Source organism: Gordonia sp. NPDC058843, from assembly GCF_042743165.1.
GTDB lineage: Bacteria > Actinomycetota > Actinomycetes > Mycobacteriales > Mycobacteriaceae > Gordonia.
The window spans coordinates 1-40,596 of record NZ_JBHYNC010000043.1; the positions used below are offsets into that span (position 1 = coordinate 1).

Here is a 40,596-nt window from a genome sequence, read left to right on the forward strand (position 1 = left end):
TCTCGCAACGTGTCTCACCAGGCCCTTCGAGGCTCGTCGCTAGCGCTCCTCGCACCTCAGGGACCAGGGGTTATGCGGTTCTTTCGGATTAGGGAGCAATGGGGCGCCGCTATCGCTCCTCGCACCTCAGAGAGCAGGGATGGGTCGCTTCGTTCGGATCAGGGAGCAGAGGTGGGCCTCGCACTCACAGAGCAGACGTGGCGACCCGTTCAGGGCGCAGCAGCCTCCGCCAAGATGCCGGCGAGTTCGTCCAGGCTGTAGGGCGAGGTGGTCTTGTGGTCGCGGTAGGCGACGAAACTCGCCTGCTGTGACTCGAATCGGCCGATGAATCCACCGGCGGCGCTGAAGATCTCGCCGGTGATGTGCTCGGCCTTGTCACCGGCCAGGAACACGTACAGCGGGGCGACGTACTCCGGTGGGGCGGGATCCAGAGCGGCATCGCGCGTGAGGTCGTCGAGAATCCCGCGTCGATGAAGCCCTTCGATGTGGGCGACATAGTCGTCCCCGGAGGACAACCGCGACTTCGCGCCGGGCATCACCACGTTGACACGCACCCGGTGATCCCGGAGGTCGGCGGCTGCGGCGAGAGCGAGCGCGTTGACACCGCCCTTGGCCGCGGGATAGCCGCTGCCGCCGAACATCCCGAGTGAGGCGGCCGAGCCGGTCAGAACGATCGACCCGGAGCCCTGCTCGACGAACACCCGGCCGGCGGCCTGTAGCAGGTGGAACGCGCTCAACAAATGGGCGTCGACCTGCGCACGAAACTCGTCCGGAGAGATCGTCAGGACCGTCGAACCCGGCGGTTCGGCGATGCCGGCACAGTTGATGGCGATGTCAAGGGCGCCGAACTCCGCCAGTGCGGTCTCGACCATCGCCTGTGCCACGCCGTCGTCACCTGCAGAGCCGGGGACGCCTACCGCGTAGCCCCCACCCCCGCGGATCTCGGCCACCGTGTCCGCGACCGCCTGCCGGTCACGTCCGTTGACGACGACCGAGACCCCCTGCCCCGCCAGGGCGTACGAGACGGCGAGACCGATACCCCGGGTCGCCCCGGCGACCACGGCGACCCGGCCCCCGAGTCCCGCGCCGCCGGGAGACAAGCCACCGCCGGAGGTCACGCCGAGCTGCCCACCGGCGTTATCGGGATCGACCGCCCACGGTCGATGAATTCGAAACTCGCACCCCCGCTGAAGCGTGCGACGGCCACCTCGCCGTACTCCTTGTGCGGACTGTCCGCCGTGACGATCCGGATGACGAGATCGCCGTCGTCCTCGGTCGTGTCCGCGACAGCGAAGTACGGGTCGACGGCCGTGGCGGCAGCCTGCAGCGGCTCGAGGTGGTCGGCGTCGAGGACTGATATCCAACCACCGTCGGTCATGGCGTCGGAATCCCGAGGGATACGGACCTCGACGGTGTCTCCATGGGCCTCGGCCGTGAGCCCGGTGTACTGCGTCGGACCGAAACACGGGTGCAGGGCGAGCACCTGGGCGAGTCCTGCCGCATCGGTGGACAGTCCGAGTGCGACGCGGATCCGGTCGGCGGCGAGTCCGGCGATGCCGGTCAACTGCTTGCGGTAGATCTCGATGGCCTGCTCCTCGCTCTCGGCAGACCTCCGCAGGCTGACGAGGAACCCCAGCGACAGCAGCTGATGTTGCAGCGCAACCTCTTCGGCAACCCGCACCAAGGCCGACGTCGACCATTCCGCGAACTGCAAGTCCTCGACGAGCGGGCCGCGGTAGTCGACCCAGCCGTCGGTCTCCGTGGTGTCGATCGGCGACAGGACGAGTTGACCTGCCCGGGTTCGGAACATGTCCACGGAATCCGGGGGCAGCGGCAGCTCGTCACGATCCGGCTCGATCGTGACAGTCCACTCGCAATGTGGCGTGCGGTCGACGGGGCGACGTGGCGGACGGTGCACCGGGCGGATACGTGCCCGACGATTGGTGGCGATTGCCGTCGCGTCGAAGGTGGGGTCCTCGATGTCGTGACACATGGTCGTCACGTAGTCGTCGCCGAGGGGTTCGACGTCGAGCAGCGCACCGCAGTGATCGAGCACGAACGACCCGTGATACTCGTCGTCGATGCGGTACCGGAAATCCATGAACTGCGGTGGCGCACCGATGTCGAGTTGCAGACACTTGAACATGTCCTCGACACCGTCGCCTTCGATACCCAGAGCCTCACGCATCCGATGCGTGTACACCGGGCTTGCCGCCATCCACTCCTCGATGGCGACCTTGCCCATCACGTCCCGGCCGAAAGCACTGATGAGATGTGCCATCCCGCTGCGGTCGATCATCTGACCCGACAGCAGCAGTTCCGGTACGAGCACGGCGAGCTGATCCTGACTCAGACCTTGGTAGGTCGGGGCTGTGGAAGTCATCTCAGATCACCAGAACGCGACCGGGGCCTTGCCGAAGTCGTACCATCCCGGGAGGTTTCCCGGCGCCGACTTCTCGACCCGCTTCAGCATCGGCTCGCTCATGGCGTTGTTCTTCAGCATCTCGATGAACAGCGCCGACACATTCCCATAGTCGAAGAAGTCACGCTGCCAGCTGAACTGGAAGTTCCCACCGTACTTGAACCAACTGCCCTGGATGCCCTCGAGGGCGTAGTGGCTGCCGTCCTCGCGCGTGCCCTCGTAGATCTGCTTCCACAGACCGATCATGTCGCCGGTCTTGTCGTCGATGACCCAGGCCTGATACGGGTACTCCCAGCCCTGCAGGCCTTCCATCTCCTGGCCCAGGGCGAGCTCACGGATCTCCTCGCGGCCCACCGCCATGAAGTCCTTCTTGGGCCCGTAGTTCCACCCGTAGGTGGCGTCCTCGGTGTAGAAGTCGGCCAGGGGCTTCCAGTCCCCCGCCTTCTCGGCCTCGATGTTGGCGGCGAGCCACCGCTCCTTCATTTCGTCGAGTTCGGCACGGTCAAAAGACATGTGTTCCACCTTTGTTCAATCGTTCTGGGCTTGCGAGGGTGACGTGTTCAGAGCTCAGCCCTCGATGATCCGAAGGGCTTGGGTCGGGCAGTAGTGCACGCCGGCCTCGACCTCGGCGCGCTTGGCTTCATCGGGGTTCGCGTCGAGGATCTCCACATGGTCGGTGTGCGCGGCGAAGACCTCGGGCGCTTCGAGTTCGCACATCCCATGCCCCTGGCAGAGGTCCAGGTCCACCTCGACGCGCATCACGCGCCCTGACGCTTGCGATAGGCGACGCGGCAGGGCTGCTGCAGTTGGACGACCATCTTCGAGTGGTCGTTGCGGTAGCTCTCCGGAGGCTGGAGCATCTCGAACTCGTAGTTCTGGAAGAGCACCGAGAAGATCGCCTTCAACTGCATGATCGCGAATTGCGCACCCACGCAACGGTGCCGGCCCGCGCCGAAAGGAATCCACGTCCATCGGTTGACCAGGTCCTCCTGACGCGGCTTGTCGTAGCGATCGGGATCGAAGCTGTCCGCGTCGGTGAAGTCCTCGGGCAGCCGGTTGGAGATCGCCGGCGAGACGGCGATCGACTGGCCGGCCTTGACCTCGAAGTCCTCGACGTGAAAGTCGTTCTGCACCACACGCATCAGGATGATGAGGGGCGGGTGCAGCCGCAGTGCCTCCTTGAGCGCGTTCTCGAGCTGCGGCATCTGACGGGTGTGGGCGAAGGTGTACTCCGGGCGCTCGCCGGGCGGGGTCTCGCCGTAGATCTCGTCGAGCTCCTCGTAGACCCGTCGCATGTAGTCGGGATTGCGCAACAGTTCGATGAGGGTCCACGCGGCCGTACCCGACGTTGTGTGATGACCGGCGAACATCATCGAGATGAACATGCCGGTGATGGTGTTCGCGTCGAACCCGACCTGGACGAGGACGTCCATGAGGTCGCGATCTTCCTTGTTCTCGGTCGGATTCGCGATCCGTTCGTCCATCACACCCTGGATGAACTCGACCAGTTCGGCGCGGGCCTCGTCGCGCTTGCGGAAGCTCTCGATGTCTGCTTTGTAATCCACGTAGGCGATCGGGTCCGTACCCTTTTCCAGGTCGTGGAAGAGGTGGGCGATGTGTCCGTTGAGTCGTTCCCGGAACTTCCGTCCGATGAGGCACGACGACGATGTGTAGAGAGTCAGCTCGGCGAAGAAGTCGAGAAGATCGATCTCCCCCTCGTCACCCCAGTCGGCGATGATCCGCTCGACCTCGTTGGGGATCGTCACCGCATGCTGCTTCATGTGTGCGCCCTTGAGCGCCGAGTTGTGGATCGCCTTGGACCGCTCCTCGGGGCTCGTGTCGAACACGACGCCCTCGCCGAACACCGGGGTCATGAACGGGTAGGCGGCCGCCTGGTCGAGATCCTCCTCGGGCGCACGGAAGAATTCCTCGTTCGCCGCCGATCCCGACACGAGTACCACCTCCCGGTCGGCGAGCTGGAACATGCCGACGTCCCCGCACTCCTCGCGGACACGCCAGAACAGCGCGAGCGGATCGGTGGCGAGCTCGTCGAGATGTCCGTGTTCGCCCTCGCCGCCGGAGACGCGATTCGGTTGCTTAAGGCCTGATTCGGTGATGGCAGTCATCCATCCGTCCCCTTCTCCTGTGATCCCTGTCGTTTCTTGTCGCTGATCGCGCCTTCGGCTTCCACCTCGACCGATCGCATGTGCGCGCCGCGGGGCATGGTGACCATGGCCGCGACGGCCTGCGCGATGTGTTCGGGCGAGAGGAAATTGCCGTGCCGGGCCAGACCGTGCGCGATCCAGTCGTTGAGCATGTTCTCGGTCGCCTTCGGATCGAGGTTCATCCCCATGCCGGTGATGGTCTGTCCGGGACGGACGACCCCGGCCCGGACGCCGGTGCCCTCGAGTTCGAGCTGGATGGTCGCAACCAGCCCGTCGATGCCGGACTTGGCGGCGACATACGCCGATGACCAAGGTCGCGGATGGACGGCCACATCGGACCCGATGAACACGAAATCTCCTCGGGCCCGGTCGATCATGCCGCCGATCACGGCGCGGTAGATTCGATAGGCGCCCGTGAGATGAATGTTGATCTGGTCCGCGAAATGGTCGGTTCCGGTCTCATAGGAGAGCCCGATCGCAAGGTCGCCGGCGCCGGCGACGACGATCTCCAGCGGCCCCAGGGCGGCCTCGGCTTTCGCGATGCAGTCGAGCACCGACTGTTCGTCGGTGACGTCGAGTGGCACCGCGACGGCTTCGCCACCGGCCGCGGTGATCTTGTCGGCCAGTTCCTGCAACTTCTCGACGCGACGTGCCGCCAATGCTACAGGATACCCTGCGGCGGAGAGCAATTCGGCGGTAGAGGCGCCGATTCCCGACGACGCGCCGGCAACCAGAACCGGACGACGCTCCGGATGGGGACGGAAAGCCATCAGCGCACCGTCACCTTCATCGGGAGCTCGGCGAAGCCGCGCACGTTCACCGAGTGGACCCGCACCGCCTTGTCGGCGTCGATGTCCACTGCCCGGATCGACTTGACGACCTCGGACAGGCCGATGTTCGCCTCGAGACGCGCGAGGTGCGCGCCGAGGCAGAAGTGGGCGCCCAGCCCGAAGCTCATCAAGGCCTGGCTGCAGTCACGACCGATCTCGTACCGGTCCGCGTCGGCACCGAACACCTCGACGTCGCGGTTCGCCGAACCGACGAGCAGGAGTACGCGATCGCCCTCCGGGATCACGAAGTCGCCGTAGGGGGCGTCCTCGATCACGCGACGCACGACGATCTGGGTCGAATTGTCGTAGCGCAGTGTCTCCTCGGTCCATTGCGGGACGACGACCTCCGGGTCGGCGAAGACCTTCTCGAGTTCATCGGGATTGCGCCACCCCCAATACAGGGCGTTGGCAAGGAGTTTGGTGGTGGTCTCGTTGCCCGCCACCACCATCAGCACCATGAACCCGACGATCTCGTCCTCGGTGAGTTTCGTCTTCTCACCGGTCTCGTCGTCGTCGATCTCGGCCGCGATGAGGGCCGAGACCAGATCCTCGCCCGGGTTCTTGCGACGGTCGGCGATGAGTTCCGAGTAGTACTTGTGCAGTTCGATGTAGGCGTACACCGCGGCTTCGGGGAGGTCGAGATCGCCGTCCTCTCGGTGCAGCAGCAGGTCGGACTGGTGGCGCAGCCGGGTGCGGTCGGCCTCGGGGACACCGAGCAGCTCGGACACGACATCCATCGGGAGCAGGGCGGCGAAGTCGTGGACGAAGTCGAACTCACCCTTGTCGAGACACTTGCTCCAGTGCTGATGGGTGAGAGCGGTGATCCGGCCGGTGAGTTCGTTGACGCGGCGTGGCGTGAAACCCTTGGAGACCAGTTTGCGGATACGCATGTGTTTGGGGTCGTCCATGGCGAGGAACGACATCGACTTGTGCGCGTCGGGACCATACGCCGAGGGGTCCATCGACACGCCCCAACTGTTCGAGAGTCGTTGTGTGTCACGGAACGCGGCACGGACGTCGGCATGTCCGGCCAGCGCCCAGAAGTTCATCCCGCCGTGGTAGTAGACCGGCGCTTCGGTCCGCAGGCGGTGATAGGTCGGGTACGGATCCTCGTGGAAACCATAGGCATACGGGTCGAAGGGGAGCTCGTGCTCCATCCCCGACACCGTCGTCGTTTCGGTCATCACTTCTCCATCAGTAGATGTGCGGCTGCGACAAGACGTTCGGAGGTCTGCTCGTAGGTCATGTGCCCCATACCGGCGTAGACCAGACCGCCGGAGTAGATCATCTCCAGGGCATCGAGCAGCGGACCCGGATTCTCGGGGTCCACTTCGAGTGCGGAGGCAAGACGACGTCGGATGAACGCGCCGATCCGCACCCGCAGATGTTCGACGTCTGGGTCGGTTCCCAGCAGGGCCACCGTCACCGCTCCGCCCAGCTGGCCTTCACCGGCGACGACCAGCGCGACCTCGCGGAGAACCTGCGCGACGCGCTCGCTCCGTGGCGCTCCGGGATCCGGCTCCAGGACACCGGCGGAGAGGCGACGCCAGAACACCTCGGCCACCAGATGACTCTTCGACGAGAAGTAGGTGTATGCGGTGGCCGGCGCGACGCCGGCGATCTTGGCCACCGTCCGCACGGTGAGGCCCTCGAAACCCTCTGCGTTCAGCACATCGACCGCGGCATCGGTGAGGCGTGTGACCGTTTCCGCCTGCTGGCGGGTCAGCCTGCGGCGGGTGGATTCCTGAGACACGGGGCTGGACATGTGAGCCACGCTACACTAGGTTTGAACGCGAGTCCAGACACCTGTCCAGATGGAGTTCCAACTCATGCCTCTTCGCCCCGAATCCGCGTCGGATCTGCTGATCGACGGAAAACTCACCCCCGGGAGCGGTGGCGTCTTCGACGTCGTCAATCCCGCAACCGAGGAGGTCATCGGGCAGGCGGCCGACGGCACCTCGGCCGACATGGACGCCGCCATCTCGGCCGCGCGTACCGCCTTCGACACCACCGACTGGTCGCGCGACCACGCGTTCCGCGCTCACTGCCTACGTCAGCTACGCGACGCCCTGCTCGCCCACGGCGACGAGCTGCGCGAACTCACCATCGCCGAGGTCGGCTGCCCGTCGTTCCTCACCCACGGACCACAGTTCGAGGGACCGGTCACCGATCTCGGCTACTTCGCCGATCTCGCCGAGAATTACGAGTGGACCCGCGACCTCGGCACCGCCAAACCCATGGGCCTCAAGAACCACCGGGAGCTGCGCTCGGAGGGCATCGGCGTCGTCGGCGCGATCACCCCGTGGAACTTCCCGCACCAGATCAACTTCGCCAAGATCGGGCCCGCTCTCGCCGCCGGGTGCACGGTGGTGCTCAAGCCCGCACCCGACACCCCGTGGTGCGCGGCGCTCGTCGGCAAGGTCGTCGCCGAGGAGACCGACTTCCCGCCCGGTGTTCTCAACATCGTGACCTCGACCGACCATCAGCTCGGCGCCCAGCTCAGCACCGACCCCCGCGTCGACCTGGTGTCCTTCACCGGCTCCACCGCGACCGGCAAGAAGGTGATGGCAGCCGCATCCGAGTCGCTCAAGAAGGTGTTCCTCGAACTCGGCGGCAAGTCGGCCTTCATCGTGCTCGACGATGCCGACATCGGATCCGCCTGCGCCATGGCCGCCTTCAACGTCGTCACCCACGCCGGGCAGGGGTGTGCGATCACCACGCGTCTGGTGGTGCCGCGCAGCCGACTCGAGGAGGCGATCACCGCCACCCGTGATGCGATGGCCGGACTGCCCGCCGGGGACCCGACCGACGGCGGCACCATCTGCGGACCGGTCATCTCGGCCCGGCAGCGGCAGCGCATCGAGTCCTACATCGAACTCGCCACAAGCGAGGGCGGCACCATCGAGGTCGGTGGCGGACGTCCGGCCGACAAACCCGCCGGCTTCTTCGTCGAGCCGACGCTGATCTCGGGCCTGGACAACTCGGCACGTGTCGCGCAGGAGGAGATCTTCGGCCCGGTGCTCGTGATCATCCCCCACGACGGCGACGACGACGCGATCCGCATCGCGAACGACTCGCCGTACGGCCTGTCGGGCATGGTCTACGGGACCGACGAGGAGCGGATCAACAAGGTCGTCAACGGCGTCCGCACCGGGACGATGGGCGTCAACGGCGGGATCTGGTACTCCGCCGACGTTCCGTTCGGCGGCTTCAAACAGTCGGGCATCGGCCGCGAGATGGGCGTCGCCGGTTTCGAGGAATACCTGGAGACCAAGGCCGTCGCGCGGCCGGCGTGACCCTTCGGGGCTCGTCGACCTCGACGCGCTCCTTCGTCGCCTACTCGGCCCGGCGGCTATCGCTCCTCGTAACTCAGGGTGCAGATTCCACCGCTCCCTGAGGTGCGAGCGAAGCGAGTCACGAAGCGCCGCTACATCATTCACACAGAAAGCAGGACAATGAGTTCCAACCGTTTCGAGAGCAAGACCATCATCGTCACCGGTGCAGCCGGCGGGATCGGCGAGGCGTACGCCCGCGCGCTCGCCGCCGAGGGCGCCAACGTCGTGGTCGCCGACCTCGCCGACGAGAAGGGCAAGCAGGTCGCTGCCGACATCGGCGGTCTCTACGTCAACACCGATGTCGCCGACGAGGATTCGGCAAAGGCGCTCGCCGCGGCGACTGTCGACGCCTACGGGTCGATCGACGGACTGGTCAACAACGCGGCGATCTACGGCGGGATGAAACTCGACTTCCTCATCACCGTGCCATGGGACTACTACAAGAAGTTCATGAGTGTGAACCTCGACGGTGCCCTCAACGTGACGCGCGCCGTCTATCCGCACATGACCAACGGTGGCGGCGCCATCGTCAACCAGTCCTCGACCGCCGCTTGGCTGTACAGCGGGTTCTACGGTCTGGCGAAGGTCGGGGTGAACGGCCTGACACAGCAGCTCGCCACCGAGCTCGGCGGCCAGAACATCCGCGTCAACGCGATCGCCCCGGGACCCATCGACACCGAGGCCACCCGGACCACGACGCCCAAGGAGATGGTCGCCGACATCGTGAACCGACTGCCGCTGAAGCGTTTCGGCACCCCCGAGGATCTCGTCGGGATGTGCCTGTTCCTGCTGTCCGACGAGGCCGGTTGGATCACCGGGCAGATCTTCAACGTCGACGGTGGTCAGGTCATCCGCTCATGAGCGAGCCGGTATCCGCCCGGTTGGGCTATGTCGGCCTCGGCAACATCGGCGGGCCCATGGCCGGGAGTCTGGCGGCCTGGTCCGGCGGGTTGACGGTGTTCGACCTCTCCTCCGAGGCGATCGCGAAGGTCGTCGACAAGGGCGCCACCGCTGCGGATTCGCTCGCCGGCCTCGCCGCGTCGACCGACATCATCGGTATCTGCGTCCTCGACGACGCCCAGGTCCGATCGGTGGTCGCGGGACAGGACGGTCTGCTGTCGGCAGCTCGCCCGGGCACCATCATCACCGTCCACTCGACGATCGGGCCGGAGACCGCGGTCGAACTCGCCGAACAGTGCGCAGCTCGCGACGTGACCCTGCTCGACGCCCCGATTTCCGGTGGTGCGATGGGCGCGGCGTCGGGCCGGCTCGCGATCATGGTCGGCGGACCGCGGGACGCGTACGAGAAGCTGAAGGAACCGTTCGCGCTCACTGCCGACATGCTCGTCCATGCGGGTCCCGAGGTCGGTTCGGGCACCCGGATGAAGCTGGCGCGTAATCTTCTCCACTTCATCTCGTTCACCGCTACAACCGAGGCCGCCCGACTGGCCGAGGCCGCCGGAATCGACATCGCCAAGCTGGGCAAGGTGGTCCGGCACTCCGACGCCGTCACCGGCGGGGCCGGGGCGATCATGCTGCGCGACACCACTGCCCCGGTCGCCGCCGACGATCCCTGGTACGGAATCCTCACCGGTGTTCGTACCCTGGGCGAGAAGGATCTGACGCTCGCACTCGCGCTCGGCGACGAACTCGGTGTCGACCTGCCCCTCGGGCAGCTCGCGCTGCGGAATCTGGCCGCCGGGCTCGGCGTCCCCCACCTCGAAGGAGAACCAGCATGACCCGATCCAACATCTCCGACGAGGCGCCCGACGAGGCGCGCAGGCGCGGGCTCGCCAAGATGTCCGAGGTCTACGGCTGGGAAGTGAGCGACGGCCCGGGCGACTACTTCGCCCACACCGCCGACCAGGTGTTCGGCAACGTCTGGGCACGGGAGGGTCTGTCCAACCGTGATCGCAGGCTGCTCCTGCTCGGTGCGCTCGCCGCGAGCAACAACATCGATGTCGCCGAGATCCAGGCCGGCGCCGCCCTCGGGAACGGGGAGCTCACTCCCGAACAGCTCGAGGAGATCAGCCTCTTCCTCTGCTACTACGTCGGCTGGCCGCAGGGCACCAAGATGCACTTCATGTTCGGCGAGGTGATCAAGCAGCACCGGAAGAAGAAGTGAGTCAGCTCATGCGATTTCGGGTCCTCACCGGCGGCAACGGGTGTTCGCTGCTGAGTGCCTCGCCGCTGCCCGACCTCTCCGCGGCCGGGTACACCGACGCCGAGTACGCGGCCACGGGGAGTGCCCGCTCGGTCGTCGGTGAGACCGGTGCACCCACCGCCGAGTTCACGACCCGCATCGTCGTCCGGCGCCCCGCGGAGGCCGCGGCCTTCAGCGGTTGTGTGGTGGTCGAGTGGCTCAACGTCAGCAGCGGCACGGACGCTGCCGCCGAATATTCCTATTTGGCAGCCGAACTGGTCCGGGCCGGGCACGCGTGGGTGGGTGTGTCGGCCCAGTACGTCGGCGTCGAGGGCGGATCGGGTTCGGTCGGTGTGGCGACCGGCGCGCCACAGAGCCTGGCCGTCAAGGACCCGGAACGGTACGCCGGTCTGCACCATCCGGGTGACGCCTACTGTTACGACATCTTCGGCTCGATGGGGCAGGTCGTCCGCGACACGACTGCTGCCGACCATCCTCTCGCGGGCCTATCCGTCACGACCGTCCTCGCGGTCGGCGAATCCCAGTCGGCGATGGCACTGACAACCTATGTCAACGCGGTCGATCCGGGCACATCACCGTTCGACGGCTTCCTCATCCACAGCCGCGCGGCCGCCGGGCTGCCCGCGGGCGAGGTCGGCTCGGGGATCGACGTGGTCACCGTCTTCGGGCGCGAACCCACCACGATCCGCGCCGATCTCGACACCCCGGTCTTCGTTGTCCAGACCGAGACCGACGTCCTGACCAACTTCCGCTATCACCTGGTGCGTCAGCCCGACACCGATCGGCTACGGGTCTGGGAGATGGCCGGCACATCACACGCCGATCTACACCAGGTCGGCGAATTCGAGGAGTTCCTCGGATGTCCCGACCCGGTCAATCGCGGCCAGCAGAGGTTCGTCCTGCGAACGGCGTTGCGACACCTGCGATCCTGGGCCGACGGCGGCGACCCGCCTCCGGTCGCCGACCCGCTGCTCCTCCGGGACACCGGCGGTCCCGACCCCGTCTACGAACTCGACGACCTCGGAAACGTCCGGGGCGGGGTCCGCACACCGTGCGTCGATGCGCCGACCCAGATCCTCAGCGGGATCGTCGCCGACCCGGTGTCCCGGATCTGCCTGCTGTTCGGGACCACATCCCCCATCCCCGCCGACGAGTTGGTGGCACGGTACGGAACGCGCGGCGAGTACGAGAAGCACTACCGGGATGCCGCAGACGCCGCCATCGCGGCCGGATTCGTCCTCGCCGACGACCGCGACGAAGTCCTCGCCGACGCCCATCCGGAACTGATCCCGAGCTGACCCCTCGCCGATTCCCCTCGGCGCGCTGCGGTTTGAAAATCACCATGACTCCAACGGTGCCGGTGGCGTCGAGATCTCAGTAGCGTCCCAGAAGTCCTGCCCAGCCCTCTCTCAGGCGGATTTCGATGACTCTAGAACTCACGACACCGGTCGGTGTCGCCCCCGGCCCGTCCGCGGCCGGGCCCGTCGACGCGCCGTCTGACGGTCCGGCCGCACAGGGGCGTCGACGACGGTTCTCCCGCCACGCCGCGACACGCACGCTCCGTCAGTCCATCGGCCTGATCCTGGTGGTCGTCGTCTGGCAGCTCGGCGCGCGCGGATGGCTCGGCGCCACCACTCCCGCACCCACCGAGGTGGTCGAGGCGGGCTGGGAACTGATCAGTACCGGCGAACTCTGGACGCACCTGGCCGCCTCCGGTCGTCGCGTCGCGATCGGACTGGCGATCGGAATCGCCATCGGCGCAGTGCTGGGCGCGGCTGCCGGCCTCTTCAAGGTCGCCGAGGACCTGGTCAACGCACCGGTCCAGGTACTGCGGATGATGCCCGCCGTCGCCCTCGTCCCGGTCTTCATCATCTGGTTCGGGATCGGTGACTCGTTCAAGATCGCCTTGATCATCGTCGCCCCGATCTTCCCCATCTATCTCAACTTCCTGGCCGGGATCCGGGGCGTGGACCAGAAACTCATAGAAGCCGCCGAATCCCTGGAGCTGACGCGCTTCGAACTGGTGCGATACGTGGTCCTGCCGGGTGCGCTACCGCAGATCTTCGTCGGGCTGCGGCAGGCGCTGGGCATCGGCTGGCTGGTCCTCGTCGTCGCGGAGATGCAGACAACCCCGGTCGGGCTGGGCTTTCTCATGAACGACGCCAAGGAGTACCTCCGGACCGATCAGATCTTCCTGGTCTTGGTCATCTACGCGGTCCTCGGACTGCTCACCGACATCGGCGTGCGAATACTCGAGCGACGATTCCTGTCGTGGCGCAACGGATTCGAAGGAAGGTGAGTTGATGTCCACAGATCGCACCGACGGTGTCCGCGTCACCGGGGCCGCACGCGAGTTCGACGGTCGACGGGTTCTCGATCACGTCGACCTGACCATCGATCGAGGCGAGTTCGTCGCGCTGCTCGGAGCGAGCGGCTCCGGGAAGAGCACCCTGCTCCGTGGGATCGGCGGCCTCGACCGCGGCTTCACCGGCACGATCGAGGCGCCCTCGGCCAAGGCGATCGTGTTCCAAGAGCACCGGCTCATGCCCTGGATGTCAGTGTGGCGCAACGTCGCCCTCGGGCTGCGCGGCGGCGACACCGAGGCCCGCGCACTCCGCGCACTCGACGAGGTCGGGCTGGCCGCGAAGTCCGGCGCGTGGCCGTCCACTCTCTCGGGTGGCGAAGCCCAACGCACCGCGCTGGCACGCGCGCTCGTCCGAGAGCCCGACCTGCTGTTGCTCGACGAACCCTTCGGCGCGCTCGACGCCCTGACCCGGATCAATGCGCAGCGCCTCGTGGCGCGCCTGTGGGAAGCGCACCGTCCGGCAACACTGCTGGTGACGCACGACGTCGAGGAAGCCCTGCTCCTCGCGGATCGTGCGCTGATCCTGCGGGCCGGCCGGATCGCGCAGGAGATCGTCGTCGACCTACCCCGTCCGCGCCGGGTCACCGACCCCGAGTTCGTCGCTCTCCGTTCGCAACTGCTCGCCGGACTCGGTGTCGGCGGAAGCGACACCGAATCCATCGGCCCCACAACGACGCCAACACCGACACCCCGGGAGTTCACCCATGTCTGACGTACTGACCCTGTCCACGGACGTGCTGGTGATCGGCGGCGGCCCCGCCGCCACCTGGGCCGCCATCAACGCTCGCGACGCCGGAGCCGAGGTGATCATCGCGGACAAGGGTTACTGCGGCGCGTCGGGTACGACGGCCCCGGCGGGGACCGGGGTCTGGTACGTCGTCCCGGACCCGGAGAAGCGTGCGGCCGCGAAGGCCAGTCGCGAAGCTCTCGGAGGGCATCTCGCAGACCATGCCTGGATGGACCGGGTTCTCGACAAGACCTATGCGAACATGCACCGGCTGGGCACCGAGGGGCGTTACCCGTTCCCGATCGACGAGCACACCGGGGAGCCCGTCCGCACCGGAGTCCAGGGGCCGGAGTACATGCGCCGCATGCGCGCATGGGTCCGACGCCGCGGTGTGCGAATCCTCGATCACTCCCCAGTCCTGGAACTCCTCACCGACAGCGAGGGCGCCGTCCGGGGCGCCGCCGGACACCAGCGACAGACGGGCCGGGATTTCCGGGTGTCCGCCGGCGCGGTCGTCGTCGCGACCGGCGGATGTGCGTTCCTGTCCAAAGCTCTCGGCAGCAACGTCGACACCGGCGACGGCGCTCTGATGGCGGCCGAGGTGGGTGCTTCGTTCTCGGGGATGGAATTCGCCAACGCGTACGCGATCGTGCCGAAGGGCTCCACGGTGACCAAGACCGCGTACTACGGCTACGCCACCTTCTTCCACGCCGACGGACGCATCGTCGAGGGTGCGGGCTCGACAAAGGGACGGTCGGTGATCGCACGGACTCTGTTGCAGGAGAAGGTCTACGCGCAACTCGACCGAGCCGACGAGCGGGTGGCGGCGCAGATGCGCCGAGGCCAGCCCAACTTCTTCCTCCAGTTCGACCGCCGCGGGATCAACCCGTTCACCGACCGGTTCGAGGTCGATCTGCTCGCCGAGGGCACCGTACGCGGAACCGGTGGCATCGACATCGTCGACGACGATTGCTGGACCGGGGTCCCCGGACTCTATGCGGCCGGCGATGCCGCGACCCGCGAACGCATCTGCGGTGGCTTCACCGGCGGTGGCAGTCACAACTCCGCCTGGGCGATGTCGTCGGGCAGCTTCGCCGGGTCTGCTGCGGCACGAGCGGCCCGCGAAGCCGGCGGGGCGTCCCCGCTCGACCGGCTCACGGGCGCAGGCACCGTCGGACTGGGCACCGCCCGGAGCGGGATCACACCCGACGAACTGGTGGTCGGCGCCCAGCACGAGCTGATCCCGTTCGAGAAGAACTACCTGCGTCACGGCGACCGAATGGCGCCGGCCCTCAATGCGCTGGACTCGCTGTGGGCCGAGGTCTCCGGACCGGCCTATGGTGCCCGGACCCCGGCGGGGCGCGTGCGGGCACGAGAGGCCGCCGCGATCACCGCCGTCGGACGGTGGATATATCGGTCCGCCCTCGCCCGCACCGAATCCCGCGGGATGAGCAAGCGTGCCGACCACCCCGAGCTCGACCCGGCACTGGGCGACCACGTCCGCACCGGAGGACTCACCGACGTCTGGGTCGCGGCCCCCGGATCGGCCGCCCGATGGGCGAATCAGCCAGTCCCCCGACTCGCCGACAGGGTTCCCGCATGATCGAGCTCGTCGTCGCGTCGGCGTGTATCGCCTGCGACAAGTGCGTGAATGCCTGTCCCACCAACGTCTTCGACACCGGACCCGACGGGGTGCCGACGATCGCCCGGCAATCGGATTGTCAGACATGCTTCATGTGCGAGGCGTACTGCCCCACCGACGCTCTCTACGTCAGCCCGGAGTCGTCCCCGCTCGGCACCGGGGACACCGTGCCGCTCGAGCTGATCGGCAGCTACCGGGAACGGCTCGGCTGGGGCAAGGGGCGCGCGCCCGGAAGCCTGACCGCCGTCGGACCGCCGATCCCGCACGGAGACCCGCCACCACGACTCGTCGACCAGCGCACCGACTGACCAACTCACGTCGTTGACCATCCCAGATCTCCAGAACAGAGAAACCATGCCCACCACAACCTCTTTCAGACCACCGCTGCGCCGGTTCAAACGCGCCATCGCCGTCCTGTCCGCGGGCGTCGCGCTGGCGGCGGTGGCCGCGTGCGGTTCCGACGACGCATCGTCGGCACAGCGCGACGTGATCGACACGCTCCGGATCGGGGTCATCGGCTCGAGCAACGTCGTCGCCGGACCCGTCGGCTTCGCCCACAGTCGCGGGGAACTGCTCGAGGCCTTCGCCCCGCTGGGCGTCAGCAAGGTCGAGGTCTTCAGCTTCCCGAACGGACCCGATCTCAATCAGGCGCTCATCGGCGGGCGTCTCGACGTCGCGAGCTACGGTGACACGCCCGCGCTCGTCGCCCGCGGCTCGGGCCTTCAGACCCGCCTGCTGTCGATCAACCAGTTCGACAACGATGCCGGCGTGGTGGCCAAGGACCCGTCGATCCGGTCGCTGGCCGACCTGGCCGGCAAGAACATCGGCGTGCCGAAGGGGTCTTACATCGACCGCTATCTGCAAGGCGCGCTGGCCGAGCAGGGCATCAGAGCGAACCTGATCCATTTGTACCCGGCCGATCAGGAGGCTCCGTTGAACTCCGGTGAGATCGACGGAGCTGCGCTGCCCGGCGTCATACCGTCGGTGGCGCTGCAGACCTTCGAGGGCAAGGGATTCCACTTGGTCGACTCGGTGTATCGGGACCACCCCGACCTAGCCGGCACCAGTGTGACCGTGAGCAGTGACCAGTTCCTGGAGAAGAATCCGGAATTCGCCGCGACGTGGCAGCAACTGCACGCGTCGTCGGTCCGCTACGCGAAGGCGAACTGGGAGGAATACCTGCAGTTCGAACTCGGTAATTCCAAGGCGCCCGAAGCCGCCGTCCGTGCCGCCGCCAACCCGGAGGGGTACTCCGAGGAGCCGTTCCCGGCCCGCGCCGTCGAATTGCTCACCGGCACCAAGGCGTTCCTGGTCGAACAGGGCAGCATCGAGGACGACTTCGAACTCGACTCCTGGTTCCAGCGTGCCCCTGCGGGAGCGAACCCGTGACCGGGCCCCGCTTCGGGGTGTGGACCAACGTCTACGGCACCTGGGCGTCGGCACATCATCCCGACGACCCGGTCGACGCGTCCTGGGAACGCAACCTGGCACTGGTCCGGCGCGCGGAGGAACTCGGGTACCACAGCACGCTGATCGCCCAACACGTGATCAATCCGTTCTCGCCGGAATGGGATCAGCTCGAGACATGGACATCGGCGGCCGCACTCGCCGCATCGACGTCCACGATCGAGCTCATCGCCGCCATCAAGCCGCTGCTGTTCCATCCGGTGGTATTGGCCAAGCAGGCGGCCAACATCGAGGAGATCTCGGGTGGCCGGTTGTCTCTGAATGTCGTCAACGCGTGGTTCCGTCCAGAGCTCGAGAAGGCCGGGATCGCATTCCCCGACCACGACGACCGGTACGGGTACGGAGCCGAATGGCTGGGCATCGTCCGCGGGTTGTTGAACGGGGAGAGAGTGTCCCACGCCGGACGGTATTTCACCGTCGACGACTATCAGATCAATCCCACCGGGCGATTCCGGTCCCGTCCGGAGATCTATGTCGGTGGAGAGTCCGACCCGGCTCGCGATCTGGTTGCGACACAGGGCGACGTGTGGTTCATCAACGGGCAGCCGATCGAGCGGGTCCGAGAACTCATCGCCGATGTCGGCCGACGCGACCGGACCGGCCCGCCGGTCCGATATGGACTGTCGGCCTTTGTGATCGCCCGCGAGGACAGCGAATCCGCACAGCGCGAGCTCGACCACCACTGGAAGCTCAACGAACTCGATCAGCCCGTCCTGTCGAACATCGCCGGTGGCGCCGACGAGAAGGCGGTGATGTTCCAGACCTTCGCGCGCTTCCCCGCCATCGGCACGAACGGCGGTACTGCAGCAGGACTCGTCGGTTCCTACGACGAGGTGGCAGATCGGATCGCGGACTTCCACCGAGCCGGGATCGAGACGTTCATGCTGCAGTTCCAACCCTTCGAGGCCGAGATGGAACGGTTCGCCGCAGAAGTGATCCCCCGCGTGCACGAGCGGCTGGGCGCGGCTGTCGCGGCTCCCTGAGGTGCGAGCCAAGTGAACCCACCCCGTTCCCTGAGGTGCGAGCTGAGCGAACCCACCCCGCTCCCTGAGGTGCGAGCGGAGCGAACCCACCCCGCTCCCTGAGGTGCGAGCGGAGCGAGCCACGAAGGGCATTATGAAATGCTCACCCGCCCTTCGTGGCTCGTCGGTATCGCTCCTCACACCTCAGGGAACAGGGGTTATGCGGTTCCTTCGGATCAGGGGGCAGAACGGCCGCCGCCAATGCTCCTCACACCCCACGGAGCAACGGTGTCCCTCACATCAGCGAGCACAGGCCGGGCTCGCTGTCGGACCGTGGGGTCGATGGTGGCGATTCACGTAGGAATTCGTCCGTGGCCTTCCGAATGCTGCCCGAGATGGCGTGTCCGACATGACTACCGGAGTACCAGTGAACCTTTCCACCCCAATGACGATGTAACTGTTGGGCGGCGGTCACCGAGGTCACGCGATCGTTGAGCGCCGCGACCACCATTCGCCGTTCCGGCGTGGGGATGGGTTCCACCGACAGCGGATTGATCACCGACGAAACCGCTCGAACCGGGTCGCTGCGCATCAGCGACGCGAGATGGCGCCCCTTGGATCCGCCGCGTTCCATGTGATGGGCGAGGGTGGCGTGCATCTCGAGCATCGGGACGACGGCCAGGACGGAGCTGATCCGGTGATCCATAGACGCGACCATCGCCGCGATCGGGCCCCCTAGCGACGTCCCGGCGATCGCGATGTCGGCGGGCTCCTGGGCCTCGATCCAGGTGATCAGGGACCGGATCTCGGCGATTGCCCGGATCGTGATGACGGTGTTGACCAGCGGATCGAAACCCGGGTAGGCGACCTTCTCGACCCGCCGGGAGCCGTGCGCCGGCAAAACGGGGAACACCACGTCGTACCCGAGCTTGTTGTACAGATTGGCCGCGCGGAACGCATAGAGATCGTCGGCGCGCCCCTGCGCTGCCCCGTGCACCCAGATCAACCAACGACGCCCGGTCCGTCGGCGCGAAAGTACCCGGACCGAGGCGATCCCGTCGGCATAGGGGTCGGCTGCGGCGATCGACTCAGGGAGAGGCACAGCCACCGAGTAGTCGAGGTGATCGAACGAGGTCGTCCCGAACGTCTTCCGGTCGCGAGAGATGATGCCGGGCGGCCCGGGGTCGAGGTGGATTCCGGACGGCCCCAGCGCCGCCAGCTCCTCCGCGACCCCGACGCACCGTTCCACGCTCTGTTCCACGAACTCGATCGGCGGGATGTCCCGGATGACCGAGTTGATCGCGATGAACAGCTCGTCGACGGCGGTCTCCCCGACCATCCGCGGGCCGCAGTCCGCGGGCGGAACGCCCGCTGCCGGATCACCGTGCCCGGCCGCGCGTGAACTCCCGATCGCACGCGGCAGCACTTTCGCGAACAGCCCCAGTCGTGCTGCCCCCGACTCCCAGTCGATCAACTCGCCTCCTGCGCCATAGCGGTGTCGTCCACGTCCACGGTCGACCGTTCGAGCGCGTCCGCAGCCTCGACGACAGCGTCGGCCACCCGCCGCAGGAACCGGGCCGGGTCGGGCATCGATTCCGGCGTCGCGATGAGGCCCATGCTGAGTCTTCCTGCGTAGCTGTAGGTGGTGAGGTTGACGTCGGCCGGTGCGATCGCCAACGCGAACGAGATCCAGTCGACGACCTCGATGTCCCCGACCCATCGAGTGGTTCGCGGCCCGGGCATGTTGGCGGTGGTGATGTTGTTCATCACCACGGGTATGCGGTTCGCGGCCACGCCGCGAAAGACCGGACCGAGCCGGCCGGTGTAGGTGGCCAGGGCTTCGGTGAGTTCGAAGCCGACCTCACGCCGACGCTGAACGGTCGCCGCGCAGCTCTCCCCCGTCGCCGCGATCCGCTCGACCGGGTCGGCCAGGTCCGACCTCAGATAGGCCATCGCCGTGGCGATCTCGTTGCCGTGAACACGAGTGGACGCGAGGTCCCGGCACACCCCGAAGATGGAGACCGCAACCCCCGGCTCCTCGCCGCGGGCGATGAGTTCCGCACGGATCGCGCCCGCGATGACGCCGTGCAGCGCCCCGTTCACGGTGGTGCCGGTGGCGAGCGCGAGTCGCTGGACGGCCGCCAGCGGCATGTCCCCGGACGCGCAGACGCGTTCGGTACCGCTACGCGCGTTGAAACTCGTCCGGCGGACCGTCAACGGTTTCGGGATGAGTTCGGCGTTCCCCGCCCTGCGTTTCGCCGAGAACGCGCGCGCCAGAGCCGATGCCGCCGACGGGAGACCGCGGACCATACGCCACGAATCCGACCGTGCGGCACGCGCGAGTTCCTGCTCGTCGTAGTCGATCGGGGTCAGGTCGATCGGGGTCGGGTCGATCGGTGCACCACCGACCCGCTCATCCGGACCCGCGGTGGCGGCCATGAAGGTGTTCAGGGCGGCCAGGCCGTCGGCGACGGCATGGTGCACTCGCACGACGACCGCCTGCCGTCCGTCGGCGAGACCGTGGACGAGCGTCAGACCCCAGAGCGGCCGGCTGCGGTCGAGTTGCCGGACAGCGAGGTCGGAGAGGATTTCGTCGAGCTCGCCACGTCCCCCCGGGGCTGTGGCCCATCGTTCGTCCAGATGGTTCGCGACGTCGAAGTCGTTGTCGCGCACCCAGAAGGGACGGGCGCCGTGTCCACGCACCCACGCAAGCCGTTGCGTCGCACGCGGGAACAACCCGAGGTGGTCGGGCAGGACGTCGGCGATCTCGGTGAGGTCGAGCGGGCGGCCACGCCGAGCGGTGTCGAGAACTGCGACCTTCAGCGTGTGCATCGGGTTCGACGTCGACTCCATGTTGAGCATGAGCGCGTCCGGGCCGGACATCCGTTCGGCGCCCGGAATTCCGGCGGAGCGGTCGATCTGCGGGACGGAGTGCATGAATCAGCTCACCTTCCGTTCGGTCGTCGGGCTGGAGTCGAGTTCGCGCTTGAGGATCTTGCCGGTGGCGTTGCGTGGTAATTCGTCGAGGAAATACACGTCGCGCGGGACCTTGAACCCGGCCAGTTGGTCGCGGACATGCTGCGCGATGTCGTCGGCGCCGATCCGGGCCTGCGGCGCACGCACCACATGGGCGACGAGTCGCTGACCGAATCTGTCGTCCTCGACACCGGTCACCGCCACCTCGATCACCTCGTCGAGCGCGCCGATGACCTGCTCCACCTCGAGGGGATACACGTTCTCCCCGCCGGACACGATCATCTCGTCGTCGCGGCCGACGACGAAGAGCAGCCCGTTCTCGTCGAATCGGCCGACGTCGCCCGACACCATGTGCCCGTCACTGAAAGCCTTTGTGTCCGAACTGGTGTAGCCGTCGAATCCCGAATTGTTCGCGACCACGATGCGCCCAACCTCACCGATGGCGACCTCGTGATCCTCGTCATCCAGGATGCGGACGCTGGTACCGGCGAGTGGTCGCCCGGCCGTGTCCGGTGCAGTACGCAGATCCGTCGGGGTGGCGGTGGTGATGAGGCCGGCCTCGGTGGCGTTGTAGCTGTTGTAGACCACGTCGCCGTACCGGTCGAGGAACGCGACGAGGGCATCGGAGCGCATCCGCGAACCGCTCGCCGTGGCGAAACGCAGCGTCGGCATCGGGTGATCGTCCAAAACCTCGGCGGGAAGGTCGGTGATGCGTTCGAGCATCACCGGCACCACGGCGAGGCCGGTGGCCCCGTGGTCGCGGACCAGGTCGAGCGTGGCCTCGGGATCGAATCGGCGGCGCATGATCATCGTGCAGGTCATCGTCGCTGCGATCGCCACCTGCCCGAAACCCCACGCGTGGAAGATCGGTGCCGCGATCACGATCGATTCTCCTGCGCGCCAGGGAATCCGGTCCAACATCGCGGCAAGGGACGCCACGTCGGTGCTCCCTCCGCGCCGTGCGCCCTTGGGAGTTCCGGTGGTCCCGGAGGTCAACAGGACGATTCGACCGGCGCGTGCGGGCCGGCCCGGACGTGCGCCGCTGTTCGCGTCGATCAGGCCGTCGACGGTGGCACCTCGCGGAGATTCGCCCTCCGTCCACGCGTGAATGCGCCGCATACCCGGAAGTCGTTGGGCCGCAGGTTCGACGACGGCATCGAACTCGTCGTCGGCGATGAGCACGTCGGCATGTTCGCGTTCGAGGACATCGGCGAGCTGCGGGCCGGCGAACCCGGTGTTGAGGAGCACGGCGTCGGCGCCGAGCCGCGACGTCGCGGCGAGCGCCTCGATGAGACCGCGATGGTTGCGGCAGAGGATGGCGACGGTGCCGACGGAAGTTCCGGGGAGATCACGGAGCCCTACCGCCAGCGCATCGCACCGGGAATCGAGCTCACGCCAGGTGAGCCGGCCTGCCTCGTCGATGAGGGCCAGACCGTCGGGATCGCGCGCCGCGGCGAGGCCGATGCCACTCACCGGCGACGCACCGCCGTGCCGACGGAGGTTGAGCCCCATGCGGACATATCGGTCCACCCGCAAGGAGCCGAGAAAGCCGCTGCGGATCAGCGTGCGAACGAGCCACAACCGGGTGGTGACGCGATCGCGGAGTTGCGAGATCATCGTCGTCTCCTCGTGGTCAGCCCAGAACCGGGAACCGGCGGGCACGGGCGAGGTCGTCGAGAGCGTGTTGCATACGCTTGCGGACCATCTGGTCCACCTCGTCGTGTTCGGGGTTGTTGCCGAACTCGGCGGTGATGTCGATCGGATCGAGGACCTCGGTCACGAGCTTCGACGGCAACGGGATGTTCGGCGGGAGGTGGGCGTTCAGGCCGAACGGGAAGCCGAAGGCGAAGGGCGCGGAGTCGGTGCGCAGCAGTCTGTCCAGCCGCAGGAACTTCGCCAGCGCGTCGCCGCGATTGAGGAACAGCTGGGTCTCCTGGCCACCGATGGTGACGATCGGGACGATCGGGACGCCCGCCTCGAGAGCGGTGCGTATGTAACCGGTGCGGCCGTGGAAGTCGATGGTCGCGCTCTGGCTGGTAGGCCGCAGGGCCTCCCATTCACCACCGGGGAACACGATGGTCGCCGCACCGGATCGCAAGGCGGCGACCGCATTACGCGGATGGGCCGGCAAGAAACCGACCTTGCCGAAGATCTGTTTGCCCGATCCCGTGAAGATGAGGTCGTGGGCGAGGGTGTACAGCGGACGGTCGGCGCCGAACTCGTCGGCGAAGGCCACGCTGATGACCGGGACGTCGAACGCCATCAGACCGCCGGAGTGGTTGGACACCAGCAATGCTCCACCGTCGGGCACCTTGTCCATGCCCCGGACCTCGGAGCGAAAGTAGGTCTTCGCCACGAGTTTCAGGACGGGTAGGACCCGTTTCACCCAGGTCTCGTCGCGTGCGGTGAGGTCGAAGGTCTCGGCACTCATCGATTCCATCTCCTGTGGGATTGATTTCGCGGTTCGAACGGATCACCGCTCGGTCGGATCGGCGAGATGTGCCGACCGGGGTCGATGTCCTCGGAACCGCAAAATGAGAACACGTTCTAGTGGTTGAATTAGAACACGTTCTATTTCGCGTCGCCACTGTTCGTTACCTATGCCACAACTGACCGATCGGTAGCCAATGGAATTCATCCTGGAAGACATCTCCGAAGACGAAGTCGCACGTCGACGCGCCGTCTACACCCCCCTCACCGACACCGTCCGTGATCTCGTGGACGCGGTGATCCGCACCGAGGTGGCCGAGGAGGACCTCGACGAGGCTCGCCGTCGGATCGCCGAAGTGGTGACCGATCTGCGCAGTCGCCAGATGGATGGAGCGTTCGGGGTGCGCCACACACGTGAGAACACGGGCATGGCCTGGGGAAACGCCGTCATCGGCGTGCGCAACGCCCTCGCCCCGCCCCTCGACGTCGTGCACGTCGCCGACGGGGTCCGTAGCGAGTTCACCCTGGGCGCGGCGTACGAGGGCCCACCCGGTCAGGTACACGGCGGCGTGTGTGCGATGGTCCTCGACCATGTCCTGGGCAATGCCGCCAGCGTCGAAGGCCCCTGCTACACCGGCACCCTCACCGTCCGATATGCCCGACCCACACCGCTGGGTGCGCTGATCGCACAGGCGTGGGTGACCGAGCAGAACGGACGCAAACGCATCGTCCACGGAACCATCTCCGACGGGAACGGGGTGACCTGCGAGGCCGAGGGCGTGTTCATCGTGCCCCGATCGGCGGCCGACGGCCCGGCGGTGCGCTGGTCGGTGGGCTGATGCGCGCCGTCGTGACCACCCCAGGAGAGTTCGGCGCAGGCGGATTCGCCGTCGAGCACCTACCGGACCCGGTGCCGGGCCCCGGCGAGCTCGTCCTCCGCGTCGCGGCAAACGGCATCTGCGGCTCCGACCTGTCGACCGCACCGTTCCTGCCGGCCGGCACGATCATGGGACACGAGTTCGCCGGTGAGGTCGTCGGCGTGGGCGCCGACGACGCGGACGTCACCCACTCCTTCCGGATCGGCGACCCTGTCGCCGCCATGCCGGTGATCGGCTGTCATCGGTGCCGCGCGTGCCTCACCGGTGATGTGGCCCGATGCCCGTCGGCCCGCACGCTGGGCCTCGGCGTCCTGCCGGGCGGGCTCGCGGAGTTCGTCGTGGTCGGTGCGGCCGAGAGCGTCCTGCTCGACGGCATCGACCCGGTCGACGGAGCGCTCGTCGAGCCGTTGGCGGTGGGTCTGCACGCCGTCACCCGCGCGGCCGTGCGGCCCGGCGATCGGGTGCTGGTGCTCGGCGCGGGGCCGGTGGGCCTCGCCGCGCTGCACTGGCTGTCGCGCGGCGTGGCGATCGATCCGGTGTGTTCGGACCCGTCCCCGGGCAGGCGTGCCGCGGCCCTCGACCTCGGTGCGACCTCGGTGTGCACTCCCGACGATCTCCACGGCCACGTCGGAGGGGGCTTCGACGTCGTCGTCGAGTGCGTGGGCAAACCCGGGATGATCGCCGCCGCGATCGACGCGGTCGCGACCCACGGCACCGTCGTGATCGCCGGCGTCTGCCTGGACACCGACTCCTTCATGCCGGTGGCGGGCGTCGTGAAAGAGACCACGATGCACTTCGTCTCGTACTACACCACGAGCGAGTTCCGCACCGCCGCAGCCGAGTTGAGTAAAGGTGCGATCGGGTCGTCGACGCTGGTCAGTGAGATCGCCGGGCTCGCCGAGACCGACCGTGTCTTCCGAGAGCTCTCCGCCCCCAACGACCACCGCAAGGTGCTCATCGCGCCGGCGGTGGCGACCGTCGGCTGATCGGCACTCGCGGCCGGTGACATACCCGGCGTACGGTCTCTGGGGTGAACAGTGCCGTTCCCGTGACCCCCGAGCCGTTCAGTACCGACGAGGCGCGACGGGTGCGCGCGATCTGGTCGGAGCTGGACCTGCCCGGCATCGTCGACGTCCACACCCACTTCATGCCGCGTCCGGTGATGGACAAGGTCTGGGCCTATTTCGACTCGGTCGGACCGTTGGTCGGGCGCGAGTGGCCGATCACCTACCGCGCCGACGAGGATGTGCGGGTGTCCACCCTGCGCGACTTCGGGGTGCGCGCCTATTCATCTCTGGTGTACCCCCACAAACCGAACATGGCCGAGTGGCTGAACGGCTGGGCGCACGACTTCGCCGCGGGACACGACGACTGCCTGCACACCGCGACGTTCTATCCGGAGGAGTCGGCGCACACGTACGTCTCCCGCGCCATCCAGGCCGGAACCCAGGTGTTCAAGTGTCACATCCAGGTCGGCGACTTCTCCCCCACCGATTCGCTCCTCGACGGGGTGTGGTCACAGATCGCCGATTCGCAGGTCCCGGTCATCATCCACTGCGGGTCGGGGCCCGCACCCGGCACATTCACCGGTCCCGGACCGATCCGCGAACTGCTGCACCGTTTTCCGTCGCTGCCGCTGATCGTCGCGCATATGGGAATGCCGGAGTACACCGCATTCCTCGATCTCGCACTCGAGTACCCGAACGTGCACCTGGACACCACGATGGCGTTCACCGACTTCGCCGAGGAGGACGCCCCGTTCCCGGCGGACTACCTGCCGCGGCTGGCGGACGCCGGCGGAAAGATCCTGTTCGGCAGCGACTTCCCGAACATCCCCTACGGTTACACGCACGCGCTCGAGGCGGTCATCCGCCTCGACCTGGGCGACGACTGGCTCCGAGACGTGTTCCACCGCAACGGCTCCAGGCTCTTCGGAATCGAGTGAGCGGGGCGAGCAGCGCCGTCTAGAGCACCTGGGACAGGAAGGTCCGCAATCGGTCCGACTTCGCGTCGTCGAAGACCTGCTCCGGGCGTCCGGTCTCCACCACCGCTCCGTGATCCATGAACAGCACGCTGTCGGAGACGTTGCGCGCGAAACCCATCTCGTGGGTGACGACCACCATGGTCATACCCTCGGCGGCGAGATCCGCCATGAGCGCGAGGACGCCCTTGACGAGTTCGGGATCGAGCGCGGAGGTCGCCTCGTCGAAGAACATGACCTCGGGCGTCATGGCGAGTGCTCGCGCTATCGCAACCCGCTGCTGCTGACCGCCGGAGAGTCGTGCCGGACGGACATCGGCCTTGTTGGTGAGCCCGACGATCTCGAGCTGCCGGAGGGCGACCTCGCGAGCCTCCTCCTTGCCCAGCCCCTTCAGCTTTCGCGGTCCGAGCGCGACGTTGTCGACGACGGTCTTGTGCGGGAAGAGATTGAACTGCTGGAACACCATGCCGATCCGGCGTCGGAGCTCATCCGGGTTGTCCTTGAGTACCGACCGCCCGTCGAGCAGGATGTCTCCCTGGCTGGGTTCGTGCAGCCGGTTCAGCACGCGCAGCAGGGTCGACTTCCCCGACCCGGACGGTCCGATGACCGTCGTCGTGGTGCCGGCGTCGACCTGGATGTCGACACCCCGCAACACGTGGTGCTTCCCGAACGACAGGTGGAGATCGGTACCGGTCAGCGACACCGCCTCCCGGACGACAGTGGCACTCGGGGATGATGACTCGGATTTGTTGAGATCGGGCACGGGCCTATCCCTTCTCGACGACGGTCGCGGGCAGCGGATCGTCCTGGACGTCGGTGGGCCTACCGGTGCGCAGGCGGCGGTCGATGTAGTTGACCAGATGCGTCAACGGGATCGTCAGGATGAGGTACATGATGCCCGCGGCCACCAGCGGTGAGAGATTTCCCGTCTGCGCATTCAGATCACGGCCGACCGCGAAGAGCTCCCGCTGACTGGCCAGCAACCCGAGGAAGTACACCAGCGAACTGTCCTTGATCAGGCTGATGAACTGGTTCATGAGCGCCGGGAGCACTCGCCGGACGCCCTGCGGCACGACCACCAGCCGCATCGACTGCCGATAGCTGAAGCCGATGGCACGTGAGGCCTCGAGCTGCCCGTCGTCGACGCTCTGTATTCCTGACCGGAAGATCTCGCCGATGTAGGCCGCGGCGAGCAGGGCGAGCGCGACCGCGCCGAGCCAGTACGGGTTATTGCCGGTGATGCCCTTGACGACCGGACCGACGCCCAGACCGACGATCAGGATGACGACCACCGCGGGCAACCCGCGGAAGATGTCTGTGTAGACCCGTGCCGGCCAGCGCAGCCACCGCGATCGCGAGATGCCGCAGATCGCCAGGATCATGCCCAGGATCGTGCCGAGCACCCCCGAGACCAGCGACAGGATCAGGGTGTTGACGAGGCCGGTCTTGATCAGCTCCGGGAAGGATTCCTTGTAGAGATCCCAGTTGAAGAACGTGTCGCCGAGCTGCTCGAAGGTGCTCTTGGGGGCGGTCTCCTCCGCGGGGCCGGCCTTCTCGGCGTTCTCGGCCGCGATCGCGGCGATGTCCGGCAGATCCGGGGCGGGGGCCGACTTGCTACCGGGCTTCCATCCCTCGGGTAGCTCGCGCGGCACCCAGTCGACGTAGAGGTCGGAGTACGTGCCGTCGGCGATGATGGCGTCGAGTCCGGAGTTCAAGGCCTCGGTGAGCCGCGGCTTGTTCTTGCCGACTGCCCACGCGACGAAGTTGTTGACACTGAAGGTGTTCTCGACGATCGCGGTTCCGTCACCTTCGCGGACCGCTCCCTCCGCCTGCTGCGACGGAGCGACCCAGGCGTCGACCTGACCGCTCTTGAGATTGGCGTAGGCGGTGGCGTAGTCCGGGAACTTCACCGGGTCGAGGCCCAGGGTGTTGACGACGTAGTCGTCCTGGACGGTGCCTTGGACGACGGCGATCCGCGTCGAGTCCGAGAGGTCGCCGAATCCCTTGATCGGGCCGCTGGTCGGTGCCACGAGGGAGAAGTAGCCGAAGTCGTAACCGTTGGTGAAGTCGACGGTCTTGCGACGGTCGTCGGTGGTGGTGATCGACGACGAACCAACGTCGAAGCGGTTGTTGGCCACCTGGGAGAGAAGACCCGCGAACTCGGTGCCGTTGAACTCGATCTGCAGACCCAGCTTCGCGGCTACGGCCTTGAGGAGCTCGTTGTCGAAGCCGGTGAAGTCGCCCGCGCCGTTGACGCAGATGCTGGGCCCGGCATCCGACAGGGTGCCGACGGAGATCTTGCCGGGCGACAGCAACTCGAGCTGACCGACGTCGATCTGGTCGAGCGGGGTGGTCGACTCCGTTGTGTAACGGTCTTCGCCACCCTGATCCGCCGCGGCGAGATTGACCGGGGCCGCCGACGCCGACGCGAGCCCGGCAGGCGCACAGCTGTCCGCAGGAGCGGCCTGCGCGCGCGGCGCCGGACCGCCGAGAATGGTCAACAGGCCGACGATGGCGGCCGTCAGGGCGATCGCTACGACGCGAACGGCGCGCGGCGCAGCCCTGTGGGCGCGATGGGATCGGTGGTTGGACACCGTGACGACACTATCCGGACGCGCAAGTGGTGTCCCAAACTTTCGCTCGCCGGTGGGTTTAACCTGCCTGAACAGCGCTTTTCGCCCATTCACACCAAGCTGGGTGTGCGGGTGGCCCGGGTCGAGACATCTGGCGTCCCGACGCGTCACCGGGTCGGGCCGGCCCGCCGCGTCGTCCTCGATATCCCTGTGCGAAACGTCGATTTGCTTGTCGACCTCAATCGGCCGTGCTATCAATGATACAGGGAAACGGACTTTGTAACATCAATTCTCGAGCGCCTACGAATCGCGCCGCATGCGATTCATCCGGCGATAGTCCCGCTCTCCCAATGGCCGTTGACGTGCGGCAATGCCGCGGCTTCCATCCTCCGTCGTCCGAGAAATGAAAGCGGGAAAAATCATGCTGTCTGCAATCTTCTACGCAATCGAAGCCTTCGACAATCTGCTGTGGGATATCGCGGAAACGATTGTCACCGGGAGCGACGAAGCCGCCGGGTCGTAGGTTCCTCACCGCTCAGCGATTCAGCAGTAGGTATCGCCTGGCGATACCTACTGCTGAACCTGCGCACGGAGCCACTTACACGCCGGCGCCAGACCACCCGGGGTACGACGGCCCAGGTGCCGTCAGGTCACCCATGTCACCACAGATGCTCGGGTCAACAGGCTGTTCGCCGGGCCTCAGCCCGGCCTCGATGTCGAGGGCCTTCCAGTCGCCGAACACGTTGTCGCCGGGGAACAAGCTGTCGCCAGGCTTGGACTCGGGCGGAGCTGTTCCTTCGCGTTGAACGGTCACGGACACTACAGCGACCCGACCAAACGGACCCTCCGGCCGAAAATCTGACGAGAAGTACGGTGGGAACGATATTTCGCTACTACTCGCCCGGCCGACTGTGCACACCTCGATGACCGTCTGCTCGCCTCCCAACTGCTGCACACTCGCGATCCGGAGAATTTTGTCTGCCGTGTGATATGGGTCGCTACTTGGAGCCGGGTCGAGAATGTCGGGTATCGGTACGGCCTCGCGAACCCCTGGGTACTCACCTTCGATGTCCCAGTCGTAAAGCACGAGTAGGTGGGACTCAATGACTGCACGAACAAACGTCCCCAAGGACGAGTGGAGGCCTACGACTCCATCATCCCGCCACCGCATGCGCCACTGCAGACCCTGTTCCAGGCGGGCAGCCGATGGAGAAATCGTGGTCTCGGCGGCCGACGTCCGGGCCCCACTGTTTTGCCCCTGCGGCGAATCGCTGGTGCTACATCCGACCGAGAGCGTCAGGCACAAAACGAGGCTCGCGGTGGCGCTAGCGAGGCGCACTATCGGAGACTTCAAATTCATCATCAGTTTCGTCGATCGTCGGATCCTTCTCCGATTCGTCAAAATGGTCGTTGTAGCCGAACCGGATCGTTTCAGCGCCAATGTCACGTGAGAACTCGCGGAAGGCCTCGCCGTGTTCTCGTACCATATCTGTGTCGAGTGTCCCGTTCTCCTTAACAAAAGTGAACGTCGTCCCCGTTCGATCGTGCCACGGCCTACCCCATAAATCCGGTCGATCCTCAACGACACCAGAAGTCACCTGCACCACTCGATCCGTACCCGCGGTCAGCTTGTCCAACCGCGTCTCCATGTCACGAATCTCGGCCCTCCAGGTGCTTTCGTCCTGTTGCGGGTCCGCGGTCGGGAGGCTGATCTCCTCGGCCTTCACGAGCGGCACGGTGAGTCCGGCGACCTCGGATAGACCCGGGATCCACAATCCGCCCGCCCCCACCAGCGCACCCGCGGAGTCGATCAGGAACGTGTCATCATTCCATTTGCGGAACCGTTCCCACTCGTCGTTGTCCGCCAGCGTCTCCAAGGCGTTGCTCAGCCCGCCGCTCATCGAAGAATGAATCTTCCCTGCGGCAGTGGCAAGTTCAGAATTGTCCGGGTCGCTTCCGAACTCGTGCGCAAGGTAGTTCTCCCACTGGACGGCCGCGGTCAGGGCGATTCGGCCGGCGCCTGGATCGGTGGACAGGACTCCGATCAATTGAGAGAACTCAACTGTGTCTGCGAGCGGCCCGGCCGTGTGATTGGTCAGAACCTCGCTGGGTGCGTCGGCAAAGTTCCCGAAGTAGGGAGCGAGATTTGCAGCAAGCACTTGTGCAACAAAGGGATTCCGCTCACCAAAGGTCTCGTACTCAGTGTTTCCGCTGTGATCTTTGTTGACATACAACGCATCCAGTGACTTCTCGTTCTCGATGAGCAAACGCGCCAGCGCATCCGCCGACTTACCTCCGAGCTGGCCCTCATGGCCCGGCGTCGCTGCCGCTTCGCCGATCCAGCCGAACAGATCTGTGGGGCCGCGTTGGTCGTCAGGACTGCATACTCTGGGATCCCATTCGGCCCAGTTCTCGGTGAGGATATTCAGCACATGTGCGTCCGCGTCGTACCGGTGTCCTTCTTCGACCGTTACACCCATCCGCTCACCCGTGAGGAAGTCTGTCACCGCTTGGTGGTCGTGACTCGCGGTGCTGAGCATCGAGCTCGCGACCTTGCGGACCTCGTCGAAAGACTGATTTTCGTCATAGAAACCGAACGGCGTGTCCTCGTCATGCGGGAGCGCTCCGACGATTTCCGATGCCTGTTTGAGCATCCCTCGATCGACATCGGTGCCCAATTGCAGAGTGCGGTCGGTGCGGTCGCTGAGGATCGTGTTGAGCGTCTTGAAATCGTCGAGACGATTCACGCCTGTAAGCGAGTACAAACGACCACCGGACCCGACCATCTCATGCTTGATCTGGTTTTCTCGAAGCAACGAGACGACAGTGCCGGGAAGCTTGTCGAGCCCACCGGCGGACCCCGCCTTCGTTCGCACGTTCGGAGAGGACATCACCCTGAGCGCGTTTCCGAGCACACCAGGCGCTTGCTCGTGGACCCGCAGCAACTCGTTCATGTTGGCCGAGTCGACCTCGCTCATGAACGTTCGTAGATAGTCGTACTGCCCCTGCGGAATCTCAGTCGGCTGACCCTGACGGAGCGACTCGAGTTGTTCCGGGGAGAAATGCGTCGCATGGTTCAGCCGCGCGAGACCCGCGGGCGAAATATTCCCTTCGCGTAGGGCTTTGACGTCGAGTTCTGCTTGGCGTGAACTCAATCCAGCGGTGACCGGCGCCATCGCACGAATGAGTTCTTCCGCCTGCACAATCGCGCGCTTCGTGTCGACGTCGGCATCGTGCAATTCGCGTGCTAGTCGTTGGAGCCGGACCGTCTCGTTCGTCGCCTCGTTCCGCCGTAGCTCACGATCGTTCGCGATTCGAGTCAATGCGACGCTGTCACCCTCATTGCGCCGCTCCTCGGCCTCATAGTCACGGAGATCGCGGACCGTCCAGTCGTTGTCGACCGAGAACCGGTCCCCTTCCAAATTGGTGGCCGTGGTGTTGAGCGTCTCCACCATCGGCGTCATCCTGCTCGCACCTGACTTGAACGCCTCGGCTAGTTCATCAACGGCGGCGGCGACACGAGTCATCTGGGTCTTTTCCCACTCTGCCCGGGTGACAGCGCCGTCGTACGAGGCACCCTTCCAGTCGAGACCAGTCACCTTCGAATAGAGCTCTCCAGCCCTACGCTCGATCGCAGTCGACACCGGACTCAGCGCACCAGCGGCGTGACCGAGCACTTCAGGATGTGCGTTGGCAACAATGCTGCGAGTTTTCGCACTCATCATTCGGGTCGCTGGTTGAGGTTGCCGAGCGACTGCAGAAGCCTCCCAGCGACGTCGTCGACGTTCACCAAGACCGACGCCGCCGAGTCCAGCGCATCACCGAACTGCTCATGCCGGCCGGCGATCGTCGTCAGCGCCTGCTTGACGGAGGCGCCGACGCTGTCTGCCACCGCAGCGACCTCAAAACCGGACATCGACATCAAGATGGCGCCGAATGTCGGCGATTCAATCAAACGAATCGACATCCCGTTACTCGCCATGTGCCGTGCCGCGTCCGTCAGACTGCTCGGAGTGACTTCCACGGGTTTTGGTGTCATCGAATCCCCCAACCACTCGCCGCACCCCTCCCGCAGGGGTACAGCCATTCACGTCGAGTGATAGTAGCCGCTCGCAAGCGTGCAGCCGTGTGTCAGTCCACAGAGAGCGGCGATCGCTGAACCGATTCAGCAGTAGGTATCACTGAGCGATACCTACTGCTGAAGTGCGTGTGTGTCGGGTTCAGCCCCGAGCGGCGATGCGCGCCTGGACCTCGGGGCGACGGAGCGGGGGCACCGTCTTCGGCGGTTGACGACGCTCGGGCAGGACGTCGAGCAGTGTCCGGGTCGCCGCAGTGACGGCGACCACCGCTGCCTCGAAGGCCTCCGCATTCGCCGGCGACGGGTGCCGCACACCGCTCACCTTGCGCACGTACTGCCGTGCGGCCGCCTCGATCTCGTCCTCTGTCGCCGGCGGCTCCAGTCCGCGGAGTTCGGTGATGTTGCGGCACATGGCAGATCCCTTCGATGACAGACGCTCACGGGCAGGCGCTGATGCGGCGCCGCCACCGGCCGCCCGAAGGAGGGCTCACTCACCGATCTTGACGACCGCTTTCCCCAGAATCCGCCCTTCGGCGAGATCGGTCAACGCCTCTGGCAACTGATCGAGCGTGTAAGTCACATTGACCTGCGGTTCTAGGCCGTCCGCGATCATCTGCGACAGCTCTTCATGCAGCTTCGCGGGCAGATTCAGTTCCGGGTGCGTGCGTACGTACTCACCCCAGGCCGCTCCCACGACGGCGATGTTGCGGAACAGGACCCGGTTGAGCTTCACGGTCGGGATGCCGCCGGCAGCGAAGCCGACCACGACGTAACGGCCGTCGGGAGCGACCTGGCGCAGCGCCTCGTCGAAAACCTCGCCGCCCGACGGATCGATCAGGACGTCGACGCCCTTCGGCACGATCTCCTTGAGCTTGGTACCCCACCCCTCCTCGAGCTGCACGATCTCGTCGGCCCCGGCACTGCGCAGGAGTTCCTCGGCGCCCTTGCGGTGCACGATGGCGATGACCTTCGCGCCCATCGCCTTGGCGACCATGATCGACGCAGTCCCGACACCGCCGGCGGCGCCGAGCACACCGACGACCTCGCCCGGCTGGGTGTGCGCGCGGGTCTTCAGCGCGAACAGCGCCGTCTGGTAGTTGATGCCCATTGCCGAGCCCTGCTCGAAGGTGAGTCCCTCGGGGAGCGGCAGGAGCTGCTCGGGCGCGGCCGCGACCTGCTCGGCGAATCCACCGACGATCGACGCCACGAGGACCTTGTCACCTACCTTGACCGTCGACCCCTCGGGTGCCGAACGCACCACGCCCGCGACCTCGGTGCCCGGCGTGAAGGGCGTCGGCACACGGAGCTGGTACTTGCCCTGACTCATGAGCACATCGGGGAAACACACGCCGCACGACTTCACGTCGACGACGACCTGGCCGTCGGCCGGGGTGGGATCAGGGACCTCGGTCAACTCGAGTCCGGACGGTCCTGTCTCTGCAGTGAGCACCTGAGCTTTCATACGGCTCACCCTACGCGGCGATCCTCACACACCCGATAGGATCTGGAGCCATGTCACAACCCGCGGCACCGTCGCCGAACGCACCCTCCCCCGACCGCCTCCGCGTCGCCGAGGAGGCACCCGGATTCATGCCGCTCGACGAAGCGCAGACGCTCTTCGAGATCGCCGGAGAGTATCTCTCGCAATCCGATTCGACGAAGGTCGGCGTGGAGATCGGCACCTACTGTGGAAAGTCCACGGTATTCCTGGGGTCCGCGGGTGAGGCACACGACGCCGTCATCGTCACCGTCGACCATCACCGCGGCTCGGAGGAACACCAGCCCGGGTGGGAGTACCACGACGAGTCACTCGTCGATGCGCACACCGGGACACTCGACACGTCGGCGCGCTTCCGCCGCACCATGTTCGACGCCGGACTCGACAACACCGTCGTCGGGTTGCTCGCGCCGTCGGCCGTCGCCGCGAGGGTCTGGGGCCGCCCGGCCGACTTCGTCTTCATCGACGGTGGACACAGCATGGAGGCGGCCCAAACCGACCTCGACGGCTGGGCGCCGTGGGTGCGCATCGGCGGCGCCCTGCTGATCCACGACGTCTTCCCCGATCCCGCCGATGGCGGCCGTCCGCCCTACGACATCTACTGTCAGGCACTGGAAACCGGACAGTTCACCGAGGTGCGCGCGGAGGGCAGCCTGCGCGTCCTCCGGCGCGACTCGGGTGAGGTCGGAGCGCCACTGCCGCGGAAAGACTGACCCTCCTTGAGACTCGGGCCCTTCGAGGCTCGTCGCTAACGCTCCTCACACCTCAGGGAGCAATGGTGGGTCGCCAACGCTCCTCACACCTCAGGGAGCAATGGTGGGTCGCCAACGCTCCTCACACCTCAAGATCCGCGGCCTTCGCGGCACGAAAGAACCCCCTGCTCCCTGAGGTGCGAGCGAAGCGAGCCTCGAAGGGCCTGGTGAGATACGTCGCCAGGCCCTTCGAGGCTCGTCGCTAACGCTCCTCACACCTCAGGGAGCAGAACGGTCGCGTCGCTTGCGATCCTCACACCTCAGGGAGCAGAACGGCGACCGCTTGCGATCCTCACACCTCAAGGACCACAGGTTCTGCGGCGCTTACGGATCAGGGAGCGGAGGTACCGCGGGCGCTGAGCTTCCGCGGCACTAGGCCCCTCCGGCCAACGCCCGCACCTTGCCGAGCACGTCGGGATATCGCTTCAGGTGCGCACCGCCGTTGACATCGAACGCGGCACCGGTGATCCAGCGCGCCTTGTCGGAGGCGAGAAACACTATCGTGTCGGCGATCTCGGCCGGCTCCCCGCTTCTGCCCAGCGGTGTGTTGTCGAGATAGTCCTCGGTCAGGCCGGGCACGAAACCGATGCCTTCGGTCAGCGGGGTCATCACCAGTCCCGGCGACACCGCATTCACCCGCACCTGACGGTCGGCGAGTTCGAGGGCGGCCACCTCGACGAGCATCAGGACACCGGCTTTCGACGCGCAGTACGCCCCCATGCCGGCACCGGGCTGACGCCCGTTGAGCGAGGCGATACACGTGATGGATCCACCCTCGGTGATCCGTTGTCCGGCATGTTTGATCACGAGGAACGTCCCGGTGAGGCAGATGTCGACGGTGTTGCGCCACGCGTCGAGTTCGAGTTCGGTGAGGGCACCGGGATTCGACAACCCGGCACAGTTCACCACCGTGTCGAACTCACCGACGTCGGCGAAAGTGGTTGCGACCGAGACCTCGTCGGTCACGTCGAGGTGCACTGCCGTCACCCCGTTCCGGGCGCCCGCGACCTGCTCTGCACGCTCGACGTCGCGGTCGGCAACTACCACCTGGACCCCTTCGCCGACGAACGCATCGACAGTGGCCAGTCCGATTCCCGATGCACCTCCGATCACGACCGCCCGGCTCATCGCGCAGCGGCCTCCACGTCGCTGGTGTTGGACGCCAGATGCCTTGTCAGAAAGCTGATCTCATGTGCGACGCAGGGCTCGAAGAATTCGTTGCCGGCGAAGATGTCGAAGTGGTCGCACGGATAGTGCCGCACCTCGGCGCTCGCTTTGAAGGCAGTCTTGGACGCCGCGTGTGGCGGTGCAACGGCATCGAAGTCCGCGATCTGGAAGAGCACCGGGGCATTCACCCGGGCCGCGAACTTGTCGGCCCGGAATGATCCGATCTCGAGTCCGACCGAGGCATCGACCTCGTTGCGCCACGACGGCCCGGCGATCGCCCGATAGCTCTCGAGGTACCCGGGAGATGTCAGTGCGGCGCCCACGTCGCCGGGTTCTCCGACGACCCGCATCATCTTCGGCGCACGGCCCAACCGCCGCGCCACCGAACTCGCGACCGCGGTGGCAGTGGACCTGGCGATTGCCGCTCCGCCGACCTGCGCGTAGGCGATGCGGCCGGCGGCGAGCCCGTTGACCAGCGGGACCACCGCGATCACCGCCGCCACGTCGGTGCGATCGGCGGCCACGGTCAGCGCGTGCCCGCCGGACTGCGACACACCCCAGAGGATGATCCGCTCCGGATCCACTCCCGGCTGTTCCTTGGCCACAGCGACCGCCGCACGGTAGTCGTCGGCCTGGCGTTCCAGCGAGATCTCCTGCCGCGGCTCGCCTCCGGACAATCCGAAGCCGCGATAGTCGAACGCGAAGACCGCCAAGCCGGCGGCAGCGAACCGCTCAGCGTAGGGGGCCAGGCCAGAGTCTTTCGTCCCGGCGAAGCCGTGCGCCATCACGACGACGGGTCGCCTGCCGGCGGTCTCGAACGCCGATGACTCCGCACCCGGGAAGAACCAGGCGTCACATTCGGCATCGGAGGAGCGGAAACGTACGGTGGTCGCACCGTTCGGGGTGGTCATACGGAGGCTCCCTTCGTGACCAGGTCCGAGGCTATCCCCGCCCAGGTGGGCGGACCCTGTTGCCGCGCTCGACGCGTGCCCGCCGGGATCTCTTTCGTCCGCATGTTGTGTTCGTAGAGATAGTGATCCAACTGCTGAGTGTGCCGCGGGCGATCGAGCATGTGCCCGGTGTAGTAGTGCATGTCCGCCTCGATCGTCTGGTGCATCTCCGGCACCGACGGAAGCCGGTAGTGCCCGGTCGCATAGGCGCCGATCAGGCGCGCCTGGCATTCCACGAACGGGAACAGCGTCGGGACCGCCTGGGCGAAACCGGCGAACACGAGGTCTTCGATCCCCGGGTAGAACATCCGCTTGTAGAGATCGATCCGGTTGTCGGGCGCACTGATGAAGTCCGGGTCGAAGAACGGGAACGTGATGTTGTATCCCGTTGCGTAGATGATGATGTCGAAGTCGTCGGCGGTCCCGTCGTCGAAGTGGACGGTGGACCCGTCGAATCGATTGATGTTGGGTTTGGGGATGACGTCACCCGATCCCAGCCGCAACGGCAATTCCACCGACTGCGTCGGATGCGCTTCGAAGAACTTGTGATTCGGCGTCGGGAGGCCGTAGTCCTCTGGCCGACCTGCGGTCACCGGCTGCATGACCTGGACGAACTTGCGCTGCCAGGATGTGGGCAGGTAGGGCGTCGACCGGTAGTACTTGTCAGCAGGCTTGCCGCCGAAGTACTTCGGCACGATCCACGCGCCGGACCGAGTGGAGAGCGTCAGCTTGTTGTCCAGTGCCTTCGACGACAGCTCCACGGCGATGTCGGCCGCGCTGTTGCCCAGGCCGACCACGAGGATGCGCTTGCCCGTGAAGTCGTGCGGGGTGCGCGGATCGATGTAGTGGTGGGCATGCATCTCGATGCCGTCGAACTCGCCCGGGAAATCGGGCCAGCGCGGATCCCAGTGGTGGCCGTTGGCCACCACCAAGAGGTCGAACCGACGGCGTTCGCCGTGCTGGGTCTCGAGTTCCCAGCCACCGCCGTCCAGGCGGGTCGCGTGCTCGATCCCGTTGGTGAACTCGATCGAGGAGTACAGATCAAAGGCCTCGGCGTAGGAGTCCAGATACGCCTTCACCTGGGTGTGGTGCGGAAAGTCGGGGTACTCGTCGGGCATCGGGAAGTCGCGGAACGACAACTGATGCTTCGAGGTGTCGATGTGCAGTGACCGGTAAGCACTGCTGTGGCCGTTCGGATTCCCGAACGCCCAGTTGCCGCCGACCCGGTCCGAACTCTCGAAACAGGTGTACGGCACGCCGTAGTCGGTGAGCATCTTGCCGGCGGTGAGCCCGCTGATTCCGGCGCCGATGATCGCGGTGGTTGGTAAAGGCACAATGCCCCCTCGGTGGACCTGCTGTGGTCACGTGTGGATGTAGACACAATCTGATTTGTGTCTACACGATGAGACGTATCGTGTACACAGGTTCCGCGAACTGTCTACGACATAATCGCTTACATCCCGACCGACCGTCGGGACATGCAGGCGTGCGACGACCCCGAACGCAGGAGATGCCGGTGACCGAAGCCTCGACCACGACGGTCCACGAGCGGCTGCTCGACGCCACGCAGAAGTTACTCGCCGACAAGGGAATCCGGGCGACGACCATGCAGCAGGTCGCGGAGTCGGCGGGGGTCTCCCGCGCGTGGCTGTATCGGCACTATCCGGACAAACCGTCCATGATCGGCGCTACGATCGTCCGGCTGACCGAATCATTCTGGCGTGATGCACGTGCCGAACTCGACGCCATCCCAGACCTGGCCGGGCAACTCACCGGGGGCGTGCGCATCGGTCGGGGCGCCTACGACGACCCCGGCACCCTGCTGTTGAGGCTCCGGACCGAGGAGCCGACCGAGTTCGCCGAATGCGCAGGCGTCGGTGTCGTCAAACTGATCCCCGACCTGGCCGCATTCTGGCTGCCGTACCTCGAGCGGGCCGCCGCACGCGGTGAGATACACCCCGCGCACGACTTGCGCGAGGTGTCCGAATGGGTTGCACGCGTGCTGATCAGTCTCGGCACCTCGCCCGGCGAGGCCCTCGATATCGACGACGCAGGACAGATCCGGCGCCATCTCGACCTGTTCGTGATGCCGGGCCTGGCCACGCATCCGCCCGGATGAACCACTGCATGTCCAGTCCGCTCTGGCCTGGGTGACGCCGATCACCTAGACTGGTGTCCAGTCAACCGTCCGGATCGTGCGGACGACCGAACGACGCCGTCGGAGGGCCACATGGATTTCGGAATCGTGCAGTTCACCAGCGACCGGGGGCTCAAGCCCCACGTCCTGGCTCCACTCATCGAGGATGCGGGATTCGCGTCGTACTACGTCCCCGAACACGGACACATCCCGACGCGACGCGACGCGGCACATCCCCGGACCGGCGACGAGACCCTGCCCGATGAGCGCTATATGCGCACCCTGGACCCGTGGACGTCGCTCGCCGCCGCCGCAGCGGTCACCGAACGCATCCGGCTCGCCACCGCGGTGGCGCTGCCGGTGCAATCCGACCCCATCACGCTCGCCAAGACCATCGCGACGCTCGACCACATCTCGAACGGACGGGTCACGCTCGGCGTCGGATTCGGATGGAACCTCGACGAACTCGCCGACCACAACGTTCCGCCGAAGCGGAGGCGGACCATGCTTCGCGAGTACCTCGAGGCGATGACCGCGCTCTGGACACAGGAGGAAGCCGAATTCGCGGGCGAATTCGTGAACTTCGGTCCCAGCTGGGCGTGGCCCAAGTCGACGCAGGCACACATCCCGGTCCAGGTGGGTGCGGCTGGCAACGAGAAGAACTTCAAGTGGATCGCGCGCAGCGCCGACGGTTGGATCACCACACCCGGTGAAGAGGACATCGAAGGATCGGTGTCACTGCTCAAGCAGATCTGGTCCGACGCCGGTCGCGACGGTGATCCCGAGATCGTCGTGCTCGATTTCCGCCCGGTGCCCGAGAAGCTCGAGAAGTGGCGCGAGATCGGAGTCACCACAGTGCTGTACGGCCTACCCGACGACTCGGTGGAGCGAGCGAGCGGTTACCTCGCGAAGTTGGCCGGCAAGCTCGGCATCGCCCCGGCCGTCGTGTAGAACTCTCGCTTATTGAGGTGCGAGCGAAGCCAACCACCCCTGCCCCCTGAGGTGCGAGCGAAGCCAACCACCCCTGCCCCCTGAGGTGCGAGCGAAGCCAACCACCCCTGCCCCCTGAGGTGCGAGCGAAGCGAGCCACGAAGGGT

General features: G+C 66.2%; 38 protein-coding genes. 17 read left to right on the forward strand and 21 right to left on the reverse strand.

Features of this window, described 5'->3' with window-relative positions:
• Window positions 1–209: 209 nt before the first annotated feature.
• From ACFW3F_RS21000 to ACFW3F_RS21035, 8 genes are read right to left on the reverse strand one after another with little or no spacing between them, the layout of a single operon-like run.
• On the reverse strand, window positions 210–1,118 hold the full coding sequence (locus ACFW3F_RS21000) for an SDR family NAD(P)-dependent oxidoreductase (protein ID WP_388060850.1): 909 nt from the start codon (window positions 1,116–1,118) through the stop codon (window positions 210–212).
• Window positions 1,115–2,383, reverse strand: a complete 1,269-nt coding sequence (locus tag ACFW3F_RS21005; RefSeq protein WP_388060852.1) for a hypothetical protein — start codon at window positions 2,381–2,383, stop codon at window positions 1,115–1,117. The genes ACFW3F_RS21000 and ACFW3F_RS21005 overlap by 4 nt, the downstream gene beginning before the upstream one ends.
• Before the next feature lie 6 nt (window positions 2,384–2,389).
• Window positions 2,390–2,935 carry a nuclear transport factor 2 family protein gene (locus ACFW3F_RS21010; RefSeq protein ID WP_388060854.1) on the reverse strand — a complete coding sequence of 182 codons (546 nt, stop codon included), beginning with the start codon at window positions 2,933–2,935 and terminating at the stop codon, window positions 2,390–2,392.
• Between the two features lie 54 nt (window positions 2,936–2,989).
• Complete coding sequence (locus ACFW3F_RS21015; protein ID WP_388060922.1) at window positions 2,990–3,181, reverse strand: ferredoxin; 192 nt, start codon at window positions 3,179–3,181, stop codon at window positions 2,990–2,992.
• A complete protein-coding gene (locus ACFW3F_RS21020; RefSeq protein WP_388060856.1) occupies window positions 3,181–4,548 on the reverse strand; it encodes a cytochrome P450 in 1,368 nt (455 codons plus the stop codon). Before ACFW3F_RS21020 ends, ACFW3F_RS21015 begins: the two co-directional genes overlap by 1 nt.
• Complete coding sequence (locus ACFW3F_RS21025) at window positions 4,545–5,357, reverse strand: SDR family oxidoreductase (RefSeq protein WP_388060858.1); 813 nt, start codon at window positions 5,355–5,357, stop codon at window positions 4,545–4,547. The genes ACFW3F_RS21020 and ACFW3F_RS21025 overlap by 4 nt, the downstream gene beginning before the upstream one ends.
• Complete coding sequence (locus ACFW3F_RS21030; protein WP_388060861.1) at window positions 5,357–6,601, reverse strand: cytochrome P450; 1,245 nt, start codon at window positions 6,599–6,601, stop codon at window positions 5,357–5,359. The genes ACFW3F_RS21025 and ACFW3F_RS21030 overlap by 1 nt, the downstream gene beginning before the upstream one ends.
• Window positions 6,601–7,182, reverse strand: coding sequence for a TetR/AcrR family transcriptional regulator (locus tag ACFW3F_RS21035; RefSeq protein ID WP_388060863.1), 582 nt, complete (start codon window positions 7,180–7,182; stop codon window positions 6,601–6,603). The genes ACFW3F_RS21030 and ACFW3F_RS21035 overlap by 1 nt, the downstream gene beginning before the upstream one ends.
• A 64-nt stretch (window positions 7,183–7,246) precedes the next feature.
• On the opposite strand from ACFW3F_RS21035, the gene ACFW3F_RS21040 reads away from it, so the two are divergent.
• The 11 genes from ACFW3F_RS21040 (at window position 7,247) to ACFW3F_RS21090 (ending at window position 18,100) form a co-directional block, all read left to right on the forward strand.
• Complete coding sequence (locus tag ACFW3F_RS21040; RefSeq protein WP_388060865.1) at window positions 7,247–8,713, forward strand: aldehyde dehydrogenase; 1,467 nt, start codon at window positions 7,247–7,249, stop codon at window positions 8,711–8,713.
• Window positions 8,714–8,872: 159 nt separating this feature from the next.
• Window positions 8,873–9,613 carry an SDR family oxidoreductase gene (locus tag ACFW3F_RS21045; protein ID WP_388060867.1) on the forward strand — a complete coding sequence of 247 codons (741 nt, stop codon included), beginning with the start codon at window positions 8,873–8,875 and terminating at the stop codon, window positions 9,611–9,613.
• Entirely contained in the window at window positions 9,610–10,491 is an 882-nt protein-coding gene (locus ACFW3F_RS21050; protein WP_388060868.1) for an NAD(P)-dependent oxidoreductase, read from the forward strand. Before ACFW3F_RS21045 ends, ACFW3F_RS21050 begins: the two co-directional genes overlap by 4 nt.
• Window positions 10,488–10,877: a carboxymuconolactone decarboxylase family protein gene (locus ACFW3F_RS21055; RefSeq protein WP_388060870.1), complete on the forward strand. Its 390-nt coding sequence runs from the start codon at window positions 10,488–10,490 to the stop codon at window positions 10,875–10,877. The genes ACFW3F_RS21050 and ACFW3F_RS21055 overlap by 4 nt, the downstream gene beginning before the upstream one ends.
• Window positions 10,878–10,885: 8 nt before the next feature.
• Window positions 10,886–12,214: an alpha/beta hydrolase domain-containing protein gene (locus ACFW3F_RS21060; RefSeq protein WP_388060872.1), complete on the forward strand. Its 1,329-nt coding sequence runs from the start codon at window positions 10,886–10,888 to the stop codon at window positions 12,212–12,214.
• Between the two features lie 125 nt (window positions 12,215–12,339).
• A complete protein-coding gene (locus ACFW3F_RS21065) occupies window positions 12,340–13,215 on the forward strand; it encodes an ABC transporter permease (protein WP_388060874.1) in 876 nt (291 codons plus the stop codon).
• Between the two features lie 4 nt (window positions 13,216–13,219).
• Window positions 13,220–13,993, forward strand: coding sequence for an ABC transporter ATP-binding protein (locus ACFW3F_RS21070; protein ID WP_388060876.1), 774 nt, complete (start codon window positions 13,220–13,222; stop codon window positions 13,991–13,993).
• Entirely contained in the window at window positions 13,986–15,611 is a 1,626-nt protein-coding gene (locus ACFW3F_RS21075) for an FAD-binding protein (RefSeq protein WP_388060878.1), read from the forward strand. The genes ACFW3F_RS21070 and ACFW3F_RS21075 overlap by 8 nt, the downstream gene beginning before the upstream one ends.
• Complete coding sequence (locus ACFW3F_RS21080; protein WP_388060880.1) at window positions 15,608–15,958, forward strand: 4Fe-4S dicluster domain-containing protein; 351 nt, start codon at window positions 15,608–15,610, stop codon at window positions 15,956–15,958. Before ACFW3F_RS21075 ends, ACFW3F_RS21080 begins: the two co-directional genes overlap by 4 nt.
• A 46-nt stretch (window positions 15,959–16,004) precedes the next feature.
• The gene (locus tag ACFW3F_RS21085) at window positions 16,005–17,039 is read left to right on the forward strand and encodes an ABC transporter substrate-binding protein (protein ID WP_388060882.1); all 1,035 of its coding nucleotides are present in this window, start codon (window positions 16,005–16,007) and stop codon (window positions 17,037–17,039) included.
• Window positions 17,036–18,100 (forward strand): LLM class flavin-dependent oxidoreductase, encoded by a 1,065-nt coding sequence (locus tag ACFW3F_RS21090; protein ID WP_388060884.1) that lies wholly within the window; start codon window positions 17,036–17,038, stop codon window positions 18,098–18,100. Before ACFW3F_RS21085 ends, ACFW3F_RS21090 begins: the two co-directional genes overlap by 4 nt.
• A gap of 274 nt (window positions 18,101–18,374) precedes the next feature.
• Here the strand turns inward: ACFW3F_RS21090 and ACFW3F_RS21095 are convergent, their stop codons facing one another.
• From ACFW3F_RS21095 to ACFW3F_RS21110, 4 genes are read right to left on the reverse strand one after another with little or no spacing between them, the layout of a single operon-like run.
• A complete protein-coding gene (locus ACFW3F_RS21095; protein WP_388060886.1) occupies window positions 18,375–19,553 on the reverse strand; it encodes an alpha/beta hydrolase family protein in 1,179 nt (392 codons plus the stop codon).
• Window positions 19,550–21,016 (reverse strand): wax ester/triacylglycerol synthase domain-containing protein, encoded by a 1,467-nt coding sequence (locus ACFW3F_RS21100; RefSeq protein WP_388060888.1) that lies wholly within the window; start codon window positions 21,014–21,016, stop codon window positions 19,550–19,552. The genes ACFW3F_RS21095 and ACFW3F_RS21100 overlap by 4 nt, the downstream gene beginning before the upstream one ends.
• Window positions 21,017–21,019: 3 nt before the next feature.
• Window positions 21,020–22,672, reverse strand: a complete 1,653-nt coding sequence (locus tag ACFW3F_RS21105) for an AMP-binding protein (RefSeq protein ID WP_388060890.1) — start codon at window positions 22,670–22,672, stop codon at window positions 21,020–21,022.
• Window positions 22,673–22,688: 16 nt separating this feature from the next.
• On the reverse strand, window positions 22,689–23,486 hold the full coding sequence (locus ACFW3F_RS21110; protein WP_388060892.1) for a lysophospholipid acyltransferase family protein: 798 nt from the start codon (window positions 23,484–23,486) through the stop codon (window positions 22,689–22,691).
• A 196-nt stretch (window positions 23,487–23,682) separates the two neighbouring features.
• Between ACFW3F_RS21110 and ACFW3F_RS21115 the strand changes: the two genes are divergently transcribed.
• The 3 genes from ACFW3F_RS21115 to ACFW3F_RS21125 are packed head-to-tail and all read left to right on the forward strand — an operon-like array spanning window position 23,683 to window position 26,308.
• Window positions 23,683–24,324 (forward strand): PaaI family thioesterase, encoded by a 642-nt coding sequence (locus ACFW3F_RS21115; RefSeq protein ID WP_388060894.1) that lies wholly within the window; start codon window positions 23,683–23,685, stop codon window positions 24,322–24,324.
• A complete protein-coding gene (locus tag ACFW3F_RS21120; protein ID WP_388060896.1) occupies window positions 24,324–25,349 on the forward strand; it encodes an alcohol dehydrogenase catalytic domain-containing protein in 1,026 nt (341 codons plus the stop codon). The genes ACFW3F_RS21115 and ACFW3F_RS21120 overlap by 1 nt, the downstream gene beginning before the upstream one ends.
• A 44-nt stretch (window positions 25,350–25,393) precedes the next feature.
• Window positions 25,394–26,308: an amidohydrolase family protein gene (locus tag ACFW3F_RS21125; protein WP_388060898.1), complete on the forward strand. Its 915-nt coding sequence runs from the start codon at window positions 25,394–25,396 to the stop codon at window positions 26,306–26,308.
• A gap of 19 nt (window positions 26,309–26,327) precedes the next feature.
• Here the strand turns inward: ACFW3F_RS21125 and ACFW3F_RS21130 are convergent, their stop codons facing one another.
• From ACFW3F_RS21130 to ACFW3F_RS21155, 6 genes are all read right to left on the reverse strand, one after another.
• Window positions 26,328–27,107, reverse strand: coding sequence for an amino acid ABC transporter ATP-binding protein (locus tag ACFW3F_RS21130; RefSeq protein ID WP_388060900.1), 780 nt, complete (start codon window positions 27,105–27,107; stop codon window positions 26,328–26,330).
• A 4-nt stretch (window positions 27,108–27,111) separates the two neighbouring features.
• On the reverse strand, window positions 27,112–28,938 hold the full coding sequence (locus tag ACFW3F_RS21135) for an ABC transporter substrate-binding protein/permease (protein ID WP_388060902.1): 1,827 nt from the start codon (window positions 28,936–28,938) through the stop codon (window positions 27,112–27,114).
• Between the two features lie 1,304 nt (window positions 28,939–30,242).
• Complete coding sequence (locus ACFW3F_RS21140; RefSeq protein WP_388060904.1) at window positions 30,243–32,642, reverse strand: hypothetical protein; 2,400 nt, start codon at window positions 32,640–32,642, stop codon at window positions 30,243–30,245.
• On the reverse strand, window positions 32,639–32,941 hold the full coding sequence (locus ACFW3F_RS21145) for a hypothetical protein (protein ID WP_388060906.1): 303 nt from the start codon (window positions 32,939–32,941) through the stop codon (window positions 32,639–32,641). The genes ACFW3F_RS21140 and ACFW3F_RS21145 overlap by 4 nt, the downstream gene beginning before the upstream one ends.
• 196 nt (window positions 32,942–33,137) lie before the next feature.
• Window positions 33,138–33,407: a DUF2277 domain-containing protein gene (locus ACFW3F_RS21150; protein ID WP_058252418.1), complete on the reverse strand. Its 270-nt coding sequence runs from the start codon at window positions 33,405–33,407 to the stop codon at window positions 33,138–33,140.
• Window positions 33,408–33,482: 75 nt separating this feature from the next.
• Window positions 33,483–34,457 (reverse strand): NADPH:quinone oxidoreductase family protein, encoded by a 975-nt coding sequence (locus ACFW3F_RS21155; RefSeq protein ID WP_388060908.1) that lies wholly within the window; start codon window positions 34,455–34,457, stop codon window positions 33,483–33,485.
• Window positions 34,458–34,507: 50 nt separating this feature from the next.
• Between ACFW3F_RS21155 and ACFW3F_RS21160 the strand changes: the two genes are divergently transcribed.
• The gene (locus ACFW3F_RS21160) at window positions 34,508–35,206 is read left to right on the forward strand and encodes a class I SAM-dependent methyltransferase (RefSeq protein ID WP_388060910.1); all 699 of its coding nucleotides are present in this window, start codon (window positions 34,508–34,510) and stop codon (window positions 35,204–35,206) included.
• Between the two features lie 411 nt (window positions 35,207–35,617).
• Here ACFW3F_RS21160 and ACFW3F_RS21165 read toward each other — a convergent pair whose 3' ends face one another.
• The 3 genes from ACFW3F_RS21165 to ACFW3F_RS21175 are packed head-to-tail and all read right to left on the reverse strand — an operon-like array spanning window position 35,618 to window position 38,696.
• A complete protein-coding gene (locus ACFW3F_RS21165; protein ID WP_388060912.1) occupies window positions 35,618–36,373 on the reverse strand; it encodes an SDR family NAD(P)-dependent oxidoreductase in 756 nt (251 codons plus the stop codon).
• A complete protein-coding gene (locus tag ACFW3F_RS21170) occupies window positions 36,370–37,323 on the reverse strand; it encodes an alpha/beta hydrolase (protein ID WP_388060914.1) in 954 nt (317 codons plus the stop codon). The genes ACFW3F_RS21165 and ACFW3F_RS21170 overlap by 4 nt, the downstream gene beginning before the upstream one ends.
• Window positions 37,320–38,696, reverse strand: coding sequence for a flavin-containing monooxygenase (locus tag ACFW3F_RS21175; RefSeq protein WP_388060916.1), 1,377 nt, complete (start codon window positions 38,694–38,696; stop codon window positions 37,320–37,322). The genes ACFW3F_RS21170 and ACFW3F_RS21175 overlap by 4 nt, the downstream gene beginning before the upstream one ends.
• Window positions 38,697–38,872: 176 nt before the next feature.
• Here ACFW3F_RS21175 and ACFW3F_RS21180 point away from each other — a divergent pair, with 176 nt between their 5' ends.
• The gene (locus ACFW3F_RS21180) at window positions 38,873–39,481 is read left to right on the forward strand and encodes a TetR/AcrR family transcriptional regulator (protein ID WP_388060918.1); all 609 of its coding nucleotides are present in this window, start codon (window positions 38,873–38,875) and stop codon (window positions 39,479–39,481) included.
• A 111-nt stretch (window positions 39,482–39,592) separates the two neighbouring features.
• A complete protein-coding gene (locus ACFW3F_RS21185) occupies window positions 39,593–40,450 on the forward strand; it encodes an LLM class F420-dependent oxidoreductase (RefSeq protein WP_388060920.1) in 858 nt (285 codons plus the stop codon).
• The last annotated feature ends 146 nt before the right edge of the window (window positions 40,451–40,596 follow it).

Bases quoted from the DNA above. Each gene is read 5' to 3' on its own strand.
- ACFW3F_RS21155 (WP_388060908.1), bottom strand. From the start codon at position 34,457: ATGAAAGCTCAGGTGCTCACTGCAGAGACAGGACCGTCCGGACTCGAG.
- ACFW3F_RS21180 (WP_388060918.1), top strand. From the start codon at position 38,873: ATGCCGGTGACCGAAGCCTCGACCACGACGGTCCACGAGCGGCTGCTC.
- ACFW3F_RS21045 (WP_388060867.1), top strand. From the start codon at position 8,873: ATGAGTTCCAACCGTTTCGAGAGCAAGACCATCATCGTCACCGGTGCA.
- ACFW3F_RS21185 (WP_388060920.1), top strand. From the start codon at position 39,593: ATGGATTTCGGAATCGTGCAGTTCACCAGCGACCGGGGGCTCAAGCCC.
- ACFW3F_RS21110 (WP_388060892.1), bottom strand. From the start codon at position 23,486: ATGAGTGCCGAGACCTTCGACCTCACCGCACGCGACGAGACCTGGGTG.
- ACFW3F_RS21025 (WP_388060858.1), bottom strand. From the start codon at position 5,357: ATGGCTTTCCGTCCCCATCCGGAGCGTCGTCCGGTTCTGGTTGCCGGC.
- ACFW3F_RS21120 (WP_388060896.1), top strand. From the start codon at position 24,324: ATGCGCGCCGTCGTGACCACCCCAGGAGAGTTCGGCGCAGGCGGATTC.
- ACFW3F_RS21020 (WP_388060856.1), bottom strand. From the start codon at position 4,548: ATGACTGCCATCACCGAATCAGGCCTTAAGCAACCGAATCGCGTCTCC.
- ACFW3F_RS21140 (WP_388060904.1), bottom strand. From the start codon at position 32,642: ATGATGAGTGCGAAAACTCGCAGCATTGTTGCCAACGCACATCCTGAA.
- ACFW3F_RS21005 (WP_388060852.1), bottom strand. From the start codon at position 2,383: ATGACTTCCACAGCCCCGACCTACCAAGGTCTGAGTCAGGATCAGCTC.
- ACFW3F_RS21075 (WP_388060878.1), top strand. From the start codon at position 13,986: ATGTCTGACGTACTGACCCTGTCCACGGACGTGCTGGTGATCGGCGGC.
- ACFW3F_RS21035 (WP_388060863.1), bottom strand. From the start codon at position 7,182: ATGTCCAGCCCCGTGTCTCAGGAATCCACCCGCCGCAGGCTGACCCGC.
- ACFW3F_RS21100 (WP_388060888.1), bottom strand. From the start codon at position 21,016: ATGCACTCCGTCCCGCAGATCGACCGCTCCGCCGGAATTCCGGGCGCC.
- ACFW3F_RS21085 (WP_388060882.1), top strand. From the start codon at position 16,005: ATGCCCACCACAACCTCTTTCAGACCACCGCTGCGCCGGTTCAAACGC.
- ACFW3F_RS21160 (WP_388060910.1), top strand. From the start codon at position 34,508: ATGTCACAACCCGCGGCACCGTCGCCGAACGCACCCTCCCCCGACCGC.
- ACFW3F_RS21150 (WP_058252418.1), bottom strand. From the start codon at position 33,407: ATGTGCCGCAACATCACCGAACTCCGCGGACTGGAGCCGCCGGCGACA.
- ACFW3F_RS21115 (WP_388060894.1), top strand. From the start codon at position 23,683: ATGGAATTCATCCTGGAAGACATCTCCGAAGACGAAGTCGCACGTCGA.
- ACFW3F_RS21010 (WP_388060854.1), bottom strand. From the start codon at position 2,935: ATGTCTTTTGACCGTGCCGAACTCGACGAAATGAAGGAGCGGTGGCTC.
- ACFW3F_RS21165 (WP_388060912.1), bottom strand. From the start codon at position 36,373: ATGAGCCGGGCGGTCGTGATCGGAGGTGCATCGGGAATCGGACTGGCC.
- ACFW3F_RS21060 (WP_388060872.1), top strand. From the start codon at position 10,886: ATGCGATTTCGGGTCCTCACCGGCGGCAACGGGTGTTCGCTGCTGAGT.
- ACFW3F_RS21070 (WP_388060876.1), top strand. From the start codon at position 13,220: ATGTCCACAGATCGCACCGACGGTGTCCGCGTCACCGGGGCCGCACGC.
- ACFW3F_RS21080 (WP_388060880.1), top strand. From the start codon at position 15,608: ATGATCGAGCTCGTCGTCGCGTCGGCGTGTATCGCCTGCGACAAGTGC.
- ACFW3F_RS21055 (WP_388060870.1), top strand. From the start codon at position 10,488: ATGACCCGATCCAACATCTCCGACGAGGCGCCCGACGAGGCGCGCAGG.
- ACFW3F_RS21065 (WP_388060874.1), top strand. From the start codon at position 12,340: ATGACTCTAGAACTCACGACACCGGTCGGTGTCGCCCCCGGCCCGTCC.
- ACFW3F_RS21040 (WP_388060865.1), top strand. From the start codon at position 7,247: ATGCCTCTTCGCCCCGAATCCGCGTCGGATCTGCTGATCGACGGAAAA.
- ACFW3F_RS21105 (WP_388060890.1), bottom strand. From the start codon at position 22,672: ATGATCTCGCAACTCCGCGATCGCGTCACCACCCGGTTGTGGCTCGTT.
- ACFW3F_RS21015 (WP_388060922.1), bottom strand. From the start codon at position 3,181: ATGCGCGTCGAGGTGGACCTGGACCTCTGCCAGGGGCATGGGATGTGC.
- ACFW3F_RS21050 (WP_388060868.1), top strand. From the start codon at position 9,610: ATGAGCGAGCCGGTATCCGCCCGGTTGGGCTATGTCGGCCTCGGCAAC.
- ACFW3F_RS21170 (WP_388060914.1), bottom strand. From the start codon at position 37,323: ATGACCACCCCGAACGGTGCGACCACCGTACGTTTCCGCTCCTCCGAT.
- ACFW3F_RS21030 (WP_388060861.1), bottom strand. From the start codon at position 6,601: ATGACCGAAACGACGACGGTGTCGGGGATGGAGCACGAGCTCCCCTTC.